Annotated in this window: 49 protein-coding genes; 26 read left to right on the top strand and 23 right to left on the bottom strand. The window is 58.7% G+C overall.

Annotation, left to right across the window (positions count from 1 at the left end):
- The 7 genes from ACJ8PL_RS15300 to ACJ8PL_RS15270 form a co-directional block, all read left to right on the top strand.
- Window positions 1-591: RHS repeat-associated core domain-containing protein (locus tag ACJ8PL_RS15300; protein ID WP_442531263.1), on the top strand; the 591-nt coding region annotated here is incomplete at its 5' end.
- A 14-nt stretch (window positions 592-605) separates the two neighbouring features.
- The gene (locus ACJ8PL_RS15295) at window positions 606-974 is read left to right on the top strand and encodes a hypothetical protein (RefSeq protein WP_197783095.1); all 369 of its coding nucleotides are present in this window, start codon (window positions 606-608) and stop codon (window positions 972-974) included.
- A 67-nt stretch (window positions 975-1,041) separates the two neighbouring features.
- A complete protein-coding gene (locus tag ACJ8PL_RS15290) occupies window positions 1,042-1,596 on the top strand; it encodes a hypothetical protein (RefSeq protein ID WP_442531262.1) in 555 nt (184 codons plus the stop codon).
- A gap of 12 nt (window positions 1,597-1,608) precedes the next feature.
- Window positions 1,609-2,010, top strand: a complete 402-nt coding sequence (locus ACJ8PL_RS15285) for a hypothetical protein (RefSeq protein WP_261459452.1) — start codon at window positions 1,609-1,611, stop codon at window positions 2,008-2,010.
- Between the two features lie 31 nt (window positions 2,011-2,041).
- Complete coding sequence (locus tag ACJ8PL_RS15280) at window positions 2,042-2,371, top strand: hypothetical protein (protein WP_016927797.1); 330 nt, start codon at window positions 2,042-2,044, stop codon at window positions 2,369-2,371.
- Window position 2,372: 1 nt separating this feature from the next.
- Window positions 2,373-2,864, top strand: coding sequence for a hypothetical protein (locus ACJ8PL_RS15275; protein ID WP_261459450.1), 492 nt, complete (start codon window positions 2,373-2,375; stop codon window positions 2,862-2,864).
- 25 nt (window positions 2,865-2,889) lie between these two features.
- The gene (locus ACJ8PL_RS15270) at window positions 2,890-3,270 is read left to right on the top strand and encodes a hypothetical protein (protein WP_261459449.1); all 381 of its coding nucleotides are present in this window, start codon (window positions 2,890-2,892) and stop codon (window positions 3,268-3,270) included.
- Between the two features lie 66 nt (window positions 3,271-3,336).
- On the opposite strand, the gene ACJ8PL_RS15265 is transcribed toward ACJ8PL_RS15270, so the two are convergent.
- Both ACJ8PL_RS15265 and ACJ8PL_RS15260 read right to left on the bottom strand, forming a co-directional pair.
- Complete coding sequence (locus tag ACJ8PL_RS15265) at window positions 3,337-4,233, bottom strand: PhzF family phenazine biosynthesis protein (protein WP_079449256.1); 897 nt, start codon at window positions 4,231-4,233, stop codon at window positions 3,337-3,339.
- Window positions 4,234-4,287: 54 nt separating this feature from the next.
- Window positions 4,288-5,205: a DMT family transporter gene (locus ACJ8PL_RS15260; RefSeq protein WP_016927793.1), complete on the bottom strand. Its 918-nt coding sequence runs from the start codon at window positions 5,203-5,205 to the stop codon at window positions 4,288-4,290.
- 178 nt (window positions 5,206-5,383) lie between these two features.
- Here ACJ8PL_RS15260 and ACJ8PL_RS15255 point away from each other — a divergent pair, with 178 nt between their 5' ends.
- From ACJ8PL_RS15255 to ACJ8PL_RS15240, 4 genes are all read left to right on the top strand, one after another.
- Window positions 5,384-6,253 (top strand): helix-turn-helix domain-containing protein, encoded by an 870-nt coding sequence (locus tag ACJ8PL_RS15255; RefSeq protein ID WP_016927792.1) that lies wholly within the window; start codon window positions 5,384-5,386, stop codon window positions 6,251-6,253.
- Between the two features lie 17 nt (window positions 6,254-6,270).
- Window positions 6,271-6,705 (top strand): glyoxalase, encoded by a 435-nt coding sequence (locus ACJ8PL_RS15250; protein WP_079449254.1) that lies wholly within the window; start codon window positions 6,271-6,273, stop codon window positions 6,703-6,705.
- A gap of 310 nt (window positions 6,706-7,015) precedes the next feature.
- Window positions 7,016-7,468 carry a MoaF-related domain-containing protein gene (locus ACJ8PL_RS15245; protein ID WP_232036931.1) on the top strand — a complete coding sequence of 151 codons (453 nt, stop codon included), beginning with the start codon at window positions 7,016-7,018 and terminating at the stop codon, window positions 7,466-7,468.
- 9 nt (window positions 7,469-7,477) lie between these two features.
- A complete protein-coding gene (locus ACJ8PL_RS15240) occupies window positions 7,478-7,969 on the top strand; it encodes a nuclear transport factor 2 family protein (RefSeq protein ID WP_033640394.1) in 492 nt (163 codons plus the stop codon).
- Window positions 7,970-8,140: 171 nt separating this feature from the next.
- Here the strand turns inward: ACJ8PL_RS15240 and ACJ8PL_RS15235 are convergent, their stop codons facing one another.
- Entirely contained in the window at window positions 8,141-9,340 is a 1,200-nt protein-coding gene (locus ACJ8PL_RS15235) for a multidrug efflux MFS transporter (protein WP_016927788.1), read from the bottom strand.
- Between the two features lie 252 nt (window positions 9,341-9,592).
- On the opposite strand from ACJ8PL_RS15235, the gene ACJ8PL_RS15230 reads away from it, so the two are divergent.
- Complete coding sequence (locus ACJ8PL_RS15230) at window positions 9,593-10,039, top strand: MarR family winged helix-turn-helix transcriptional regulator (RefSeq protein WP_060445182.1); 447 nt, start codon at window positions 9,593-9,595, stop codon at window positions 10,037-10,039.
- A gap of 37 nt (window positions 10,040-10,076) precedes the next feature.
- On the opposite strand, the gene ACJ8PL_RS15225 is transcribed toward ACJ8PL_RS15230, so the two are convergent.
- A complete protein-coding gene (locus tag ACJ8PL_RS15225; protein ID WP_004940713.1) occupies window positions 10,077-10,358 on the bottom strand; it encodes a YjcB family protein in 282 nt (93 codons plus the stop codon).
- 294 nt (window positions 10,359-10,652) lie between these two features.
- Here ACJ8PL_RS15225 and mrdA point away from each other — a divergent pair, with 294 nt between their 5' ends.
- Together mrdA and ACJ8PL_RS15215 are read left to right on the top strand one after the other, a co-directional pair.
- A complete protein-coding gene (mrdA, locus tag ACJ8PL_RS15220; RefSeq protein WP_033640389.1) occupies window positions 10,653-12,578 on the top strand; it encodes a penicillin-binding protein 2 in 1,926 nt (641 codons plus the stop codon).
- 107 nt (window positions 12,579-12,685) lie between these two features.
- A complete protein-coding gene (locus ACJ8PL_RS15215) occupies window positions 12,686-14,404 on the top strand; it encodes a penicillin-binding transpeptidase domain-containing protein (RefSeq protein ID WP_016927785.1) in 1,719 nt (572 codons plus the stop codon).
- Window positions 14,405-14,410: 6 nt separating this feature from the next.
- Here ACJ8PL_RS15215 and ACJ8PL_RS15210 read toward each other — a convergent pair whose 3' ends face one another.
- Window positions 14,411-14,809, bottom strand: a complete 399-nt coding sequence (locus ACJ8PL_RS15210; RefSeq protein ID WP_016927784.1) for a hypothetical protein — start codon at window positions 14,807-14,809, stop codon at window positions 14,411-14,413.
- Window positions 14,810-14,855: 46 nt separating this feature from the next.
- Window positions 14,856-16,094 (bottom strand): hypothetical protein, encoded by a 1,239-nt coding sequence (locus ACJ8PL_RS15205; RefSeq protein WP_197755040.1) that lies wholly within the window; start codon window positions 16,092-16,094, stop codon window positions 14,856-14,858.
- Window positions 16,095-16,432: 338 nt separating this feature from the next.
- On the opposite strand from ACJ8PL_RS15205, the gene ACJ8PL_RS15200 reads away from it, so the two are divergent.
- Window positions 16,433-18,052: a methyl-accepting chemotaxis protein gene (locus ACJ8PL_RS15200; protein WP_442531261.1), complete on the top strand. Its 1,620-nt coding sequence runs from the start codon at window positions 16,433-16,435 to the stop codon at window positions 18,050-18,052.
- A 153-nt stretch (window positions 18,053-18,205) separates the two neighbouring features.
- On the opposite strand, the gene osmB is transcribed toward ACJ8PL_RS15200, so the two are convergent.
- Window positions 18,206-18,418: an osmotically-inducible lipoprotein OsmB gene (gene osmB / locus ACJ8PL_RS15195; RefSeq protein ID WP_004940700.1), complete on the bottom strand. Its 213-nt coding sequence runs from the start codon at window positions 18,416-18,418 to the stop codon at window positions 18,206-18,208.
- A 230-nt stretch (window positions 18,419-18,648) separates the two neighbouring features.
- Here osmB and ACJ8PL_RS15190 point away from each other — a divergent pair, with 230 nt between their 5' ends.
- The 3 genes from ACJ8PL_RS15190 to ACJ8PL_RS15180 all read left to right on the top strand — a co-directional run bounded on the left by ACJ8PL_RS15190 (window position 18,649) and on the right by ACJ8PL_RS15180 (window position 19,977).
- Entirely contained in the window at window positions 18,649-19,044 is a 396-nt protein-coding gene (locus ACJ8PL_RS15190; protein WP_016927781.1) for a DUF427 domain-containing protein, read from the top strand.
- Between the two features lie 131 nt (window positions 19,045-19,175).
- Entirely contained in the window at window positions 19,176-19,646 is a 471-nt protein-coding gene (locus ACJ8PL_RS15185) for an Rrf2 family transcriptional regulator (protein WP_234214244.1), read from the top strand.
- Between the two features lie 193 nt (window positions 19,647-19,839).
- Window positions 19,840-19,977, top strand: a complete 138-nt coding sequence (locus tag ACJ8PL_RS15180; protein ID WP_016927779.1) for an AcrZ family multidrug efflux pump-associated protein — start codon at window positions 19,840-19,842, stop codon at window positions 19,975-19,977.
- Between the two features lie 39 nt (window positions 19,978-20,016).
- On the opposite strand, the gene ACJ8PL_RS15175 is transcribed toward ACJ8PL_RS15180, so the two are convergent.
- The 6 genes from ACJ8PL_RS15175 to ACJ8PL_RS15150 all read right to left on the bottom strand — a co-directional run bounded on the left by ACJ8PL_RS15175 (window position 20,017) and on the right by ACJ8PL_RS15150 (window position 26,383).
- The gene (locus ACJ8PL_RS15175) at window positions 20,017-20,778 is read right to left on the bottom strand and encodes an amino acid ABC transporter ATP-binding protein (RefSeq protein WP_016927778.1); all 762 of its coding nucleotides are present in this window, start codon (window positions 20,776-20,778) and stop codon (window positions 20,017-20,019) included.
- The gene (locus ACJ8PL_RS15170; RefSeq protein WP_049299026.1) at window positions 20,775-21,680 is read right to left on the bottom strand and encodes an amino acid ABC transporter permease; all 906 of its coding nucleotides are present in this window, start codon (window positions 21,678-21,680) and stop codon (window positions 20,775-20,777) included. The genes ACJ8PL_RS15175 and ACJ8PL_RS15170 overlap by 4 nt, the downstream gene beginning before the upstream one ends.
- Window positions 21,677-22,591, bottom strand: coding sequence for an ABC transporter substrate-binding protein (locus ACJ8PL_RS15165; protein ID WP_016927777.1), 915 nt, complete (start codon window positions 22,589-22,591; stop codon window positions 21,677-21,679). The genes ACJ8PL_RS15170 and ACJ8PL_RS15165 overlap by 4 nt, the downstream gene beginning before the upstream one ends.
- Before the next feature lie 17 nt (window positions 22,592-22,608).
- On the bottom strand, window positions 22,609-23,946 hold the full coding sequence (locus ACJ8PL_RS15160; protein WP_016927776.1) for an LLM class flavin-dependent oxidoreductase: 1,338 nt from the start codon (window positions 23,944-23,946) through the stop codon (window positions 22,609-22,611).
- A gap of 19 nt (window positions 23,947-23,965) precedes the next feature.
- Window positions 23,966-25,270, bottom strand: coding sequence for an MmgE/PrpD family protein (locus tag ACJ8PL_RS15155; protein ID WP_079449247.1), 1,305 nt, complete (start codon window positions 25,268-25,270; stop codon window positions 23,966-23,968).
- A 225-nt stretch (window positions 25,271-25,495) separates the two neighbouring features.
- A complete protein-coding gene (locus ACJ8PL_RS15150) occupies window positions 25,496-26,383 on the bottom strand; it encodes a LysR family transcriptional regulator (RefSeq protein ID WP_079451265.1) in 888 nt (295 codons plus the stop codon).
- Between the two features lie 121 nt (window positions 26,384-26,504).
- Here ACJ8PL_RS15150 and ACJ8PL_RS15145 point away from each other — a divergent pair, with 121 nt between their 5' ends.
- Together ACJ8PL_RS15145 and ACJ8PL_RS15140 are read left to right on the top strand one after the other, a co-directional pair.
- Window positions 26,505-27,671: a serine hydrolase domain-containing protein gene (locus tag ACJ8PL_RS15145; RefSeq protein ID WP_079451264.1), complete on the top strand. Its 1,167-nt coding sequence runs from the start codon at window positions 26,505-26,507 to the stop codon at window positions 27,669-27,671.
- Entirely contained in the window at window positions 27,662-28,879 is a 1,218-nt protein-coding gene (locus ACJ8PL_RS15140) for an MFS transporter (protein ID WP_110146983.1), read from the top strand. The genes ACJ8PL_RS15145 and ACJ8PL_RS15140 overlap by 10 nt, the downstream gene beginning before the upstream one ends.
- Here ACJ8PL_RS15140 and ACJ8PL_RS15135 read toward each other — a convergent pair.
- Window positions 28,806-29,681 carry an alpha/beta hydrolase gene (locus tag ACJ8PL_RS15135; protein WP_079452156.1) on the bottom strand — a complete coding sequence of 292 codons (876 nt, stop codon included), beginning with the start codon at window positions 29,679-29,681 and terminating at the stop codon, window positions 28,806-28,808. The two genes, ACJ8PL_RS15140 and ACJ8PL_RS15135, sit on opposite strands and share 74 nt — an antisense overlap.
- A gap of 149 nt (window positions 29,682-29,830) precedes the next feature.
- On the opposite strand from ACJ8PL_RS15135, the gene ACJ8PL_RS15130 reads away from it, so the two are divergent.
- From ACJ8PL_RS15130 to ACJ8PL_RS15120, 3 genes are all read left to right on the top strand, one after another.
- Entirely contained in the window at window positions 29,831-30,580 is a 750-nt protein-coding gene (locus tag ACJ8PL_RS15130; protein ID WP_079449689.1) for a DeoR/GlpR family DNA-binding transcription regulator, read from the top strand.
- A gap of 12 nt (window positions 30,581-30,592) precedes the next feature.
- A complete protein-coding gene (locus ACJ8PL_RS15125; protein ID WP_016927769.1) occupies window positions 30,593-31,660 on the top strand; it encodes an oxidoreductase in 1,068 nt (355 codons plus the stop codon).
- 113 nt (window positions 31,661-31,773) lie between these two features.
- Entirely contained in the window at window positions 31,774-33,168 is a 1,395-nt protein-coding gene (locus ACJ8PL_RS15120; protein ID WP_442531260.1) for an MFS transporter, read from the top strand.
- Here the strand turns inward: ACJ8PL_RS15120 and ACJ8PL_RS15115 are convergent.
- The 7 genes from ACJ8PL_RS15115 to ACJ8PL_RS15085 form a co-directional block, all read right to left on the bottom strand.
- The gene (locus tag ACJ8PL_RS15115; RefSeq protein WP_016927767.1) at window positions 33,153-33,689 is read right to left on the bottom strand and encodes a dihydrofolate reductase family protein; all 537 of its coding nucleotides are present in this window, start codon (window positions 33,687-33,689) and stop codon (window positions 33,153-33,155) included. The genes ACJ8PL_RS15120 and ACJ8PL_RS15115 overlap by 16 nt on opposite strands.
- Window positions 33,689-34,090 carry a VOC family protein gene (locus tag ACJ8PL_RS15110; protein ID WP_015377846.1) on the bottom strand — a complete coding sequence of 134 codons (402 nt, stop codon included), beginning with the start codon at window positions 34,088-34,090 and terminating at the stop codon, window positions 33,689-33,691. The genes ACJ8PL_RS15115 and ACJ8PL_RS15110 overlap by 1 nt, the downstream gene beginning before the upstream one ends.
- A 146-nt stretch (window positions 34,091-34,236) precedes the next feature.
- Window positions 34,237-34,431: a ribbon-helix-helix protein, CopG family gene (locus tag ACJ8PL_RS15105; RefSeq protein WP_004928567.1), complete on the bottom strand. Its 195-nt coding sequence runs from the start codon at window positions 34,429-34,431 to the stop codon at window positions 34,237-34,239.
- An 80-nt stretch (window positions 34,432-34,511) separates the two neighbouring features.
- On the bottom strand, window positions 34,512-35,300 hold the full coding sequence (locus tag ACJ8PL_RS15100) for a spermidine synthase (protein ID WP_016927766.1): 789 nt from the start codon (window positions 35,298-35,300) through the stop codon (window positions 34,512-34,514).
- A 30-nt stretch (window positions 35,301-35,330) separates the two neighbouring features.
- Complete coding sequence (fabZ, locus tag ACJ8PL_RS15095; RefSeq protein WP_004928563.1) at window positions 35,331-35,786, bottom strand: 3-hydroxyacyl-ACP dehydratase FabZ; 456 nt, start codon at window positions 35,784-35,786, stop codon at window positions 35,331-35,333.
- 188 nt (window positions 35,787-35,974) lie between these two features.
- Entirely contained in the window at window positions 35,975-36,469 is a 495-nt protein-coding gene (locus ACJ8PL_RS15090) for a TIGR00645 family protein (RefSeq protein ID WP_025302805.1), read from the bottom strand.
- A gap of 94 nt (window positions 36,470-36,563) precedes the next feature.
- On the bottom strand, window positions 36,564-37,763 hold the full coding sequence (locus tag ACJ8PL_RS15085) for an MFS transporter (RefSeq protein ID WP_079452151.1): 1,200 nt from the start codon (window positions 37,761-37,763) through the stop codon (window positions 36,564-36,566).
- A gap of 97 nt (window positions 37,764-37,860) precedes the next feature.
- On the opposite strand from ACJ8PL_RS15085, the gene ACJ8PL_RS15080 reads away from it, so the two are divergent.
- The gene (locus tag ACJ8PL_RS15080) at window positions 37,861-38,802 is read left to right on the top strand and encodes a LysR family transcriptional regulator (RefSeq protein ID WP_015377850.1); all 942 of its coding nucleotides are present in this window, start codon (window positions 37,861-37,863) and stop codon (window positions 38,800-38,802) included.
- A gap of 6 nt (window positions 38,803-38,808) precedes the next feature.
- Here the strand turns inward: ACJ8PL_RS15080 and ACJ8PL_RS15075 are convergent, their stop codons facing one another.
- Together ACJ8PL_RS15075 and ACJ8PL_RS15070 are read right to left on the bottom strand one after the other, a co-directional pair.
- Window positions 38,809-39,102, bottom strand: a complete 294-nt coding sequence (locus ACJ8PL_RS15075) for a SelT/SelW/SelH family protein (RefSeq protein WP_004928553.1) — start codon at window positions 39,100-39,102, stop codon at window positions 38,809-38,811.
- Between the two features lie 127 nt (window positions 39,103-39,229).
- A complete protein-coding gene (locus ACJ8PL_RS15070) occupies window positions 39,230-40,465 on the bottom strand; it encodes an NAD(P)/FAD-dependent oxidoreductase (protein ID WP_442531259.1) in 1,236 nt (411 codons plus the stop codon).
- Window positions 40,466-40,656: 191 nt separating this feature from the next.
- Here ACJ8PL_RS15070 and ACJ8PL_RS15065 point away from each other — a divergent pair, with 191 nt between their 5' ends.
- Window positions 40,657-41,442 (top strand): sulfite exporter TauE/SafE family protein, encoded by a 786-nt coding sequence (locus ACJ8PL_RS15065; RefSeq protein ID WP_033640363.1) that lies wholly within the window; start codon window positions 40,657-40,659, stop codon window positions 41,440-41,442.
- A gap of 16 nt (window positions 41,443-41,458) precedes the next feature.
- On the top strand, window positions 41,459-42,748 hold the full coding sequence (gene blh, locus ACJ8PL_RS15060) for a bifunctional sulfur transferase/dioxygenase Blh (RefSeq protein ID WP_079452149.1): 1,290 nt from the start codon (window positions 41,459-41,461) through the stop codon (window positions 42,746-42,748).
- Window positions 42,749-42,837 lie beyond the last annotated feature (89 nt).

The following is a 42,837-nucleotide window of genomic DNA, read 5'->3' as shown; positions in this document are numbered from 1 at the left end:
TACGCCGGGCAATACCAGGACGACGAAAGCGGCCTGCACTACAACCTGTTCCGCTACTACGAACCCGAGGTGGGGCGTTTCACCACGCAGGATCCGATAGGGCTGCGCGGTGGGTTGAACCTTTATAGATATGCTCCAAATCCTTTGGGATGGATAGATCCTCTAGGACTTAGTGGCTTAAATAGCCTTCAGCAACAAATTGATGAGATCCTATTGGAACATCTTCCTGCTATACAGAAGATAGATCCAAACGCAACCGTTGGATATAGAGGTAGTGCTGCAAGTGGAATAAGTAAGTCCCATGATCCTGCGATTGCTAGACCTATTAACATGAATGATTTCGATGTTGATGGATTTATTAAGTCGGATTACTTAGCGAGTTCACCTGAGTTTAGGAACAGACGCCGGGACGCATCTAAGCTTGGGGGGATGAAATCAATAGAGGAGTCTATCGATTCGAAGTTAAGGCAGAAATTCCCAGGGTTAAGAAATGAACCATTTGGGTTTAGGGTATTCTACACCCATGAGTTAGATGATCTGGCTAGAAAAGGCGACGTCCAAAGAAGGTTAGGGCGTTCCGGATGTTCATGAAATGGAGAGTGGCTGTGAACGAGAATAGGCAATTAGGTATTTTATTATTGGAAGACATTCCATTTGATAAGCTGCTTATTAAGCTGGAAAGGGCGTTTGGTGTTTCACTTCCTTGTGAAGATGATAAGGGGCGCTATGTGGCAAAAGCAGAACTAGATGATTATAATATAGAGGTTATAGATAGAGTTGATAGATTAGGGGATGTTCTTTGTGATGATAATCATGTGATCGACGTGAAAATAAAATCTAATGATTTTTTTAATCCAGACTTTGAGAGAAAAATAAAAAAAATACTAAGAGATGGAGATGTGAAGTGGAAGGATGGAATTTGGACTAAGCTTCATAGGGATGAGGATTATAGAGTCGTCTATCCTGACTCTTAGTGTTCACGTTAACAATGTAACTATTTCTAAATCTGCGTTAGAGCCGACAATTCTCAGTCGGTTCTAAATGTCTAGAGTAAAAAAGTATCTAAAAGCAGGTTTGATAATTTTGAAATATCCATCCATAAACATTGATAAATCATTTTATATTACGGTATCTAACATGATTGATTTTAACGCTAGGATTGTGTCTGGTGTTTCCATAGGGAATGTCGTTCTAAATGAAAATATTTCATTATATATTAATGAGATGCAATCCAGATTTAGCGTTAAGATTAAAAATCACTCCCTACCTGACGGGAGTGAGCGAAGGTCATATACAGCCGATAATACCTTATCCGTCATAACTGATAAAGACGGTGTCATTTTGTCACTTGGATGTAATGCTCATTACCAAGGGGGCTATAATGGAATCATATTTCCCGGAATGGAAATAACAGATATAATCAAGCTGACGATATCACAGAAAATATACAATGGTTCAATAGTTATTAATGATGACTTTGGTATTTCGTTTATCCTCCCATGCCCATATGATGAGATTGCCGATGCGATAAACGATATTCCTGGCGGGGTGATAATAAACGAAATTTTCGTATCTGATTTTTCATTCTGGCGTTAGCTTATGGAGCATATGAGTGAATTTAGTGAGAATATAATTAAATATGGGGTGGGTGATATAATTGTTACTGGCTACATAGATTCGGATACACCACCGGTTTTTCATCCGATGTATGACAGGGTTTACTTTATATCCGGTGAGGTTATATTTGAATTTTACATTGATGATGATGGGGTTGTTAATTCACATTTAGTTGAAAACATCTCTCCGTGGTTTGAAGTAGATGTGGATGATCAATTTTCCATGATGTCAATCTATTCACAAGCTTTTAAAACTGAACGGGAAGTTAAAATAATTGCAGTGAATTATAGTGAAGAACCGTTCTCAGTGTTCATCGTCAGGTATAAAGATGGTGACCATGAAAATTCACTGTATTTAGAGGCAAAGAGTTTTTTTGACTTTTTGATTTCATAGAAAAAAACCATGGAATGATTAGGAGTTCAATGTGAGCAAGGAATTAAAGCTTGATGTTATGAATAACAAAAATGACTTGATTGAAGGGACTTTTTGCCACTCGCTTTTTGAGAGGTCGTTCTTTGATGAAAAGCTGTTAAGTGACTTAATAAATAATTCAGGGGCATTTTTAAAAGAAAACGAATGTGATAAGGATGTTTTAAATTTGCTATCATGGATTGTCAATGGTGTTGATCAGTGTTTTACATCCCATAATGATGAAAATGACTATTATTTAATTGAAAACTACTCTGTGGCATTGGAAAATAGGTGGGTGCTTTTGTGGCGGTCAAAAATTGATAAAATAATTGGCGGGAAGTAAAATGGATATCAAGAAAATACAAGAGAAATGGGAGCGTGGTCAGTTAATTGGAGTGGTTCTCATCGTAAGTAAAAACAATACAGCAAGAGAGATAAATATTTACTCTGAAGAAAGTGATGGCTTCAAAAATACTTTTAATAAGGAGTATGGAATTTCATATGGGAGTGTTATTTCGTTAAGCTCATTCATTAAGAAACGTGATGATTTGTGGTCTGAAATTCAAATAAACAACAAGGTATTGCTTCCTGATGGTGACGTTTTATTTCGCGGGGAGGGCGAAATGGGGAGTGATGGTTTTATTGTCAGAGCAGATAAGTATAATAAATTGAAATGGTTCATGTACTCTACGACCTCTAACCCATTTCTTGATGTTATAAGGTTAAACGGTCGGCTGCATATAAAATCCACGTTGGGTTTTTATCTTGACTTCGGTATCGCTGATAATGATATTTTTCTAATTGACATCATTAGTATTAATCCTAATAATCAATGAGTTTTTAATTTGATGCAGATTACCAATGATTAACAAATCTAGTCTGGTTGATGGTGTCCTTTTTCGAGATGAGAATGACTCGGGTGAAACTGTAGTTTTCAATTTTTATACTTGGGTGGAAATGCTTAAAGCGATCATTGTTAAATATGCGCAAAAGTCTGAAAGTGACGCGGAGTTATTGGTTTTATCATCGAGCTTAGTGTGCAAGCCTATCAACAGTTATACGGCTGTCTGTCTCAGGAGCCATGAAATTGAATATCATTGGGCAATGCTGATAGCTTATGGTGAACAGTATTGGCTGAAAGGCGTAGAATCCAAACAGCCTGATGGCTACTTTGACTGGGATGTGCAACATAGGAAAGAACATAACTTAGCAGAGGAAAGCTTTGTTTTTAGCAATTCATGAATCGCGATCCGATAGGGTAAACACCCCTCCAAATGTCCAACGCCTTCCTTATCCTACATCTCCAAACTAAATACCCAATGTGCCGTTAATCAGGGTGCAGCACTGCCCGCCGATCCAGGGCTCGCCGTCAATAAAGCGCACGCTCACGCGGCCATCTCGCTTCAGTTGGGTGCCCTGGCGCACCTGGTAGCCCTGTGCGGTTCGGTCGCCGTCGGGGAAGCGGTTGGCCTTCAGCAAGCGCGCCAGGCAGGCGTTGGCGCTGCCGGTTACCGGATCTTCAATCAAAACACCGCATTCCACCATAAACGCGCGCATTTCGTAATCGGCCGGTTCGGTTGCGGAGCAGGGGCCATAGATCACCACGCCATCCACATCACACGCCGTTTGCAGCTGTTTAATCGTGGCCTGATCCGGCGTTACCGCCAGGCAGGACTGCGCGTCCGGCAGGCGCACCATCAGCCAGCGAATGCCCATCTCGGCAATCACCGGCAGGGGGATTGCTGCAATCACCGCGGGCCGTAAAGCGGCCATCAGCCGTTCGGTTTCCTCAGCCGCCATTGGGCGGAACTCAACTTCGGGCGCGGCGAACGCCAAGGTGCCTTCCGGCTGGATATTGACCGCCACCAGGCCGACGCCGCATTCCTGCATCACCGTTCCAGACCGTTTGGGCGTCAATCCGGCTTCCAGCAGGGCGTGGGCGGTGCCCAGCGTCGGGTGGCCGGCGAAGGGCAGCTCTTTTTCGGTGGTGAAAATACGCACCTTATAATCCGCCGCCGGGTGCGTCGGTTTAAGCACAAAGGTGGTTTCCGAAAGGTTGGTCCAACGGGCCAATGCCAGCATCTGCGCGTCGTTCAGCCCTTCGGCTTCCAGCACCACCGCCACGGGATTGCCGAGCAGCGGCGTGGCGGTGAAAACGTCCACCTGTTTGTAGGCGCGGGGTGTCACATCATCACTTCTGAGCATTGGCCATCATCCGTTATCAACAAAACCTGATGATAACGATATTCGCCAATGGCTTCAAAGGGTTGAGTTTTGTTTTGAGATATCTGCCCGTCGCCACTTCAGCCCCGGCTTGGCGAACATCACCAGGTTGCCCAGCAGGATCAGGCACAGGCCCAGCACGGCGTTGAAATGCCACTGGTAGCCTTCGTAGATCGTTGAGATGGTCAGCGCCACCAGCGGGAACAGCAGGGTGCTGTAGGCCGCCGCGCCGGCGCCGATGCGGCCGAGCAGGCTGAAGTAAGCGGCGAAGGCGATCACCGATCCGAAGATCGCCAGGTACAGCAGGGAGCCGATATAGCGGCTGCTGAATTCGATCTGGAACGATGCGCCCTGCGCCAGGGCGATCAGCGCCATTAACAGCGCGCCGTAGGTCATGGCATAGGTATTGGTGGAAAAAATATCCAGCCCGCGGCGCTGATGGCGCGCGCTGATCATATTGCCCAGCGAGAAGCCGTAGGTGCCGAGCGCGCTCAGGCCGATGCCTTTAAGCAGCTCCGGCGCCATGCGGGTGGCGGCCAGATCTTGCCAGAACAGCGCCACGATGCCGGTCAACCCCAGCAGCGCCGCCGGCAGCAGGTTGGGGCTGGGGCGCTGGCGGAAGAACAGCAGGCTGTTAAGGGCGTTGAACAGCACCGCCATCGAGAAGATCACCGATTCCAGCCCGCTGCTGATATAAGCCGCCGCATGGTAGAAGCAGAAGAAGTTGAAGCCGAACACGCAGCAGCCCTGCAGCACGCAGAACAGATGATCGCGCGGGGCGAGACGGCGCAGGCGGCGCGTTAGCAACAGCACGGCGAACATCACCGCGGCGGAAATGGCGAAGCGGTAAGCGATCGAGACGGGAATGGCCACCGGGCCTTCCTGTTGCAGGGTGATCGCAATCCAGGTGGTGCCCCAAATCAGCACCACGGCGAGGTATAACAGCGCATTCATTCTATTTACTCCGAAAAAACCGATGGCGCAGTATCCGCTTTGGCGTGCGGCGGCGCTTGCAGCGCCTTGCGCCCAGTTGCATATTCTTGCGCTTTTTTTGCCAAAAGCGCGGGGCGGCCGCTGGCATGCCGCGGCGCCACTCTTTACACTGTCAGCATGTCGAACAACGGGGCCGGCGATGTCCAACTATCAGGCGTTTGAAACACTGCGTGAGCATAAAGCGCGGCTGCACGGCAGCGTGCTGCTGGGCACCGGCGTGGAGCTGGCCGCCTGGTCCAACTGCAACGATCGCGTCACGCAGGAGAGCGCCGACCACCATACCTTGAGCCTGTACGTCGCCGACGGCTATGAGTGCTACCAGCAGGTGCCGGGCGGCTGGCGCAACGGCGGCGGGCCGGATCGGTTCTGCATCATGCCGCGCCAATACGCCTCCACCTGGGATGTGCGCAGCGATCTGTCGTTCGTGCATCTGTACTGCACCGACGGGCATCTGCGGCAGCTGGCGGAGCAGACCTGGGATCGCAGCCCGGCGGCGATCAACGTGGAGCAGCGCAGCTTCGGCGAAGATCCGCAGATCACGCTGCTGTATCGTCAGTTTTTGCTCAACTGCGATTGGCAGGACAGCGCCAATCTGCTGGCGCTCAGCAGCGCGTCGAACCTGCTGATGTCACACCTGATCCAGCGTTACAGCCAGCTGCAGTGGAAGCTGCCGCCGGTGCGCGGCGGCCTGGCCCCTGCGGTAGCCAGGCGGGTGCGTGAATATATCGCAAGCCACCTCGATCGGCCTTTGCTGCTGGCGGATCTGGCGGTGCAGGCCGGGTTGAGCGAATACCATTTCGCCCGCATGTTCAAGCACGCCACCGGCCTGGCGCCGCACCAGTTCGTGATGCGCGCCCGGCTGCAGCGGGCGGAACAGCTGTTGCGGCATAGCCAACAGCCGATCACCGAGATCGCGCTGGCGTGCGGCTTCAGTTCCGCCAGCCATTTCAGCAACCGCTTCAAGGCGGCCTATGGATTTGCTCCGCTGCAGGTGCGGCAGGGGCGCTAACCGAAAGGGAGTGCAGCATGGATCAACAATTTGCCGGGCTGGGCGTGTTGTTCGTCGCCGGATTCGGGCCCATCACGCGTGAGAGCGACGAGAGCAAGGCGTTTTATGTCGAGGCGCTGGGGCTGCCGCTCAAGCCGATGCCGGGCAACGAAACCTATCTGCTGTCGGAGCAAGGCGCGCTGGGCGGCGTGAAGCATTTCGCCCTGTGGCCGCTGGCGCAGGCGGCGCAGTCCTGTTTTGGCGGCGATCGCTGGCCGGCGGATCTCGCGGTGCCGCAGGCGTGGATCGAGTTTGACGTAGCCGACATGGCGGTAGCCACCCAGGGGCTGGTCGATCGTGGTTATCGGCTGTTGGTCGCCAACCGCGAAGAGCCGTGGGGGCAAAGCGTTACCCGGTTGCTCAGCCCGGAAGGACTGCTGGTTGGCGTCACCTATACGCCTTGGCTGCGTTAAACGCCGTGCCGTTCGTCGCCGTTTCGCAGCGGCGGGCGGCCTAAGAACAAATACGCATTAGCTTAAAGCGATCTGCGCTATAGACCTATCGAATCCCCGAGTTGTTTCCTTCCTTGAAAGCAGTAATCCCGTTCATTGCGTAAAAACCAAGGGCCAGAACGCGCTATTGCCATGCCATTTTACGGCGATTTTCCCTCGTCTTTTTTTGCTGCCAGGTGCCTGATGGTAATGGAGATTATTCTTATATTTCCATCAATGCTTAAGAAATAATAATGATTCTCGTTTTCAACCACGGAAAGGAGAAGGAACGATGAAAACAGTGAAACGAACGGGCATCGCGCTGGCGATAGCCCTGACTTTCCCCCTGGCTTTGCCTGCCGCTATGGCGGCGCAACCCTCCCTGACAAACAGTAAGGCGGCGACGATGACGGAAAAACACGGGCAGTTTATTGCGGTCGGTAAAGTGGTGCAGGTGACCTTCGGCGATTTTGCCTTCAAGCTGGATTTTACCGATGGCAAGACCATGACCTTCACCGGTATCGGCGAGGCGTCGCAGGGCATCACCGATACGGTGCAGTACACCGCGGTGGAGATTCGGCCGAAGGTCTACATGGTCTATTGGCACGAACCGCAGTCCGGCGACAACGTGACGCATATCGAGGACTTTGAGCGCGGCGAGGTGTACACCAACATCGCCGCCAAGGACGGCAGCTTCACCCATCTGAAAGGGCAGCTGAAAATCGTAGGTCACTCAGGAAACTAAGGAGCAGTTATGAAAAAGGCATTGATCACCTGTGCGATCGTCGGCGGCTTGCTGGCGAGTTACCCGGCGTTGTCAACGGATCAGACGGCGTCGCAAAAGTCGGCCGGCAAAGGCGGCTATCATCATGCCCAGCAAAAGCTGAAGGTGGTGGAGGATCTGTACGCGGGCTTCTTCAACCGCCACGACATCGGCGTGGCGCAGAGGCTGATTGTGGAAAACTACAAGCAGCATAACCCGTTCGTCGGCGACGGCATCAAGCCGTTCCTCGATTTCTTCAGCCAGACCTTCAAAGACAATCCGCAATACAGCGCCAAAATATACCGCAGCGCGGTCAACGGCGATCTGGTCTACGTTCACGTCAAATACCAAAATAACCCGCAGGATCGCGGCACCGCCAGCGTGGATATTTATCGGGTGAACGATCAGGGGAAAATCACCGAGCATTGGGACGTCAATCAGGATGTGCCGGAGAAATCGGCTAACGACAATACCATGTTCTGAGCCACAAGGGCCGCTGCGGCGGCCCTCAACGCGCCCGCAACACTTTATTTACTTACATAAATATTAAATGACCGCCGCGTCGAGTAGGCTACGGCCGCCTTTGGCAGTGGTGGTACGGTTGATGGGCGTCATTGTCCCGCCACTGCTTGAGGCGTTTCCCCACATTTCCCGTTATCCCGCGCGTTGATTTTCCACTTTTTTGAACTGATGGCGCAGCTGCAGCGCATTGCAAAGCACCAACACCGCCGTCACGGCGAACACCCAACGGAACCCCATCATCGCCGAAATGCCCGATCCCAGCAGCGGGCCAACCACGTTGCCCAGGTACATAAAGGATTGGTTATAGCCGAAGATGCGCCCGGTCACCTGATCGGAGGAATACTTCAGCAGCAGCGCCTGCACCGCCGGCATCAGCGCGCCGTCGGCAAAACCCAGCAGGAAGCGCAGAATGCCCAGTTGTAATGGCGTATTCACCCAGGCCATCACGGCGAACAGGGCGGTGGTGAACAGCAGCGCGGCGATCAGGATGCGCGCGGTGCCGATGCGATCGCCGAGCCGCCCGAGGCGCGGCGCGGAGATCAGCGCCGCAATGCCGGGCACGGCGGCGATCATCCCGCTGACAAAGGCAATATTGCTGACATCGCCCGACAGCTCGCGGATGAACAGCGTCAGGATCGGGCTGATGGACGAGTTGGCCAGCTGGATCATTAAGGTACAAACGAACAGGGTGACGATCAGCGTCGGATAAGGCAGTGAACGGAACACCGCCTTGCCGCTCAGCTGATCCGCTTTTTTCACCGTAATGCGCCGTTCTTTAATCAGGAACAGCGTCACCAGGAAGCTGACGAACATCAGCCCGGCGGTGACGAAAAATACCACCCGCAGCCCCAGATGATCGGCCATCAGCCCGCCCAAGAGCGGGCCGGCGATGACGCCGGAGATCTGCCCGGTAGAGAGCGTGCCCAGCGCCCATCCGCTTTTATCGCGCGGCGCCTGCGAGGCGACCAGCGCCATGGCGTTGGGAATATAGCCGGACGTCAGCCCCATCAGGGCGCGCAGCGCGAACAGCTGCCAGACGTTGGTGGCCAGCCCCTGCAGCGCGATGACGATCGCCATGCCCAGCGAGGCGCGCAACAGCATCAGCTTGCGGCCTTTGCGGTCGGCCAGGCTGCCCCACAGCGGCGACACCACCGCCGAGACCAAAAAGGTGCCGCTGAACACCAGTCCGGACCACAGACTGAGGGATTGATGATCGCTGACGCCGAGCTGTTCGACGTACAGCGGCAGAAAAGGGAGGATTTGGCTCATCGCCAGCCCGGTGAAGAAACACCCGAGCCAGACCGAGATCAGATTGACTTTCCACGCTTCCATCGGCTTACCGTACCACGTTGAATAAGAAGAGATTTATTAAGCAAGATAATAATAACACTGCAAATTAATCGGCGAGGGGCAAATGCGTGAGCAAACGTAACCCTGCCGATGTAGTGTCTTTTTTTGCTATATATTAATAGCTATATTATCATAGGTAACCAGGTTAAGCCAGAGCGGCGCGGTAGCCAGACAAGGCACTGCGCGATCCGGCGGTGTGAAAGCAGGGATAAACTGAACGCTAGATTGATGCCAATGAAAAAAGATCACCCTGAAGACGTGACGCTGCTGCGCACGCAGTTAATGTCGCTGGTGCGCCGTTTGCGGCGCGAGTCGCGCAGCGACGAAAAATCCTGGGCCCAGTTGATGCTGTTGGGGGCTATCGATCGCCACGGCGGCGAGGCGACGCCGTCGCTGCTGGCGGAATCGGAGCGCATGCGCTCCTCTAACCTGGCGGCCGCCTTGCGTGAGCTGGAGGGTGATGGGCTGCTGGTGCGCACGCCGGATGCCGAAGACAAACGCCGGGTGCGGGTGCGCCTGACGCCCGCCGGGCTGGGCCTGCTGCAGCAAAGCCGCAGCCGACGCGAGGCGTGGCTGCTGGCGGCGATGGAAAGTTGTTTAACGGAGCGGGAGCAGGCGCTGTTGATAGAGGCGGGGGCGTTGATGGCGCGACTGGCGGCGGCGCCAACGGACGAGGAATAATCGGCGGGGCGGCAGATGCGCCGCCCGTGCAGCGAGGTTACGGCATCGGCCAATCGGCCGGCATGGTGCTGACCACGTCCACGTAGCGATCCCAGGCCGATGACCAGAATTGGGTGAAGGCTTCCAGGGTGAGGTGGATGCCCATCAGGCCCATCACGAACCAGCAGGCGGTAAACAGGCCCAGGCTGCTGAACATGAACGCCATGCCGTTGCGGCTGGTTTTACGGCAAACGACGTTTAACTGGCTGGCGAAGAACATCATCACGGCGCTCAGCAACTCCCAGCGCATCATGACTAAACCGGTGGCAATGGTACTCATCGAACTCGATCCTATGTAACAAAAAGCCGCATCCGGCAGGGCGCCGACAGGGAAATGCGGGGGAATAACGGGAATAATGTGATTTAGATCACATTGTAGCATTGAGGCGAACGGCGGCTCAATGGGGATCGCGGTGAAAAAATCGCCGCCGGTAACATTCCAATATGCTGAAACAGTTATGCCATTTCATTAGCAACCTTTTCATGGGGCGGCGCGCCCGATAACGCTATGCTTGCCGGCTTTTCAGTTCCCTGATTTTGCGGGGAAATGTGACGCAAAAGGTACCGGCACCGCATGGCCCTGTTAAAAGAAAAAATTCGCGATCATTCCGCGGAAGAGAGGCTGTTCATCCGCCGGGCGGGCGTGGCGCTGGCGCTGGTGGTGGCCTGTTTCGGCGTGCTGATCGCCAATCTCTACCGGCTGCAAATCCGCCAGCATGGTTTTTACCAGACGCGCTCCAACCAGAACGACATCAAGATGCTGCCGCTCGCTCCCAGCCGCGGGTTAATCTTCGATCGCAACGGCACTCCGCTGGTGCGAAACGTGACACTGTATCGTATCGAGATCACGCCCAGCAAAATCACCGACATGGCGGCGCTGCTGCAGGCGCTGACGCCGATCGTCGATCTGACGCCGGAAGACATCAGCGCGTTTCGCGACGATATGCACCACAACAGCCGCTACAAGCCGGTGACGCTAAAAACCGGGCTGAGCGACACCGAGGTGGCGCGTTTTGCCGTCAATCAATACCGTTTCGACGGGGTAACAATCGATACCTATCAACAGCGTGAATATCCTTACGGCGCTCAGCTGGCGCACGTGCTGGGCTATGTGTCGAAGATCAACGACAGCGATCTCAAGCGCCTGGACAAGGCCGGCCTGAGCGAAAACTACGCCGCCGACCGCAACATCGGCAAACAGGGCATCGAAGCCTATTACGAGTCAGAGCTGCACGGCACCACCGGCTATCAGGAGGTGGAAGTGGATAACCACGGGCGGGTGATCCGGCTGCTGAAGGAACAGCCGCCGCAGGCCGGCAAAAACATTTACCTGACGCTGGATCTGCCGCTGCAGCAGTACATTGAATCGGTGCTAAAGGGGCAACGCGCCGCGGTGGTGGTGGAAGATCCGCGCGACGGCGGCATTCTGGCGATGGTCTCCAGCCCCAGTTACGATCCCAATCCCTTCGTCAAAGGCATCGGCTATCAGGCCTATAAAACGTTGTTGAGCAATCCGGAGCTGCCGCTCATCAACCGCGTTACCCAAGGGTTGTACCCGCCGGCTTCCACGGTGAAGCCCTATATGGCCGTTTCGGCGCTGTTCGCCGGGGTGATCACGCCCACCACCACCTTTTTCGGCGCGCCGACCTGGACGCTGCCCGGCACCGAGCGCCGTTACCGCGACTGGCTGAAAACCGGCCACGGCATGCTCAATGTCACCAAAGCGATTGAGGAGTCCGCCGATACCTTCTTTTATCAGGTGGCGTATGAGATGGGCATCGATCGCATTCACCATTGGCTGAGCCAATTCGGCTACGGTCAGTCCACCGGCATCGATCTGAACGAAGAGTACCGCGGCGTGCTGCCAAGCCGCGACTGGAAACTGAAGGTGCACAAAAAGGGCTGGTATCAGGGGGATACGGTCTCGGTGGGCATCGGCCAGGGGTATTGGGTGGCGACGCCGATCCAGATGGTGAAAGCGTTGACCACGCTGCTCAACAACGGCAAGGTGAAAACGCCGCACCTGCTGTATTCGCTGCAGCAGGGCAACCGGGTGACGCGCTACCAGCCGCCGGCGCAAGCGGCGCAGATCGGCGATCCCAACTCGCCTTACTGGGGCATCGTGCGCAACGGCATGTACGGCATGGCCAACTTGCCGAACGGCACCGGTTACAAGCTGTTCCATACCGCGCCGTATCAGATCGCCGCCAAATCCGGTACCTCGCAAGTGTTCAGCCTGAAGCAAAACCAGACTTACAACGCCAAAATGATCCCGGTGCGGCTGCGCGATCACATCTTTTATACGCTGTTTGCGCCCTACAAAAATCCCCGGGTGGCGATGGCGCTGATCCTGGAAAACGGCGGCGGCGATGGCGTGGTGGCGGGGCCGACCGCGCGCGCGATCCTCGACCACATTTTTGACCCGGCCAACGCGCCACAGCCCGGCGATACGCCGCAAAGTAAACCGCAGTTAAACGACAGCGCGGATGTGCAACGGTGATGCGGTTTGTTTTTACTTTCTTACAAACTGCAATCTCCTGACCATTTCCGGCAAGGTAGACTGAAATAACACCATAAACTGAATAAAAACGCAGGGTTAACACAACAGTGGCGCCATCGACCAAAAAGAGCGGTAAAACCTATTCCACAGTTCGTTTCGGCTGGATTTGCGCCGGCATGCTGGTCTGTTTTTTTCTGTTGGCGTTCAGGGTCGGCTACCTGCAACTGCTGGAACACCAGCAGTTGGCCAATCAGGCTGACCAGCGTTCGATCCGCACCCAGGTGGTGCCGACCAACCGCGCCATGATCACCGATCGCAACGATGAGGCGCTGGCGGTCAGCGTGTCGTCCAAAGACATCGTGCTGGATCCGAAGCATATTCTCGATACCCAGACCGATACCGGCAACGAACGCTGGCAGAGCATGGCCAACGTGCTGAAGATCCCGCTGGCGGACATCCAGCATCTGATCCAGAGCAACGCGCACAAACGTTTTGTCTACCTGGCGCGCAAGGTGGAGGACGACAACGCCGCCTACATCAGCAAACTGCACCTGACCGGCGTCAGCGCCGAGCAGGATTTCAGCCGCTTTTATCCGATGGGCCAGGATGCCGCCGGGCTGATCGGCATCGTCGGCCAGGACAATCAGGGGCTGGAGGGCATCGAGCTGGGGTTCAACCCGCTGTTGCAGGGAAAAAACGGCCTGCGGGTCTATCAGAAGGATGGCAGCGGCGCGGTGATCGGCGTGCTCAAAAGCGTGGATCCGGTGCCGCCGCCGAACGTGACGCTCAGCATCGACAAATTTATCCAGTACGTGCTCTATGCGCAGATCCGCGACGGCGTGGTGGCTAACCAGGCCGACTCAGGCTGCGCGGTGCTGGTCAAGATCGACACCGGCGAAATCCTCGGCATGGCCAGCTATCCATCGTTCAACCCGAACAACTATGGCAGCACGCCGGCGAAAGATATCCGCAACGTGTGCAGCAGCGACAGCTTCGAACCGGGTTCGACGGTGAAACCGGTGGTGGTGATGGTGGGGTTGGAACATAAGCTGATCCGGCCGGATACCGTGTTGGACACCACGCCGTATCGGGTGAACGGTCACCTGATCAAAGACGTCGGCCACTGGTCGAAACTGACCATCACCGGGGTGCTGCAAAAATCGAGCGACATCGCGGTATCGCATATCGCGCTGGCGCTGCCGGCCACGGTACTGCCGGCGGTCTACCGCAGCTTTGGCCTGGGGCGGCCGACCGAGCTCGGCATCGGCAACGAGAGCAGCGGCTATCTGCCGCAGCACCGTGAACGCTGGGCCGATATCGAACGCGCTACCTTCTCCTTCGGCTATGGGCTGCGCGTGACGCCGCTGCAGATGGCGCGCGAATATGCCGCTATCGGTTCCTTCGGCATTTATCGGCCGCTGTCGATCACTAAGGTGACGCCGCCGGTAATGGGGCAACGTATTCTGCCGGCGGATACGGTACGATCCGTGGTGCATATGATGGAGAGCGACGCCTTGCCGGGCGGCAGCGGGGTGAGCGCCGCGGTGCCGGGCTATCGGCTGGCGATCAAAACCGGTACCGCCGAGAAAATGGGCCCCAGCGGCAAATACGACGGCGGCTACATCAACTACACCGCCGGCGTGGCGCCCGCCAGCGATCCGCAGGTGGCGCTGGTGGTGATGGTCAACAACCCGAAAGCCGGCAAGCACTTCGGTGGTTCGGTGGCCGGGCCGGTGTTCGGCAAGATCATGGCCCAGGTGCTGGAGCACATGAATATTCTGCCGGACGCCCAGCCGCTTAACGTGGTGTCGTCGGTCAAGGGGTAAGGGGGATTAGCGCGATTCCAGCAGGCGCTTCAGCGCCTGCAGATCGGCGTTCACCAGCCCGACGTCGCGGGCGAACAGCGCGTCGTCCATCTCCGGCTGGCGGAACAGGGTGAAGATCACCTCGGTGCCGCGCCGGTTGGCGAGCGCGCGCAGCGGCACGTAGACCACGCCACCGTCCGGCAGCGTCACCCAATGATCCAGCACGCCGAAGGCATTCGGCGCGCTGAAGCGAATGCGGATCGGCCCTTGTGGGGTGTTTGCCACCCAATCTTCCCCTTCCCGCCGTAAGCTGTTGGCTAACCCTCTGGCCCACAAGGGGAAATTTTCCGGCTGGCTGAGAAAGGCGTACACCTCGTCACAGGGGCGGTTAATGGCAATATGCAGCGTTTGCGCGCTCAGCATCATGATTTCTCCGATTGACGGCGATACTTCAGTGTAGATCCCGCCGCGCTCAGAAGTAGTAACCGATGTTTACGTTGGTGCGAAAATACCATTTATTGCTGCCGGAGGACTGGGTGCCGGTCCAGCCGGTGGCGTTTTCCACGCCGCCCCACGGGTTGGCGTTCTGCGCCCAGGTCAGATCCACCCACAGCATCACCGGCATGGCGAACACCTGCACCCCGAGCGTATTCATTTTGGAGTCGGAACCGCCGTGCTTATCCTTCCAGAGCACGCTGTAGTCGTTGTAGAAGCGCAGCTTTTTCACCGGCCCCCAGGGTACGTCGACGTCGCGCGCCAGGTTGATGGCGGCGGTGGTGGCCTGCGACGGGATCAGATAGGCCGGCGTCAGGCCGTTGCCGCCCATCAGGATCACCGAATTATTGGCCCCGGCCGGGCCTTTGGCGTCGTAACCGTAGCGGATCACTTGGCCGGACAGATGCCAGGGATCGTTATTCACCAGCGTATGCAGGCCCGCCGCCCAGAAGCTGCCGTTATCGCCGGTCGCCTGGTTGTAGAGCCGCGAGGCCGCCAGCGAACCGCCGAGCTCATTGTCCCAGCTGCCCTGGTGGAAAGCGCGCGTCAGCCGCAGGTTTATCTGATCGCGTTTTTCGTTGCGCTGCAGGTGCTGTGACGCATAGTTGGTGTTTTTCAGATCGCCGTAGCTGGCGACGTCGGGGGCGTAACGCACGCCGGTCGGCATCATGCGCGGGTAGTAGGCGGCGTCGAAGGCCCAATCGTCATGCTGGTATTGGTATTTGGCGCCGAGTCCGGTGTTGACGCCAAAGCCGAGGTAAAACGGAATGCCGTACGACCAGCCGAACTGCGGGTAGGGCATCAGGCCGAACGGTTTGAACGGCGCGCCCAGTTGCACGGTGGAGCGCTCAGACAGGCGGTAGCCGACATAGGCGCGGTCGATGGCGTATTTGCGCCGATCCTGAAACCAGAACCCGCTATCGAAAAACGCGTCGTTGACCTGGCCGGCGGTATCAATGCGAAAGGCGTCAAAGCGTAAATGCGGAGGATTTCGATAATTGCTGCTGCGCCAGTCTTCATAGCGATAATTGGCGCGCAGCGCGCCGCCGATATCAATATTCTTTTTATTATCCTCGCTTTGCCAATGAATATGCGGAAATGCCGGACGGCTTTTTTTTACCGGCGCCATGGTGGCAGCAGTGTCGCTGGGCAATGCGACAGTGGTCGCGTAACTTACTGGTGAAACAAGAAAAAAACAAAGCGTGATCTTGCGCATGCCTGGCCCCTGGTGAAAGTAGACGGTTTATTAAGGCGAGCGAATTCCACCTGTGAATAGGGTGATTTTGCTCATCAGTTTTATATTTGAGACGATTTTATATGTGTGTTTCATATATTAAATTCGCTGTCGATTAATATATGAAACTTTGTTTCTTGTTTAATGGAAAAACTATAAATCCGGCATTAGACAAGTCAAGAAATAAAAATGAGCGTTGACGAGAAATTCCGATTATTGGGTCGCCCTGGTTTGCGGTGGGCGACACAAAGCAAGCTGAAATAGTGGTGTCATCAATGCCCGTTAGACTCGCGGCATCCTGGTATGACTGACTAAAAATCATGAACATAAAACTGACACTTGGCCGCCGGGTAAAACCTGCGGCAGCGCTGCCGCACGCATTTGGCATCGGCAAGGGCTTATTAGGCGGCATAATTTGCGTTATTGCGCTATTTTCTCTGCTGCAATTGTTTTCCACCGTATTTATTTCCAATATTCTGCGCGACGCCAAGGTTAACCTGGTGACGGGCGACGGGTTGCATCGCCAGCAGGCGACGATGGATCGCGCCAGACTGTCGCTGCTGACGGCCAGCGACAGCCTGAACCGCGCGGGCATCTATTATCTGCAGGACAAAGTCACCGGCTCCGACGGCAGTTGGCATAGCCTGCTGGATGAATCGTTGGCGGCGTTGGCGGCTTCAAAGCAGGCCTTTGCCCGGTTCGAGCGCTTGAGCGCGGCTGCGCCCGAAGCGACGGGCGCCCTGAAAGACAGTTATCGCCTGTTCTATGACGGCCTGAAGGAACAGGCGCAAGGGTTGCAAAACAGCGCCAGCATCGATGCGTTTTTCGCCGTGCCGATCCAGGCGTTTCAGGCGGATTTCAACGAAAAGTACCTCGCGTATCAGGCGCTGAACGAACAGCGTGGCGATGACGTCAACGTGCGGCAATTGGCGGCGCTGGAGCAGGCCAAGACCTTTGCGCTTGGCGCATTGGCCGCGCTGGCGCTGATCGCCGTGGGGGTGTGGTTCGGCGTCGCCCGCTGGGTGATAGCACCGCTGCAGCGGGCAATTGTCCACCTCAACGTGCTGGCCGCCGGCGATCTTTCGCGGCCGCTGCCGCCTGAGCGGGCGTTGAACCGCGAGATGCGTCAGCTGCAGACCAGCATTGGCCATATGCAAAGCGGCTTGCAGCGCCTGGTAAGCGAGGTGCGCGATGCGGCGAGCGGGATCCTGAACGGCGTCGAGCGGCTGGCGGACGGCAATCGACAGTTGACGGCGCAGTCGGTGAAGCAGGACGGGGAATTGCAGTTGGCGACCGAGCACGTGCAGCAGCTGGCGGCGCGGGTGGAAGAAAACGGCCAATACGCCCAGCAGGCCAGCCAACGAACCGAATTGGCCCGGCAGTGCGCCGGCGCCGGTGAGCAGATGATGCAAACCGTCAACGTTTCGATGCACGGGATCGTCAACCAATCGGCCGAGATGCGCGGCATTGTCGCGCTGATCGACAGCGTGGCGTTCCAGACCCATATTCTGGCGCTGAATGCGGCGATCGAGGCCGCGCATGCCGGCGTTCACGGCCGCGGCTTTGCCATCGTAGCCAAAGAGGTGGGCCTGCTGGCGCAAAAAAGCAGCCATTCGACGCGCGATATCCAGCAGTTGATCAACCGTTCGCTGCTGCAAATCGATCAAGGTTCGCAGGCGGTCGAACTTCTGACGGGTAATCTGCGCCAGATTATCGATCTGGTGAACAAATGCAGCGCGCTGATGGGGGAAATCTCGTTGGCGTCGTTCAATCAAGGGGAGAGCATTCAGGCCGTGACGGCGCGCATTGCGACGCTGAATCAGGTGGCGCAGCAAACCGGCGACGTGGTGAGCGCAGTGACCGAGGCTTCGCAGTCGCTGCAGGGCGAATCGGAACGCTTGGAAAAAGCGATGGCGCGTTTCAGGCTGCCGGTGCAATAAATAACCCTGGGCGGGTTAATGAATAATAAAGCTGCGCTTAATGTTATTCATTATTTCCCCGCGCTAAGGGACGTTATTTCGATAAATAAAAACAGGCCGGCGCTTGTGGATTAAAAAAGCGCCGGCCTGCAGAGAATTATTTTAACGGGAGGATTAACGGCTGGTCTGGTGGCCGATAATGCCGCCCAGCGCTGCGCCGCCGAGGGTGCCCAGCGTGCTGCCGTCGGTCAGCACGGCGCCGCCGACCGCGCCGACGCCCGCGCCGATCGCCGTGTTGCGATCGCGATTGGACATATGCCCACATGCGGTAACGGAAAGCGTCGCCATCACCACCACCAACACACCTGCGGCACGTTTAATATTCATAATGAGTTCCTGGTAAATTGGCTGATTAATGGATTAAAAATAATCCGATTAACCCGCCGGTAGAAGTTGGGATGAATGTATTCCTCAGAAAGAAAATCGAACAGGTAAAAATTCTTAATTTTGCGGCGGTGAAAAGCGATTGCTCGCCGAATGTGCGGCCGCCGACAAAACCGCTGGTCTATACTGGGAAGACGCCTCGCGGGGGCGGGGCACACACTCTGGAGGCCGCCATGTCCGATCTCGTTTCCGCATCCGGCAAACCGGTGAAAATCCCCGGCCCGGATCACCCGATCACCTTGACCCGTCATCCGACGCGAGTCGTGGTGCGTGCTGCCGGGAAAATCCTGGCCGACAGTCGCAATGCGCTCATCCTGCAGGAAGCCACCTATCCGCCGGTGTTTTACTTTCCGCGTGAGGACGTGAATATGGCGCTGTTGCAGAAAAACGAGCACGTCAGCTACTGCCCGTATAAGGGCGACTGCAGTTATTTCACCTTCGCGCTGAACGGCGGGCAGGGGGCCAATACGGCCTGGAGCTATGAAATGCCTTACAACGCCGTGGTGGCGATCAAGGATCATCTGGCATTTTATCCCGATAAAGTGACAGAAATCAGTACTGAAGCCTGACCTGCCGCCGCCGCCGGGCGGGGGCAGGTTGACATTCCGCTTATCCCTACTCATTATGTGTATTACTGGAAACTGATACGCTTTCCTTATGTTTTAATCCGACATAAACGAAACTCTGAGCAGGTGCCAAGGTGTCTACCTCTACGCGATTTGCCGTTGCCATCCATATTCTGACCAACATCACGCTGTGTCGTGGCCAGACGGTGCGTTCCGAAGATATCGCGCGCAGCGTCAACACCAACCCGACGGTGGTGCGGCGGATCCTCGGCGCTCTGGCGGAGGCCGGGCTGACCTATTCGCAGATGGGGCAAGGCGGCGGGGCGCTGCTGGCGCGGCCGGCAGAAGCGATCTCGCTGCTGGACGTGTATCGCGCGGTGGAGGATCAACCTTATTTCATGCTGCACCGCGCCCGGCCTAACGATGCGTGTTATATCGGCCACGCTATTACCCCAGTGCTGGAGCAAGAGTTTGCGCGCGTTGGTCACGCGCTGGAAGCCAGCCTGGCGCAAACCAGCATCGCCGAAATGGCCGGGCAGGTCGAGCGGCAAGCCGGCTATCCTTTCATCCCTTGTTCATCGCAATATCAAGCGGATACGCAATAAAAATCCACGCCAATTCCGTCTTCCCGCAGAGCATTTTTTGCATTGCGTTAATGTAATTGTGTAAGTTACATTAGCTCGCATCAAGTGTGATGTGTCTCACGTTTTAGACTGCCTCCCCACGATAATCGAACGATTGGCCGGAAACCTTTTCTTCCGGCGCAGATTCGCTGTGCTTATAAACCAGGAGAGAACGATGTTAGAAATGATTGAAAGCTTGGCCACCGTGGTGGTCCTGGTGCCGGTAATGGTGGCCGTCTTGCTCGGCGCGATTTACGGTCTGGGTGAAGTGTTCAACGTCTTTTCCGCTATCGGCCGAAAAAATAACGGCTGAATTTGAACGTCAGGGGACGCAACGCCCCCTGACGTAGGGTTACAATACCGTCGCCAGGAAGTTGCGCGTCCTCTCATGTCCCGGCGCATCCAGAACCTGCTGCACGCTGCCCGTTTCAACCACCTTTCCCTGATCCATAAAGACAATCTGGTCGGCCACTTCGCGGGCGAAGCCGATTTCATGCGTGACCACCACCATCGTCATGCCCGAATGCGCCAAGTCTTTCATCACCTGCAGCACTTCGCCAACCAATTCAGGATCGAGGGCGGAAGTCGGTTCATCAAACAGCAACACCTGCGGGTTCATCGCCAGCGCGCGGGCGATGGCGACGCGTTGCTGCTGGCCGCCGGACAGTTCACGCGGCCAGGCGTTGATGCGATGTTCCAACCCGACGCGGGCCAGCAACTGCTTCGCCCGTTCCTGCGCCTCGGCTTTTTTTTCCTTTTTCACCCGCTGCGGCGCGTCGCTGACGTTTTGCAACACGGTGCGGTGCGCAAACAAGTTGAACTGCTGAAATACCATGCCGATGCTTTTACGCTGCTCGGCCACCTCGGCTTCTTTCAGCTCGTACAGATGCCGGCCTTTTTGACGATAGCCGATTAGCTGTTCGCCAACGCGAATGGTGCCGCCGTCCAGCTTTTCCAGGTGGTTGATGCAGCGCAACAGGGTGGATTTGCCGGAGCCGGAAGGGCCGAGGATCACCGTCACTGACCCCGCCGGAATGGTCAGGCTGATGTTTTTCAACACTTCGGTGCCGGAAAAGGATTTCCGCACCCGGTTGATGTGGATGGATGCGCTCATTGTTCACCTCCCTGAGGGGCTTTGCGGTTGAGGAAGAACCCGCCGCTGCGCGTTGCCTGCGTGCCGCGGCCAAAATAGCGCTCCACGTAGTATTGGCCAATCGACAGAATCGAAGTCATGGCCAGATACCACAGGGTGGCGACCAGCAGCAGCGGGATGACCTCGTAGGTGCGTTGGTAAATGATCTGCGCCGAATACAGCACGTCCTGCAGGGCAATCACCGACACCACCGCGGTGGTTTTCAACTGCCCGATCACCTCATTGCCCGCCGGCGGCAGGATGGTGCGCATCGCCTGCGGCAATACCACGCGCCACAGGATTTGCCCACGACGGTAACCCAGCGCTTTGGCGGCTTCCAGCTGGCCGCTGCCGACGCTTTGGACGCCTGCGCGCACGATCTCCGCCGCATAGGCCGACTGATGCATCACCAGCGCGATCACCGCCGCGCTGAAGGTGCTGATAAGGGTATTGGTCGGCGCGCTGGCGACTTCGCCCAGAAACGGGATCCACAAGCTGATGCGCGGATAAAGCGCGGCGATGTTGTACCACAGAAACAGCTGCACCAGCATCGGCACCGCACGGAAGAACCAGGTGTAGAACCAGCTTACCGCAACCAATACCGGATTGGCCGACAGGCGCATCAGCGCCAGCAGCACGCCGCCGGCGAAGCCGAACACCACCGAAATCACCGTCAGCTTCAGCGTCATGAGCACGCCGTTGAGGATGGACGCCTCGGTCAGATTTTCCGCCACCACCGACCATTCAAAGCGCGGGTTGTGCAGCATGGAATTGATGATAACGCCGACGATCAGCAGCACAACCAGGGCGCTGAGCCAGCGCCCGTAATGCCGGTGGCCGACGATGCTCAGTTCCGCGTCGTCGACAGGGTGTTGCCCACTCATTTTGCGATCTCTTCATTGATGCCGGCGGTTTTCACGGCACCAAAACCGATATCCCAGCCGTCGAGGATTTTCTGGTAGCTGCCGTCGGCGATCAGAGAATTCAGCGCCGCCTGCACCGGTTTCACCAGTTCGGAGCCTTTCGGCAGGGCGATGGCCACCGTGGTGCCGTCGATGTTGATATCACCGGCCAGCGTCAGCGGTTTAACGTGGGTGGCTTGGTAGCGCAACCCTTCATACGGGCCGAAAAACATCGGCACGCGGCCGCTGATCACCGCCTGCACCCCGGCCGGGCGGTCCGGGAAGATCGGCATGGTGATGGCCGGCTTGCCGGCGGCGACGCATTGATCGCTGGCCTGCTGCAGGCGGGTGATCTGCGAGGTGCCTGCGCCGGCGCCGACGGTCTGGCCGCACAGCTGGGCCAGCTCGGTGTAAGGGCCAAGCGCAGCGTCTTTGCGGGCGATCAAGGCCAGCTTGGAAGCGTTGTAATAGCCGACGAAGTCCACTTGCTGGAAGCGCTTTTTGTTGGCGTCAATGTTGGCCAGCGCGACGTCATAACGGCCGGACTTCAGGCCGGGGATGATGTTGTCGAAACCGCCGGTGTCCTTCCAGTGGATCGCCACGCCCAGGCGATCGGCAATCGCGCTCATCACGTCGATTTCACGCCCGGCCAGCGTTTTGTTGTCCGCCTGGTAAAAGGTGGTCGGCGGGGTGTTCGGGTTGGTGCCGGCAACGATATAGCCGGCCTTTTTGATAGCTTCAGGCAGGCTGTCATGCAGCGCCGGATCGGCGGCAGCTTTCACCGCCGCCTTGAAGGGAACATCGCCTTCAGCGGCATGAGCTGCGGCCAACGGCGCCAGCGTGGAGGAAGCCAACAGCAGGGACAGTACGGTGCGTTTGAATGTGGTTTTCATCATGATTTCCCTGCGGATTAAGCCGATTTTACGTTAGCGAAGTTGATTGCCGGTTCCGGCAGACCCAGGTTTTCACGCAGGGTTGCATGCTGATACTCTTCACGGAACAGGCCACGGCGGCGCAGCTCCGGGATCACCAGCTCGACGAACAGTTCCAGCTGGTTAGGCAACACCGCCGGCATGATGTTGAAGCCGTCTGCGCCTTGCTGTTCCAGCCACAGCTGGAAGTCGTCGGCGATCTCTTCGGCGGTGCCTACCACCACGCGGTGGCCGCGCGAACCGGCCGCGACGGCCGCCAGCTCGCGCAGCGTCAGGTTTTCCCGCGCGGCCAGATCGGTCAGCAGTTTCACGCGGCTTTGGCCGCCTTCGGTGGCGCCCACATTCGGCACCGGGCCGTCCAGCGGGTAATCGCTCAAATCGAAACCAAAGCGCGCCGACAGCTGCTCAATGCCGTTATCGATATCCACCAGTTGATTCAGCTGATACCAGGTTTCCCGCGCTTCTTCTTTGGTACGGCCGACAATCGGCATCACACCTGGCAGGATCAGCAGGTGGTCCGGGTTGCGGCCGGCGTCGGCCACGTATTTTTTCTGACTGCGGTAGAAAGCCTGTCCTTCTTCCAGGCTGGCGGCGGCGGTGAACACCACTTCGGCGGTTTCCGCCGCCAGCTGTTGGCCGGCCGGGGAAGAGCCGGCCTCAATGATCACTGGCCGCCCCTGCGGCGAGCGGGAAATGTTCAGCGGGCCCTGCACCGAGAAATGCTTGCCCTTATGGTTGGCGGCGTGGATTTTCTCGTCGATGGCGTACACGCCATTTTGCTTGTCGCGCACGATGGCGTCTTTTTCCCAGCCGTCCCACAGTTTGTAGCTGGCCTCGAGGAACTCCCGCGCCACTTCATAGCGTTCGGCGTGCGACGGCAGATCTTCACGGCTGAAGTTGCGCGCCGCATCGCTGGAGAATGAGGTCACCACGTTCCATGCGGCGCGGCCGTGGCTGATATGGTCGATGGAGGCCATGGCGCGCGCCAGGTGGAAAGGTTGATCGAAAGTGGTGGAGGCGGTCGCCGCCAGCCCGATATGGCGGGTATTGACCGCCAGCGCCGCGAGCAGCGTCAGCGGCTCCAGGCGTGACATCGTCGAGGGCAGGCGGTGCACGCTGGTCGCCAGCGCGTCGCCGACGAAGAACATATCGAAGGTGCCTTCTTCGGCTTTTTTTGCGATCCAGGTGAACCAGTCGATATCGGTCGGTGAACCGCTGGCGCCTTCTGCGCGCCATCCCCCGATGTGGTGCCCCAGCGCCTGAACGAACAGGCCGAGACGGAGTTGGCGCGATGGTGTTGAAGGTGAAGTACTCATAGTTATTCCTGTTTTATTATTAATTTAACAATGCAATCAGTCGCGGCAGCGCGCCAGGGGACATAAGCGCACAGTCGCGGATAACGCTCTCGCCTTCGAGGCCCGGAAGCAGCTGCAAAATGGCGCGCAGCTTGGCGTCGAGGTCTGTCGGCCGGGCGGCGGTTTGCTTTCTTGTGACTATGTCACTTATTTGCCTTCCGTCCTGCAGCGTCAGGGTCAGGCGATGGAAGCGCATCTCCGGATCGAGCGCGTCCGGCGGGGCCGCGGGATCGGCATGGCGCTCAACTTTTGCCGCCAGGGCGGCGATAGCCGCATCGACCGGCTGTTCGCCGTAATGCGTCAGCGTGACCTCGCCGTGGTATAGCGCATCGGCGATGACGTATTCGAGGCTAAAGCGCGCTTCCACACCGGTGGCCGGTTGGCGAATATAGGGCGCGGTATCTGCGCCGGGCGGAAAACTGACCTCAACCAGGGCGATCTCTGCAAGGGCGTCGCCTTGTTCCAGCAGCCGCTCGCGCAGGGCGAGCGCCGCCTCGGCCGCGCTGTGAGTGCCACCGCAGGTCGGGTAGCGCTTGAACTCCAGCCCCGGCTGCAGGATGCGCCAGGGCGCGCCCCAGCCGGCGGTCAGGCATTCCGGTTTTTGCCGGCCGTCGCCGTGGGAAGCCAGCAGGCTGTCCAGCACGCCCTCCGGTTGGCCGATGAAACCGGCCTGAGCCAGCAGGGCGGCGTTGACCGCGTTGCGTGCCGCTAGGCCGGCGTGCAGCGGTTTGGCCGCCGAACCGAACTGGCTGCGCAGGCCCGCCGCCTGGGTGGCCGCCAGGCCGAGAGCAATCTGCGTTTGCCGCTGGTCAAGCTGCAGATAACGCGCCACGGCAGCGCAGGCGGCGACCGCGCCCAGGGTGGCGGTGCTGTGAAAACCCAGCACGTAATGTTGCGTGCCAGCGGCCAATCCCAGCCGGCCAGCGGCCTCTACGCCGATGACATAGGCGGTTAACAGTTCAGTGACATTGTCACTCTCACCGTTCAGCGCCAGCAGGGCGGAGAGCACTACGGTGCTCGGATGGCCACGCAGCGCAGGATGGTAATCATCGAAGTCCAACGAGTGGCTGACATAGCCATAGCGCAGTGCGCGGTTCTCACTGCCGTTCGGCGGAAACGTCGTGCCGATCGCTGCCAGACCGGCATCGCTCAACGCCCCGCGGGCAATCGGCAATGCGCAGGCGAAGTAATCTTTCACGCCGCGGCGAGCGGCTGACAGAGCGGTTTGATCCGGCTGGCTGTTCAATATCAGATGAGCGAATTGGGCGGTTATCGATAATGACAAGGCGTTAACACCTGAATTTATAGATGGTTATGCACGAGTGCGGGGTGAAAGGTATTGTGTGGCGGTTTTCTTTGTCCCGAAAGAACGAACGGCGCTTCCATATCGCTGAATGGAATATCACGACGGCACTGCGCCGCCGTCAGGGCTGCTGGCAGGCGCGGCAGGCTGCACTTTAGCTATTTTTGTGCAAAGCAAAGCTGAATTTGTTCTAACGCGGTAGAGGACTTAGGCCGAGAAAAGGCGAACGCTCATGATGTCGATAAATGCCCTGAGACGCGGTGTAAGATGTTTGCTGGAAGGCCAGAGGATTTTGAGACTGCCACTGTGTCGGCATTGGTCGCCAAGCACGGGTTGGAGCCGCTGCTGCTCCAGGGCCTCCCGTACCGCGAAATCGGGCAGGCAGGCGATGCCCAGGCCCTGTTCCGCCAGGTAAATCAGCGTGTCGACGGTATTGCATACCGTGCGCTTGCCCAGGCCTTCGTCGAGCAGTTTATCTCCGCCCGCCACCGGCCAGGTCTCGACTTTGCCGGTGGTGGGGAATCTGTATAACAGGCAGGCGTGATCGCGCAGTTCTGCCGGCTGGCAGGGTATTCCCGCCCGGCGCAGATAGTCCGGCGCCGCCACCAGCTGTAGGTGAAACGTGCCCAGTTGGCGGCTCATTAAGCGAGAGTCCTCGGTATCGCCCACGCGGATCACCGCATCGAACCCTTCTTCGATCACCGCGACTCGACGGTCGGAAAAATCGGTTTCCAGCTCAATCTCCGGGTAACGCCGAACAAATTCCGCCAGCACCGGATTCAGCAGGCCGCCCACCAGCGGCAAACTGACACGCAGCTTGCCGCGCGGGGCGCTGTGCGTATCGCTGATTTCCCGTTCCGCCGCCGCCAATTCCCCGAGAATGCGCTGACAGCGGTGCAGAAACAGCCGGCCTTCGGCGGTCAGCGTCATGCTGCGTGTGCTGCGGTGAAACAGGCGCGTGCCCAGCCGGTTTTCCAGGCGGGCGATGCTTTTCCCCACCGCGGAAGCGGAAATGCCGAGCACGCGCCCGGCCTCAACGAAACTCAGCGTCTCCGCGGCCTGCACAAAGACGCTCACCCCAGACAGATTATCCATTGCTTGCCCTATTACGGACGTGAGTGTCCGCTATGAAAGGAAATCTAGCCTGTTTTTTCGTTAATCGCCACGCCCTATGCTCGGTGGCGACAGCATGGGCTGACTATCTGAGGTAATAAAGATGAATGAATACGGATCCACCGGCAACGCGATTGACGGCGCGATAGAGCAAGCCTTGCGCGAAAAACGATTGGTTGGCGCGGTCGTTTTGGTGGCGCAGGGCGGTGAGATCGTTTATCGCCGCGCGGCGGGCATGGCGGATCGCGAAGCGGGCAAGCCGATGGCGCTCAATACGCTGTTTCGTCTGGCCTCGGTGTCCAAACCGATCGTGTCCACGGCGGCGCTGGCGTTGATGGCGCAAGGCGCCATGCGGTTAGACGATCCGATCACGCGTTGGCTGCCGAATTTTCGCCCGCGGCTGGCGGACGGCACCCAACCGTTGCTGACGCTATGGCATTTGATGACCCACACCGCCGGATTAAGCTACCGTTTTTTCCAGCCGGCAGGGGGATTCTATGCCCGGCTCGGCGTCTCCGACGGCATGGATGACGCGTCCGTCAGCCTGCAGGAAAACGTGCGGCGCATTGCCTGCGCCCCTTTGCTGGCTCCGCCCGGCGCGGCGTGGCGCTATTCTATCGCCACCGATGTGCTGGGCGCGGTTATTGAACAGGCGAGCGGCCTGCCGCTGGCGCAGGCGGTCAACAAATGGGTGACCGGGCCGTTGGCGATGACGGATACCGATTTCCTGGCGGTGGACGCCGCGCGCCTGGCGGCCGCTTACGCCGATCATCCCGGCGAGCCACGCCGCCTGCGTCAACCGGATCGTTTACCGTTCATCGATGGCAGCGCCGGTTTTCATCTGTCACCTGCGCGTGCGCTGGATCCGTTGGCGTACGCCTCCGGCGGCGCCGGCATGGTCGGTTCGGCGGAGGATTTCCTGCGCCTGCTGGAAGCGTTGCGCCAGGGAGGAGAGCCGGTGCTGCCAACCGAGTGGGTGACGGCGTTCACCAGCAACCAAATCGGCGATTTGCCGATGCCGTTTTGGCCGGGGCGCGGGTTTGGCCTGGGCATCACCGTGCTGAAAGATCCCGTCGCCGCGCACACGCCGGAGTCCGTTGGCAGCTGGCGGATGGGCGGCACCTATGGCCACTCGTGGTTCGTCGATCCTGCCCGGCAGCTCAGCGTGGTGGCGTTTACCAACACGGCGCTGGAAGGGATGTCCGGTGCCTTTGTCGGCGAGATTTGTCAGGCGGTCTATGCCGCGACGGGAGCGATGCAATGCGCCTGATGCCGCCGATTTTCTTCCTCGCGCTGGGGCTGTTCGGCGTTTACTGCATCGAGTTCGGCGTGGTGGGCATTTTGCCGCTGATCATTGCACGGTATGGCATCTCCACGGCGCAGGCCGGCTGGCTGGTCGGGATCTTCGCCCTGACCATTGCGCTGCTCGGGCCGCTGTTGGTGCTGTTGGCGTCGCAATTCAATCGCAAACGCATGTTGTTGATCGCGTTGACCGTGTTTGCAGCGGCCAGCGCGCTGTCCGCACAGGTGGACAGCTTCGCCATGCTCATGCTGCTGCGCATTGTGCCGGCGTTGTTTCATCCGATCTATTTTTCACTGGCCATGGTGGCGGCCGCGTCGCTTTATCCGCCGCATCAAGCTCCCAAAGCAACCGCCTATGCGTTCATCGGCACCAGCATGGGCATGGTGCTGGGGATACCGCTGACGCAATGGCTCGCCGGACAGTTCAGCTATGAAGCGTCGTTCAGGTTCTGTGCCTGGGTGAACCTTCTGGCGGCGCTGGGATTGCTGTGGCGTTTGCCTGATGCGGCCGTACAGCGCCTCAGCTATGGCAAACAGTTGGCAATCCTGCGCAGCGGTACGCTGTGGCTGAATATCACTACCTGCGTGCTGATCTTTGCCGCCATGTTTGCCGTCTATGCTTACGCGGCCGAGTACCTCAGCCGCGAAATCGGTCTCAGCCGCGGCGTCATCGGCTTTCTTCTGGTGGCGTTCGGTGTGGGCGGTGTCGTGGGCAACCTGTTGGCCGGCAGATGGCTGAGCCGCCATCGTGCGGTGACGGTGCTGCTGCATCCGATAGCCTTGATTGCGGCTTATGCGCTGCTGTATCGCTATGGCAGCGTGAATATTGGCTCGATGACGGCGCTTTGCCTGTATTGGGGAGCGGCGCACACCAGCGGTTTGATTGTCACGCAGATTTGGCTGACCGCCGAAGCCCCGCAAGCGCCGGCGTTCGCCACCGGGCTGTATATCGCTTTTATCAATCTGGGGGTGGCGGTGGGGGCGCTGGCGGGCGGCGGGTTTATCACCGCGTGGGGGCTACAGGGCAGCCTGCTGTGCGGAGCCTTGTTCGCCGCGCTGGCGGTGATTACGATCGCCGCCAGGCTGCGGTTACAGCGGCAGGCTACCGTTGCGTTGCGTCGATCATCGCCATCACCTGCCGGAACATCGCGCTTTCCGCATCGGCCAGCTCGTTGACCAGCGTAAAGTGATTGCAGTGACGGTCGGCCAGCAGCTGGACGTCGAGGCCATGCGCCAGGCAAGCGTCATAATAGGCCTGCGTCTGGTTTTTGAAACCTTGCGTTTCCCGCTGGCCGACGTCGAGCAGGATCTGCGGCGCATGGTCTTTCGCCGGCAGCAGAAACAGCGGGCTGAGGGTTTGCGCCTGTTCGGGCGTCAGGTGCAGCCAGTCGTTGATGTAGATATCGCACAGCGGTCGCAAATCGTAGAGGCCGCTCAGCGCCAGCGCGCCTTTGATCGCGTCGGGCGGCAGGCGATAGCGTTGTTGCCAGCCGTCGGCGATCAGCATGCCGCACAGGTGACCGCCGGCCGAACTGCCGCTAACGAAAATGCGCGCCGGATCGATGCCGAAAGGCGCCCCGTGATGATAAAGCCAGGCGACGGCGCTGCGCACCTCATGTACGATCTCCGCCAGCGTCGCTTCCGGCGCTAGCGTGTATTCCAGCGTGGCGGTCGCCACGCCGCGGCGAGCAAACGCGGCGGCCATCGAACAGGCTTCCTCTTTGCGCTGTGAATGCCAATAGCCGCCATGAATAAAGATCAGCAGCGGGGCGGGCTGTGTGCAGGCCGGGAACAGATCGAGGCGCTCGGCGGCGCTCATGCCGTAGCGCAGGTCGTAAATGCCGGGCGTCTGCGCCTTGGCTCGCTGGGCCAGCGCGGCGTATTCCGCCATGCAGGCGTCAAAATCCTCCACCGAAGCGCGGGCGTTGTATTGCACGGCGCGTGCGCTCAGGTCTTCAAACGTCAGATCGATGTTCATGCCTTTCTCCGGATTGTTATGTGTTATGCCTTCATCATCGTCCCGCAGGCGAAAAGATGTTTGATCGCCGGTGCGCACAATTGCGACTTCTCCATTGCTGTTATCTGCTGTATATTGCTGTTTTATGCTTTTTACTGCGGAATAAGCCCATGCACAAAGCGGCAAGGCAGCGCCATTTACTGGATTTTCTCAGCGAACGCGGACAGGCGGCGGTGGCGGAATTGGCCACCGCCATCGGCGTTTCGGTCGATACCGTGCGCCGCGATCTGGCCGATCTCGAGCGGCAAGGGTTGGCGCAGAAACATCACGGCGGCGCGATCGCGCTCGAACCGTCCGGCATGCCACGTCAGGCGCGCGCGGCGCTGTTGCCGCAGATCAAGCAGCGGCTCGGTCGCGCGGTGGCTGCGCAGATCCCGCCCGGCAGCACCCTGATGCTGGATGCGGGCAGTACGCTGTTGGCGGTGGCGCAGGCGTTGCGCGGCCCGGCGACGGTGATCACCGCTTCGCTGGATATCGCGCAGTGCCTGAGCGACAGGCCGGAGATCAACCTGATCCTGCTTGGCGGCCAGTGGGATGCGCGCCAGCGGCTGTTCGCCGGCAGCGCCACGCTGGCGTTGCTGGCGCGCTACCGCGCGGATATCGCCTTGCTGGGCGCCTGCGCGGTGCATCCTCAGCTGGGACTGAGCGCCGGCGAAGAGGCCGATGCAGAGGTCAAGCGCGCCATGCTGGCTAACAGCGGCGAGCGCTGGCTGGTGGCCGACCATATGAAGCTGGATCGCTGCGAACCGCATCACGTGGCGGATCTGGCGCAGATCCAACGCCTGTTTACCGATCGCCCGTGGGACAACCTGGACGAACAGTCATTGATTGAACTTTGTGTCGTCGCCGACGACCGCTAGAGGAGAACACTGATGAACGATACCGCTCGACCGTTGCAGGTGGCGCTGATTGGCTACGGCTTTGTCGGCAAGGCGTTTCACGCGCCGCTGATTAACGCGGTGCCGGGGTTGGAACTGAGCGTGGTGGCTTCGCGCGATGCCGCCAAGGTGCATGCCGATCTGCCGCACGCGCAGGTGATCGCCGATCCGCTGGAGGCCATCCGCCGGCCGGAGGTGGATTTGGTGGTGATCGCATCGCCGAACGCCACCCATGCGCCGCTGGCGCTGGCCGCGCTGGAGGCGGGCAAGCACGTGGTGGTGGATAAGCCGTTTACGCTGGATTTGGCGCAGGCGCGCGCGCTGATTGCGGCGGCGGAGAAGCACGACCGCCTGCTGTCGGTGTTCCAGAACCGTCGCTGGGACAGCGATTTCCTGGGCGTGAAGCAGGTGATCGAACAGGGGCTGATTGGCAAGGTGACGCACTTTGAGTCGCACATCGATCGTTACCGCCCAGAAGTGCGGGTGCGCTGGCGTGAACAAAACCTCCCTGGCAGCGGACTGTGGTTCGATCTGGGGCCGCACATGGTCGATCAGGCGCTGCAGCTGTTCGGCTTGCCGCACAGCGTGCAGGCCAACATCGCCACGCTGCGCCCCAACGCGCAGATTAACGACTGGGCTCACGTGGTGCTCAACTACCCGACGCACCGCGTGATCCTGCATGGCAGCATGCTGGTGGCGGGGGGCGTCTCACGCTTTACCGTGCACGGCGAGAAAGGCAGCGTGGTCAAAGCGCGCGCCGACGGGCAGGAAAGCCAACTGCTGGCCGGCGTGACGCCGGGATCGGCGGAGTGGGGCAAAGACGACGATGCGATGAGCCTGTTTATCGGCACGGAGCCGATGCGTACGCTGCCGACACCGGATGGCGATCAGCGCCAGTATTACTTCCAGGTGCGCGATGCGTTGCGCGGCGCAGGCGCCAACCCGGTCACCGCTGCGCAGGCGTTGGCGGTGATGGCGGTGCTGGAAGCGGCCACCCTGGCGGCGGAAACCGGCGTCACCCAAACTCTCCCGCTCACCGAGGCGGAAATCGCCGCCTGGTGACGGCTCGCGTCAGATAAGGCGTCAGGCGCATGGATACAGTGCATGCCATGCGTCTTCCGCCATCCTGCCCCCTGACATAGGCTTACCCGCAGTCAATGTCAGGAGTGTTCATCATGTTATCCCATCCTTCGCCGCAAGGCGTCCGCGGCATACTGGCCGCTCTTTCTCTGAGCATGCTGCTGTCATCGCTTGGCATCAGCATTGCCAACGTCGGGCTGCCGGCGCTCGCCACCGCGTTCCATGCCTCGTTCCAGGCGGTGCAGTGGGTGTTGCTCTGCTATTTGCTGGCCGTCACCACTTGCATCATCGGCATCGGCTGTTTGGGCGACAGCCTCAATCGCCGCCGCCTGCTGCTGGCGGGCATCGCGCTGTTTACCGCCGCTTCGCTGGTTTGCACGCTGGCTCCGCAACTGTGGCTGTTGCTGGCGGCGCGCCTGGCGCAGGGGCTGGGGGGCGCAGTCATGATGTCGATCGCCATGGCGCTGGCGGGTGAGGCGCTGGGGACGGAAAAAATCGGCCGCGCGATGGGGCTGCTCGGCACGATGTCGGCCGTGGGCACCGCGCTGGGGCCGTCGTTGGGCGGCGCGCTGATCGCCGGTTTCGGCTGGCGGGCGATGTTCCTGATCAACCTGCCGCTGGGCCTGCTGGCGCTGTGGCTCGCCTGGCGATACTTGCCGAATGGGCCGCGCGCGGCAGTGCGCGCGGAACCGTTCGATCGCGCCGGCACGTTGCTGCTGGGCGGCGCATTGCTCTGCTATTCGCTGGCGATGACCCTCGGGTGCGGCGACTTCGGCGCACTCAATCTGGCGTTGATGCTGGGGGCGCTGTTGGCGGGGGCGCTGTTTATCCGCGTGGAGCGCGGCGCCGCATCGCCGCTGCTTGCGCCGTCGATGTTCCGTCATCCGGCCCTGACGGCGGGGCTGGCGGCCAGCGCGCTGGTGATGACGGTCATGACCGCCACGCTGGTGGTCGGGCCGTTCTATCTGTCACGCGCGCTGGAGTTAAGCGCCGCGCAGGTGGGGCTGGTGATGTCGGCGGGACCGGCGGTGGCGATCCTGACCGGCATACCGGCCGGCTATCTGGTGGATCGTTTTGGATCGCAGCGCATTGCCCTGCTTGGGCTGATGGCGGTGGCTGCCGGCGCGGCGCTGCTGTCGCTGCTTAACCGTTGGGGCGTGCTCGGCTATATCGCCCCCATCGCGCTGCTGACCGCCGGCTATGCGCTGTTTCAGGTGGCCAACAACACCATGCTGATGAAAGATCTGTTTCCTGAACGGCGCGGGCTGATCGCCGGCATGGTGAACCTGTCGCGCAATCTCGGGGCGATCACCGGCGCGTCGGCGATGGGGGCGCTGTTTTATCTGGCTTCGCAGCAGGTCGCGGGCACTGCGGCCGCCGCGGCTTACGGCATGCGGGTGACCTACGGCGTGGCGGCGCTGTTGGCACTGGCGGCGTTGCTCATCGCCTTCGGAGGCCGCCGCCTGATGCTGCGTTACGGCGCGCGCTGAACCGCGTAGCGTTCTTGCACGAAACCGTTGTCCGATGAGGTGACGGCAAGCAGGCGCAGGCGCTGCTCCGGGCCGTCGGCGCCGAATAAGGGGATACCGCCGCCCAGCAGCAGCGGCACGCGCGTAATCGTCAGTTCGTCGATCAAGCCGGCCTGCAGGAAGCGCTGCACGGTCTGGCCGCCGTCGATATACAGGTGACGGCAGCCGACCTCGGCCAACCGCGCCACGACGCTGGCCGGTTCGCCGCTCATCCAGCGGACAGGTTCTGCGCCGTGCGGTGCGGGCTGCGTCGACAGCACCACCACCGGCAGTGCGCCATAGGGCCACTCGGGAAAGGCGCGGACTTTTTCATAGGTATGGCGACCCATCACCAGCGCGTCGATGTCGGCGACAAACGCTTCAAAACTCAACCCATTGAGCAGCGAAACCGCGTATTCGGGCCGCAGCAGCCAGTCAATGTCGCCATCCGGGCCGGCAATGAATCCGTCTACGCTGGTGGCGATGTAAACCGAGCATTTCATCAGGCGAGATCTCCCCGATAAACCACATGCACCTTGTTGCCGTCGGGATCGCGCAGGTAAGCGCCGAAATAGCCTTTGCCGTAGTGCGCGCGCTCGCCGGGTTCGCCTTCACTGCTGCCGCCCGCCAGCAGACCGGCGGCGTAGGCGCGTTTAACCGCCAGCTCGTCGGCGGCGAGAAAGGCCAGCATGCTGCCGTTGCCGGCGCTGGCGGGCTGTCTGTCGAAGGGTTGGTAGGCGTAAAAACGCGGCAGCGTTTGGCCTGGCATCACCCAGCAGCGGGCGGCGGGGCCGCCGTCCGGCGTCACTTCCCGCCGTTGTAAACCCAATGGCAACAGAATGGCGTCGTAGAACGCGGCGGCGGCATCCAGATCGCTGACGCCGACGGTAATATGGCTGAACATGGCGCGTTTCCTTTCCCAAGAGAGAATAATGAACGCCTAAAACAGTAGCAGCGATATTGCAGGATGGACAGACCGCCGTGGAGGATTCGGATTAGGGACGCGCGCAGGGGGAAGCGCGCTTCACGGTTTGCGGGGCAGGCCGCCGTTCAATTGCTCTCGACTCGCGGATTGGCGTGGGTCGGCTGGCTGGGATAATCCACCTGATGCTTGTGCAGATAATCGCGGATCAGCTGACGCACCACCTGGGAAGGGGTGACGTCCTGCTGCAGGCACAGCTCTTCCAGGGCTTTCTTCTTGTCCGGGTCAATCAGCACCGTTAGCCGCGCCGTTTTCTTTTCCATCAGGATCCTCCAGAGAATGATGACTGAATGATAATACCATGTGGACGAAGCGGCCAGCCAGACCGCGTCGCCGCTCGTTCTTAGCGGAAATGCAGCCGTTCTATCTTGCGTGACAGGTAGCCGAGTTCGCAGTTGAACAGCTCGCCGCTGCCGGCGGCCAGCGTGCGAAGCGTGCTGAGCGGCAACGTCACCTGGGCCGGCGTGGCGTAAATGATCACGTTGCCGCTGGGGGCGACGCAAAACAATACGGTGCCGAATATCCGGTGAAGGCTGTGGTACAGCAGGCTGTTCTCATCGGGCAGATCGTGGTAATTGAGCACCAGCCAGCCCCCGTCGTTCAGCCGCGCGGCGCAGTTTTCCAGGAATGTCTGGGTGCCTTGCTGCGGATCCATGGCGAACGCCGAATAGAGATCGGAGAAAATCAGATCGTAACGCGTCTCGGCAGGCGGACGCACAAAGTCCATGGCGTCGGCGGTACGCAGGCTGATGGTGTCGGTGGCCGGCAGCGTAAAATAGCGGCGCGCGACGGCGATCACTGCGGCGCGCAGTTCAACCACGTCCAGACGCATGGCCGGATCGAGCGCGTGCAGCGCACGCAGCAGGCTGCCGCCGCCTAACCCCAGGATCAACGCCGAGCTCGGCGGCTGCCAGGCCACCGCCATCAGCATCGCTTTGATGTAGTTGTGGATCGGCTGTGCGGGGTTGCTGAGGCTCATCTTGCTTTGCTCGCAGATGCCGTCAAACCGCAGCGTGCGGTAGTCCTTGTGATCGGAAACGATGATTTCGCCCCAGGCGTCGGCTTCGCGAGCGATCACCTGGCCGCGCGGGGAGAAATCGAGGGTTCTGAGTAAGCTGTCAACCAGAGACATGGTATTCGCAGGGTTCCTTTGGCAAGCGGCCTATTTACGGGCGCACATGAAATCGGCGGTGCAAATGCGCCGGCCATCGATGCTGGCGCGGCCGGTGAAGCGGGCGATCGCGCCACGCCGGCGTACAAAGGCGACCTCCATCAACACCTGGTCGCCGGGACGGGCGGCGCGATAAAACCGCGCCCGCTGAATGGAAGCGAAGTAGTAATGTTCCCCTTCGTTCAACGCCCCGAGATAATAGTGCGCCAGCAGCCCGGTGCTTTGCGCCAGCGCTTCCACCAACAGCACGCCGGGAAAACCGGCGAAGTGCGCATGGCCGTTCCAGAACGTCGGCTCATTGGCGGTGATGTTCTTGATGGCGCTCAGCCGCCCTTCGGCAATGCAGGTGCCGGCGGGCAGCACGCGATCGACCAACAGGCAGGGATAACGATGAGGCAGAATCGCCTGAATATCGTTGAATTGCAGGGGGTGACCGTTTAATGGCATGGAGGTGCGTGATCCTGTCTGCGGCGAATCCGGTGCGGTGGCCGGCGTTCGATCCATAATGAGTGTAATGACATTATAATAAAATTATCATCAGATGTGCCAGATGAAAGACATGACGGCGACGACGGTTGGGGAATAGCGAAGGAGGGGATGACACCCGATCCTGACGATCGGGCGTGGCGGCGCGTTTAATGCTTGGAGCGGGTCACCTTGTCCAAATAACCCATCACGAAGGCGGAGAGCACGAAGGTGAGGTGGATGATCACATACCACATCAGCTTGTTGTCGGGCACGTTCTTGGCGTCCATAAACACCCGCAGCAGGTGAATGGAGGAGATGGCGACGATAGATGCGGCGACCTTGTTTTTCAGCGAGGTGGCGTCCATTTTGCCCAGCCAGCTCAGTTTTTCTTTTCCTTCGGTGATATCCAATTGCGAGACGAAATTTTCGTATCCGGAGAACATCACCATCACCAGCAGCCCGCCGACCAGCGCCATGTCGACCAACGACAACAGGGTCAGGATCAGATCGGCTTCAGCGACGGAGAAAATGTTGGGCAGGACGTGCAGGATCTCCTGAAAAAATTTGATAGACAGGGCGACCAGGGCCAGTGAAAGGCCGAAATAAACCGGCGCGAGCAGCCAGCGGGAGGCGTACATCGCGTTTTCTAGCAAGCGTTCCATCATAAAATTGTTTTAAATGCGTAGCAAAAAGGGCGCTCAGTATAGCGCAAGAGGCCTGGGTAAAATCAACCGCTTGCGCCAGTAGAGGGCGATATCAGGCCGCTACGCGCGCCGTTTTGTGCCCGCTGCGGATCCACAGCGCCACGGCCCCCGCCGCCGTCGCCAGCGCCACGACACCCGGCCAGCCCGCGCTTGCCAGAATGCGGCTGCCGAGGGCGGCGCCGGTCGCCATACCGATGAATACGCCGGTGAACAAGAGGGCGTTCAATCGGCTGCGAGCTGCCGGATCGAGACCGTAAACGATGGTTTGATGCGCGATCAGCGTAGCCTGGATGCCCAGGTCGAATCCGACGGCGCTCAGCGCAATGAGCGCCAGCTGCGCCGGGAGCGGCAACAGCGGCAGCAAAAACATCAAGGCGAAGGAGGCCAGAACCAGTCCCGCGCCGATACGGGTCACGACGTCAGGGCCGTGCCGATCGGCCAGACTTCCCGCCAACGGCGCCGCCAGCGCCCCCGCCGCCCCCGCCAGGCCAAACGCGCCGGCGGCCGCGCTGCCGATCTGGTAGCGCTCCGCCAGCATCAACGCCAGCGTTGACCAGAAAGCGCTGAAGCCCAATGACAGAAAGCCTTGCGCCAGCGTCGCGCGCCGCAGCGCGGGATACTCGGCCCACAGATGTCCCAGTGAGCGCAGCAGCGCGGGGTAACTCAGCGCGTTATGGGGGCGAAGACGCGGCAACATGCGCCAGATCGCCAGCGTGATCGGCAAAACGCCCAGCGCCGCGAGCGCGTAGACGCTGCGCCAGCCGGCGAACTCGGCGAGCGCGCCGCTGAACACGCGCGACAGCAAAATGCCGGCCAATAGCCCGGTCATTACCGCGCCGACGGTTTTGCCGCGGCTGGCCTCTGGCGCCAGCGTGGCGGCGGCGGGGATAATGTCCTGCGCGACGGTGGCGGTCAGGCCTATCGCCAGGCTGCTGAGCAACAACAGCGGGAACGAGGCGGCAAAAGCGCAGAGTAACAGCGTCAGCGCCAGCAGCGCGCCTTTTACCAGAATGATCCGCCGGCGATCGTACCGGTCGCCGAGCGGCGCCAACAGTAAAATGCCCAGCGCATAACCTAACTGGGTCAGCGTCGGCACCATGCCGGCATCGGCGACGCCGGCGTGGAAATCGGCGCCCATCATGCCAAGCATGGGCTGACTGTAATAGATTGACGCGACGCTGAGGCCGGCGCCGGCGGCCAGCAGAAATACGACGTTGGCGGACGGTGCGCCGTGGGTGGTGGCGGTGCTCATGGCAAAAACTCCTGCAAGGTGAATGTGCGGCCATTTTTACCGCTTGCTTCATTCCGCTGTAGCCCCCTCGCAGGTAAAACTGTTATACACTTAACGTATGAATAAAATTAACTTACCTAACGGCGACCGCATAACTTTGCTGCATACGTTGGTGCGCATCGTCGAAAGCGGCAGCTTGTCGGCCGCGGCGCAGCAGCTGGGCACCTCGCAGCCGACAATCAGCCGGCGTCTGCAGGCATTGGAACAGCTGCTGGGCGCCAAACTGATCCAGCGGACGACCCACGCCCTCAAACTGACCGACGACGGCGAGCGCTGTTACCGCCAGGCGCGGGGGCTGATCGAACAATGGCAAAGCCTGGAAGAAGGGCTTGGCGGCGCGCGCGACGAACCGGTCGGCGTGTTGCGCGTGCGGGCGCCGCACGCATTCGGTCAAGATCAGCTGATCGGTCCGTTGGGCGAGTATTTGCGGCGCTATCCGCAAACTTACGTTGAGTGGACGCTGAACGATCATTCTCCGGACTTTATTCCCGAGGGGGTGGATTGCGCCATTCACGTCGGGGCGGTGACCGATCCGTCGGTCGTGGCGGTGTTGCTGGCGGAGGTGCCGCGCAGCACGGTGGCGTCACCGGCGCTGCTGGCTGAACGACCGGCGATCGTCGATCTCGACGATTTGGCCTCATTGCCGTGGTTGGCGGTAAACAGTTTTTATCGTAATGAGGTCGTCTTGACTCACGCGACCAGCGGTGAACAGCGGCGTTTCGACATCGCGCCGAGGTTGAGCACCGACAGCCTTTATGCGGCGCGCAAGGCGGCGCTGGAAGGGCTGGGCGTCGCGATCGTGTCGTCTTGGGTGGTGAAAGAAGAATTGGCGCAAGGCGCTCTGCAGACGCTGTTACCCCTGTGGCGAGCTGAGCCACTGCCTATTTACCTGTTGTATCCCTATGCCAGCTATTATCCCGCGCGTTTACGCAAATTCATGGAAATGATGAAAGAAACGATGCCGCGCATTCTCGGCGCGCAGCCGCCGACGGGGCGCTGACGGCCTTCAGTGTCTGGCTTTTTTTCCGTCGCTGTGGCCGAGAGAACGATCGGGGAAGCTGTGATCGCGCAGCCGCTGCTTTAACTGCGCCGCATCGGGGAAGCCGCCGTCAATCTTGCGATCCCAAATCATCACGCCATCGACGCTGATTTGGTAGACCCCGCCGGTGCCCGGCATCAGGGTGACGGAGGCGAGATCGTCGCCGAAGGTGTTCAGCAGCTCTTGCGCCATCCAGCCGGCGCGCAGCAGCCAGTTGCATTGTGAACAGTAGTGAATCGTAACGGCGGGTGCGTTTTTCATCGTTGATCGACCGGTTAGTGGTGACGGCTTGCAATCAGCCTGCGGGCTCGCAAGCGATGGTGGCTGTGTATCGCCAAATAGTCAAGCGCCTGCGGAAGCCGCGAGGCGCGGATAACGATGACGGTGGCTATGGCTTGCTTTTGGCAAACCATTCGACCCCGCGCAACATGCCCGTCCAGTAAAATTTGGGTAAAAACCAGGCCTTCAGCCACCAGGCCATACGGCTGGGATGCGTGTTGTCGAACAGAGGAAAGGTGGGGAGTAATTTACTGTCGTAACCAAACTCCGCCAGAACAACCTTGCCTTTCTCTACCGTCAATGGGCAGGAACCATAACCATCATACCGTGCCGCATCAGGAGCGCCCTTAAGCCGCGCCGCGATGTTCTCTGCCACCACTACCACCTGTTTGCGAGCCGCCGCCAGGGTTTTGGCATTTGGCGTGGCGCAACAGTCGCCAACCGCAAAAATCGTCTGCCACTGCTTATGCTGTAGGGTGAATTTATCCACGTCGCACCAACCTGACTCGTCAGACAACCCACTTTGCGAAATGAACGCCGGCGCAGATTGCGGCGGCACTACGTGCAGCATATCGAAGGGCAGTGTCACTTCGCGTTTGCCTTCTTCATCACCGTCCAGAGAAAAGGTCGCTTGCCGACGCAGCCCATCAACGCGAACTAAATTATGCCGGAAGTTGACCTGTGCGTGGTATTTCTTCAAGTAATCGGTCAGCGGAGGAACAAATTGCGGCACGCCGAATACCGCCGCGCCAGCCAGGCAGAAATTGACGTTAATATTATTAAGGACACCTTGTCGCCGCCAGTGATCGCATGAAAGGTATAAGGCTTTTTGCGGCGCTCCGGCGCATTTTATCGGAACCGGCGGTTGGGAAAATATCGCCTCGCCGCCTTGCATTTCACGAACCAGTTTCCAGGTGTATTCCGCAAGATCAAAACGATAATTAGAGGTGACGCCATTCATTCCCAACGTTTCTTCAAGACCCTCTATTTTATCCCAATGTAAAACGAGGCCGCAGGCAACAATAAGGAAGTCGTAGTTTATTTTCTGCCCTTGGCGGGTCTCGACATATTTTTTGCCGGGCTCCACCCTGACCACACTATCCTGAATCCATGAGGTTCCTGGGGGGATGACGGCGCGCATGGAACGCCGTGTTTTATTGATATCAAACAGCCCGCCGCCCACCAGGGTCCATGCCGGTTGATAATAATGGCAGTCGCTAGGTTCAATTACCGTTATATCAATGCCTTTAACTCGCTTCCTTATGCTTGCCACGACGCTTATTCCAGATGAACCACCGCCAATAACAACAACTTTCTTCTTGGTTTTTATTTTTTCCGGTTTCATGCAGGCCTCCTTTCATAAGAAAGTAGGGGGTTAATGCCCAGATTAAAAGGGAATTCATAGAACTTATGGTTATATTAAAAATCACATATTCGATTTAGCTATATGTAATAGCTAAATGTAATAAGTTATTTGACAATCAATGCGAACTGATCGTTAATAAATACCACAAACACCGTTCAGGAATTAACCCATTGGATTTTTTCCATTTTACTTTTTATACCCTGATGTTATTGGTGATAACCGGAGGAATAGTCGGATTTCTCTTGGCCCTGACAGGCGGAGGCGGCTCCATCGTTTGTGTGCCGCTGCTGCTGTATATGGTGCAAATCCCGGATACGCATTTGGTGATAGGCACCAGCGCCATGTCCGTCGCCGTCAGCGCGCTGCTCAACCTTTTTGCGCACGCCGCCAAAGGAAACGTCCGGTGGCGAACCGGCATTGTCGTGTCGCTGGTCGCGGTGGCCGGCACGCTGGCAGGTTCACAAATGGGAAAAATCACGGACGGGCGCTATCTAACCCTGCCTTTCGCTTTGCTGATGCTGATTGTCGCCGGATTAACGTTGAAAAAAAATCACCGGGCCGGCAACGGATTGGCTTCTCCTGATGCGGCCTTTCATCCCGCCATCGTGTGGCCCTGCGTGTTGGCGCTGGGCGCGGTGGCCGGCTTTCTGGGGATCGGCGGCGGATTTTTAGTGGTGCCGGCGCTGCTCTGGTTTTTCCGCTTTTCGCTGCTTGAAGCGGTGGCCACCTCGCTGGTGGTGGTTTCTGCCATGGGTTTATCGACGAGCGCAAGCTATGCCTTGTCCGGCAAGGTGTCGCTCGTCATCACGTGCTGGCTGATCGTCGGCGGTGTTCTGGGGGGCGTCGTGGGGGTTGCGCTCACCGAGCGCCTGAAGAAACGCGAGGACATTATCCGTGTGCTCTACGCCGCCATGCTCTTGGTGCTGGCCCTTTATATGCTTTTTAAAAGCTTATAAGACAGAAGGAAAAAATATGCGCATCCGTACATACCATCATCAGCTCTCCTTTTCGGGGGCGCCCGCAGCGAGTGATTTTGCTACCCTGCATCAACAAGGCTACCGGCTTATCGTCAACAACCGGCCGGACGAAGAGCCGGGAGAGTATCTTGACCATCAGCAAGAGAAAGCGTTGGCTGAACAAGGGGGGATGCGTTACGTCTATCTCCCTTATACGTTCGATACGCTGACCTGGGAGACCGTTTACACCTTCCAGTTTCTGTTGCGGCAAGGCAAGAAGACCCTGGCGCACTGCCGGAGCGGGGCGCGCTCGGCTTGCCTCACTCTGCTGTATGCGCTGAGTGAAGGGCGGATCGATGAAGCGCAATTCCGCAGCCAATGCGAAGAATATGGCGCGGATGCCGATAAGGCGCTCAGTTGGTATCGCCGGCATCAGCCCGTTCAGTCTCATGCGGAAGTGCATGCGTTTTATGAGCCGGAAAGCGGCAGCCTGCAGTATGTCGTCGCCGATCCCAAGGCGCGTCGCTGCGCCATCATCGATCCGGTGCTGGATTTTGATCGCCGATCGGGCACGGTCTCGCATCAGCAGGCCCGCACCATTTTAAGTTTTATCCAGCAGCGAGGGTGGGGTGTGGCCTGGGTGCTGGATACGCACCCGCATGCCGACCATTTTTCTGCCGCCACCTGGCTGGCGCAGAAAACCGGCGCCCTTACCGGCATAGGCGAAAAAATTACCGCCGTGCAGGGGCTGTGGCAAGACATCTATAATTTGAAGGAACTGCCTCCCGCCGAGACCGTGTGGGATGCGCTGTTTGCGGATGGGGACGTCTTTTTTATCGGCAACCTGCGCGCTGAAGTCTTGCTGTCTCCTGGCCACACGCTGGCGTCCGTCACGTATCACATTGCCGATGCGGCGTTTATTCACGATACGTTTTTCATGCCGGACAGCGGCACCGCAAGGGCCGATTTCCCCGGCGGAAATGCGGAAGCCCTGTGGGATTCGTTGCAGCGGATCTTGAGCCTGCCTGCGGATACCCGCCTGTTTACCGGCCATGATTACCGCCCGGCGGGGCGTGAGGCCCGCTGGGAAAGCACTGTGAGAGAGCAGCGCGAGAACAACCCCTGGGTGGCCAACATGGATAAAGCTCAATTTATCGCGCAAAGAAAGCAGCGAGACGCCACGTTGCCGCATCCGGAATTGATGCTGATGGCGCTGCAGGTCAACATTCGCGGCGGCGTACTGCCTGATTGCGAAGATGATGGGCGGCACTACCTCAAAATTCCTGTTAATCGCTTCAAGGGGTAAATCAAGCCAGAGAGGCGCGATCGTTCACGGCTGCCAATCTCAAGGCGATCGCGCCGTCTGTTAATGGTTTTTTATGAAATAATCAGACT

This window comes from Serratia sp. CY83965 (assembly GCF_052166375.1).
Classification (GTDB): Bacteria; Pseudomonadota; Gammaproteobacteria; order Enterobacterales; family Enterobacteriaceae; genus Serratia; species Serratia marcescens.
Note: the sequence above shows the minus strand (reverse complement) of the source record. Positions and strands in the feature narration are given on the sequence as shown.

Coding starts and splice junctions, on each gene's coding strand:
- ACJ8PL_RS15290 (WP_442531262.1), top strand. CDS start 1,042: ATGTCTAGAGTAAAAAAGTATCTAAAAGCAGGTTTGATAATTTTGAAA.
- ACJ8PL_RS15285 (WP_261459452.1), top strand. CDS start 1,609: ATGAGTGAATTTAGTGAGAATATAATTAAATATGGGGTGGGTGATATA.
- ACJ8PL_RS15275 (WP_261459450.1), top strand. CDS start 2,373: ATGGATATCAAGAAAATACAAGAGAAATGGGAGCGTGGTCAGTTAATT.
- ACJ8PL_RS15270 (WP_261459449.1), top strand. CDS start 2,890: ATGATTAACAAATCTAGTCTGGTTGATGGTGTCCTTTTTCGAGATGAG.
- ACJ8PL_RS15265 (WP_079449256.1), bottom strand. CDS start 4,233: ATGCTCAGAAGTGATGATGTGACACCCCGCGCCTACAAACAGGTGGAC.
- ACJ8PL_RS15260 (WP_016927793.1), bottom strand. CDS start 5,205: ATGAATGCGCTGTTATACCTCGCCGTGGTGCTGATTTGGGGCACCACC.
- ACJ8PL_RS15255 (WP_016927792.1), top strand. CDS start 5,384: ATGTCCAACTATCAGGCGTTTGAAACACTGCGTGAGCATAAAGCGCGG.
- ACJ8PL_RS15250 (WP_079449254.1), top strand. CDS start 6,271: ATGGATCAACAATTTGCCGGGCTGGGCGTGTTGTTCGTCGCCGGATTC.
- ACJ8PL_RS15245 (WP_232036931.1), top strand. CDS start 7,016: ATGAAAACAGTGAAACGAACGGGCATCGCGCTGGCGATAGCCCTGACT.
- ACJ8PL_RS15240 (WP_033640394.1), top strand. CDS start 7,478: ATGAAAAAGGCATTGATCACCTGTGCGATCGTCGGCGGCTTGCTGGCG.
- ACJ8PL_RS15235 (WP_016927788.1), bottom strand. CDS start 9,340: ATGGAAGCGTGGAAAGTCAATCTGATCTCGGTCTGGCTCGGGTGTTTC.
- ACJ8PL_RS15230 (WP_060445182.1), top strand. CDS start 9,593: ATGAAAAAAGATCACCCTGAAGACGTGACGCTGCTGCGCACGCAGTTA.
- ACJ8PL_RS15225 (WP_004940713.1), bottom strand. CDS start 10,358: ATGAGTACCATTGCCACCGGTTTAGTCATGATGCGCTGGGAGTTGCTG.
- mrdA (WP_033640389.1), top strand. CDS start 10,653: ATGGCCCTGTTAAAAGAAAAAATTCGCGATCATTCCGCGGAAGAGAGG.
- ACJ8PL_RS15210 (WP_016927784.1), bottom strand. CDS start 14,809: ATGATGCTGAGCGCGCAAACGCTGCATATTGCCATTAACCGCCCCTGT.
- ACJ8PL_RS15205 (WP_197755040.1), bottom strand. CDS start 16,094: ATGCGCAAGATCACGCTTTGTTTTTTTCTTGTTTCACCAGTAAGTTAC.
- ACJ8PL_RS15200 (WP_442531261.1), top strand. CDS start 16,433: ATGAACATAAAACTGACACTTGGCCGCCGGGTAAAACCTGCGGCAGCG.
- osmB (WP_004940700.1), bottom strand. CDS start 18,418: ATGAATATTAAACGTGCCGCAGGTGTGTTGGTGGTGGTGATGGCGACG.
- ACJ8PL_RS15190 (WP_016927781.1), top strand. CDS start 18,649: ATGTCCGATCTCGTTTCCGCATCCGGCAAACCGGTGAAAATCCCCGGC.
- ACJ8PL_RS15180 (WP_016927779.1), top strand. CDS start 19,840: ATGTTAGAAATGATTGAAAGCTTGGCCACCGTGGTGGTCCTGGTGCCG.
- ACJ8PL_RS15175 (WP_016927778.1), bottom strand. CDS start 20,778: ATGAGCGCATCCATCCACATCAACCGGGTGCGGAAATCCTTTTCCGGC.
- ACJ8PL_RS15170 (WP_049299026.1), bottom strand. CDS start 21,680: ATGAGTGGGCAACACCCTGTCGACGACGCGGAACTGAGCATCGTCGGC.
- ACJ8PL_RS15165 (WP_016927777.1), bottom strand. CDS start 22,591: ATGAAAACCACATTCAAACGCACCGTACTGTCCCTGCTGTTGGCTTCC.
- ACJ8PL_RS15160 (WP_016927776.1), bottom strand. CDS start 23,946: ATGAGTACTTCACCTTCAACACCATCGCGCCAACTCCGTCTCGGCCTG.
- ACJ8PL_RS15150 (WP_079451265.1), bottom strand. CDS start 26,383: ATGGATAATCTGTCTGGGGTGAGCGTCTTTGTGCAGGCCGCGGAGACG.
- ACJ8PL_RS15145 (WP_079451264.1), top strand. CDS start 26,505: ATGAATGAATACGGATCCACCGGCAACGCGATTGACGGCGCGATAGAG.
- ACJ8PL_RS15140 (WP_110146983.1), top strand. CDS start 27,662: ATGCGCCTGATGCCGCCGATTTTCTTCCTCGCGCTGGGGCTGTTCGGC.
- ACJ8PL_RS15135 (WP_079452156.1), bottom strand. CDS start 29,681: ATGAACATCGATCTGACGTTTGAAGACCTGAGCGCACGCGCCGTGCAA.
- ACJ8PL_RS15130 (WP_079449689.1), top strand. CDS start 29,831: ATGCACAAAGCGGCAAGGCAGCGCCATTTACTGGATTTTCTCAGCGAA.
- ACJ8PL_RS15125 (WP_016927769.1), top strand. CDS start 30,593: ATGAACGATACCGCTCGACCGTTGCAGGTGGCGCTGATTGGCTACGGC.
- ACJ8PL_RS15120 (WP_442531260.1), top strand. CDS start 31,774: ATGTTATCCCATCCTTCGCCGCAAGGCGTCCGCGGCATACTGGCCGCT.
- ACJ8PL_RS15115 (WP_016927767.1), bottom strand. CDS start 33,689: ATGAAATGCTCGGTTTACATCGCCACCAGCGTAGACGGATTCATTGCC.
- ACJ8PL_RS15110 (WP_015377846.1), bottom strand. CDS start 34,090: ATGTTCAGCCATATTACCGTCGGCGTCAGCGATCTGGATGCCGCCGCC.
- ACJ8PL_RS15105 (WP_004928567.1), bottom strand. CDS start 34,431: ATGGAAAAGAAAACGGCGCGGCTAACGGTGCTGATTGACCCGGACAAG.
- ACJ8PL_RS15100 (WP_016927766.1), bottom strand. CDS start 35,300: ATGTCTCTGGTTGACAGCTTACTCAGAACCCTCGATTTCTCCCCGCGC.
- fabZ (WP_004928563.1), bottom strand. CDS start 35,786: ATGCCATTAAACGGTCACCCCCTGCAATTCAACGATATTCAGGCGATT.
- ACJ8PL_RS15090 (WP_025302805.1), bottom strand. CDS start 36,469: ATGGAACGCTTGCTAGAAAACGCGATGTACGCCTCCCGCTGGCTGCTC.
- ACJ8PL_RS15085 (WP_079452151.1), bottom strand. CDS start 37,763: ATGAGCACCGCCACCACCCACGGCGCACCGTCCGCCAACGTCGTATTT.
- ACJ8PL_RS15080 (WP_015377850.1), top strand. CDS start 37,861: ATGAATAAAATTAACTTACCTAACGGCGACCGCATAACTTTGCTGCAT.
- ACJ8PL_RS15075 (WP_004928553.1), bottom strand. CDS start 39,102: ATGAAAAACGCACCCGCCGTTACGATTCACTACTGTTCACAATGCAAC.
- ACJ8PL_RS15070 (WP_442531259.1), bottom strand. CDS start 40,465: ATGAAACCGGAAAAAATAAAAACCAAGAAGAAAGTTGTTGTTATTGGC.
- blh (WP_079452149.1), top strand. CDS start 41,459: ATGCGCATCCGTACATACCATCATCAGCTCTCCTTTTCGGGGGCGCCC.